Source organism: Phyllobacterium brassicacearum (genome assembly GCF_003010955.1).
Taxonomy (GTDB): domain Bacteria; phylum Pseudomonadota; class Alphaproteobacteria; order Rhizobiales; family Rhizobiaceae; genus Phyllobacterium; species Phyllobacterium brassicacearum.
The window spans coordinates 1-56,409 of the sequence record NZ_PGGO01000012.1; the positions used below are offsets into that span (position 1 = coordinate 1).

58 protein-coding genes and 2 pseudogenes are annotated in these 56,409 nt (G+C 57.2%); 24 read left to right on the top strand and 36 right to left on the bottom strand.

Annotated features, from left to right (window positions below):
* Nucleotides 1–187: pseudogene (locus tag CU102_RS16170) on the top strand (IS630 family transposase); the annotation flags it as partial.
* Nucleotides 188–781: 594 nt separating this feature from the next.
* On the opposite strand, the gene CU102_RS16175 reads toward CU102_RS16170, so the two are convergent.
* Nucleotides 782–1,708, bottom strand: a complete 927-nt coding sequence (locus CU102_RS16175) for a Gfo/Idh/MocA family protein (protein WP_106712282.1) — start codon at nt 1,706–1,708, stop codon at nt 782–784.
* 202 nt (nt 1,709–1,910) lie between these two features.
* Between CU102_RS16175 and CU102_RS16180 the strand changes: the two genes are divergently transcribed.
* Complete coding sequence (locus tag CU102_RS16180; RefSeq protein ID WP_106712283.1) at nt 1,911–2,684, top strand: bestrophin-like domain; 774 nt, start codon at nt 1,911–1,913, stop codon at nt 2,682–2,684.
* A 201-nt stretch (nt 2,685–2,885) separates the two neighbouring features.
* Nucleotides 2,886–3,143: a YjhX family toxin gene (locus CU102_RS16185; RefSeq protein WP_106712144.1), complete on the top strand. Its 258-nt coding sequence runs from the start codon at nt 2,886–2,888 to the stop codon at nt 3,141–3,143.
* A 45-nt stretch (nt 3,144–3,188) separates the two neighbouring features.
* On the opposite strand, the gene CU102_RS16190 is transcribed toward CU102_RS16185, so the two are convergent.
* From CU102_RS16190 to CU102_RS16225, 8 genes are all read right to left on the bottom strand, one after another.
* The gene (locus CU102_RS16190; RefSeq protein ID WP_106712145.1) at nt 3,189–4,433 is read right to left on the bottom strand and encodes a Y-family DNA polymerase; all 1,245 of its coding nucleotides are present in this window, start codon (nt 4,431–4,433) and stop codon (nt 3,189–3,191) included.
* 112 nt (nt 4,434–4,545) lie between these two features.
* Nucleotides 4,546–6,336, bottom strand: a complete 1,791-nt coding sequence (recJ, locus tag CU102_RS16195) for a single-stranded-DNA-specific exonuclease RecJ (protein ID WP_106712146.1) — start codon at nt 6,334–6,336, stop codon at nt 4,546–4,548.
* 75 nt (nt 6,337–6,411) lie between these two features.
* Nucleotides 6,412–6,987: a hypothetical protein gene (locus tag CU102_RS16200; protein WP_106712147.1), complete on the bottom strand. Its 576-nt coding sequence runs from the start codon at nt 6,985–6,987 to the stop codon at nt 6,412–6,414.
* A 185-nt stretch (nt 6,988–7,172) separates the two neighbouring features.
* Nucleotides 7,173–8,162, bottom strand: coding sequence for a class II fructose-bisphosphatase (glpX, locus tag CU102_RS16205; RefSeq protein WP_106712148.1), 990 nt, complete (start codon nt 8,160–8,162; stop codon nt 7,173–7,175).
* 177 nt (nt 8,163–8,339) lie between these two features.
* A complete protein-coding gene (locus CU102_RS16210; RefSeq protein WP_106712149.1) occupies nt 8,340–9,656 on the bottom strand; it encodes a homoserine dehydrogenase in 1,317 nt (438 codons plus the stop codon).
* A 72-nt stretch (nt 9,657–9,728) separates the two neighbouring features.
* Nucleotides 9,729–10,946 carry an LL-diaminopimelate aminotransferase gene (locus CU102_RS16215; RefSeq protein WP_106712150.1) on the bottom strand — a complete coding sequence of 406 codons (1,218 nt, stop codon included), beginning with the start codon at nt 10,944–10,946 and terminating at the stop codon, nt 9,729–9,731.
* A gap of 94 nt (nt 10,947–11,040) precedes the next feature.
* Complete coding sequence (gene yidD, locus CU102_RS16220; RefSeq protein WP_106712151.1) at nt 11,041–11,400, bottom strand: membrane protein insertion efficiency factor YidD; 360 nt, start codon at nt 11,398–11,400, stop codon at nt 11,041–11,043.
* An 8-nt stretch (nt 11,401–11,408) separates the two neighbouring features.
* Nucleotides 11,409–11,855 carry an iron-sulfur cluster assembly scaffold protein gene (locus CU102_RS16225; protein ID WP_106712152.1) on the bottom strand — a complete coding sequence of 149 codons (447 nt, stop codon included), beginning with the start codon at nt 11,853–11,855 and terminating at the stop codon, nt 11,409–11,411.
* A gap of 270 nt (nt 11,856–12,125) precedes the next feature.
* On the opposite strand from CU102_RS16225, the gene folE reads away from it, so the two are divergent.
* From folE to CU102_RS16240, 3 genes are all read left to right on the top strand, one after another.
* On the top strand, nt 12,126–12,752 hold the full coding sequence (folE, locus tag CU102_RS16230; protein WP_106712153.1) for a GTP cyclohydrolase I FolE: 627 nt from the start codon (nt 12,126–12,128) through the stop codon (nt 12,750–12,752).
* 18 nt (nt 12,753–12,770) lie between these two features.
* Nucleotides 12,771–13,193 carry a phosphoribosyl-AMP cyclohydrolase gene (gene hisI, locus CU102_RS16235; RefSeq protein ID WP_106712154.1) on the top strand — a complete coding sequence of 141 codons (423 nt, stop codon included), beginning with the start codon at nt 12,771–12,773 and terminating at the stop codon, nt 13,191–13,193.
* Between the two features lie 144 nt (nt 13,194–13,337).
* Entirely contained in the window at nt 13,338–14,312 is a 975-nt protein-coding gene (locus CU102_RS16240) for a patatin-like phospholipase family protein (protein ID WP_106712155.1), read from the top strand.
* Nucleotides 14,313–14,331: 19 nt separating this feature from the next.
* Here CU102_RS16240 and CU102_RS16245 read toward each other — a convergent pair whose 3' ends face one another.
* Together CU102_RS16245 and CU102_RS16250 are read right to left on the bottom strand one after the other, a co-directional pair.
* Nucleotides 14,332–14,763 (bottom strand): CBS domain-containing protein, encoded by a 432-nt coding sequence (locus CU102_RS16245; protein WP_106712284.1) that lies wholly within the window; start codon nt 14,761–14,763, stop codon nt 14,332–14,334.
* A 110-nt stretch (nt 14,764–14,873) separates the two neighbouring features.
* Entirely contained in the window at nt 14,874–15,608 is a 735-nt protein-coding gene (locus CU102_RS16250) for a rhomboid family intramembrane serine protease (protein ID WP_106712156.1), read from the bottom strand.
* Nucleotides 15,609–15,933: 325 nt separating this feature from the next.
* Here CU102_RS16250 and CU102_RS16255 point away from each other — a divergent pair, with 325 nt between their 5' ends.
* From CU102_RS16255 to pip, 3 genes are all read left to right on the top strand, one after another.
* On the top strand, nt 15,934–16,563 hold the full coding sequence (locus tag CU102_RS16255; RefSeq protein WP_166648470.1) for a PAS domain-containing protein: 630 nt from the start codon (nt 15,934–15,936) through the stop codon (nt 16,561–16,563).
* 105 nt (nt 16,564–16,668) lie between these two features.
* Nucleotides 16,669–17,277, top strand: coding sequence for a PilZ domain-containing protein (locus CU102_RS16260; protein ID WP_106712158.1), 609 nt, complete (start codon nt 16,669–16,671; stop codon nt 17,275–17,277).
* A 103-nt stretch (nt 17,278–17,380) separates the two neighbouring features.
* Complete coding sequence (pip, locus tag CU102_RS16265; protein ID WP_106712159.1) at nt 17,381–18,355, top strand: prolyl aminopeptidase; 975 nt, start codon at nt 17,381–17,383, stop codon at nt 18,353–18,355.
* Between the two features lie 10 nt (nt 18,356–18,365).
* Here pip and CU102_RS16270 read toward each other — a convergent pair whose 3' ends face one another.
* Both CU102_RS16270 and CU102_RS16275 read right to left on the bottom strand, forming a co-directional pair.
* A complete protein-coding gene (locus CU102_RS16270; RefSeq protein WP_106712160.1) occupies nt 18,366–18,908 on the bottom strand; it encodes a DUF922 domain-containing Zn-dependent protease in 543 nt (180 codons plus the stop codon).
* 151 nt (nt 18,909–19,059) lie between these two features.
* Nucleotides 19,060–19,575 (bottom strand): DUF992 domain-containing protein, encoded by a 516-nt coding sequence (locus CU102_RS16275; protein ID WP_106712285.1) that lies wholly within the window; start codon nt 19,573–19,575, stop codon nt 19,060–19,062.
* A 629-nt stretch (nt 19,576–20,204) separates the two neighbouring features.
* Here CU102_RS16275 and CU102_RS16280 point away from each other — a divergent pair.
* Nucleotides 20,205–20,813, top strand: a complete 609-nt coding sequence (locus CU102_RS16280) for a transglutaminase-like cysteine peptidase (RefSeq protein WP_106712161.1) — start codon at nt 20,205–20,207, stop codon at nt 20,811–20,813.
* Between the two features lie 59 nt (nt 20,814–20,872).
* Here CU102_RS16280 and CU102_RS16285 read toward each other — a convergent pair whose 3' ends face one another.
* Entirely contained in the window at nt 20,873–21,400 is a 528-nt protein-coding gene (locus tag CU102_RS16285; protein WP_106712162.1) for a gamma carbonic anhydrase family protein, read from the bottom strand.
* A 155-nt stretch (nt 21,401–21,555) separates the two neighbouring features.
* On the opposite strand from CU102_RS16285, the gene CU102_RS16290 reads away from it, so the two are divergent.
* Nucleotides 21,556–22,281: a hypothetical protein gene (locus CU102_RS16290; RefSeq protein WP_106712163.1), complete on the top strand. Its 726-nt coding sequence runs from the start codon at nt 21,556–21,558 to the stop codon at nt 22,279–22,281.
* A 28-nt stretch (nt 22,282–22,309) separates the two neighbouring features.
* On the opposite strand, the gene CU102_RS16295 is transcribed toward CU102_RS16290, so the two are convergent.
* The 5 genes from CU102_RS16295 to CU102_RS16315 all read right to left on the bottom strand — a co-directional run bounded on the left by CU102_RS16295 (nt 22,310) and on the right by CU102_RS16315 (nt 25,583).
* Complete coding sequence (locus CU102_RS16295) at nt 22,310–22,516, bottom strand: DUF3126 family protein (RefSeq protein WP_099999261.1); 207 nt, start codon at nt 22,514–22,516, stop codon at nt 22,310–22,312.
* 103 nt (nt 22,517–22,619) lie between these two features.
* Entirely contained in the window at nt 22,620–23,444 is an 825-nt protein-coding gene (cysE, locus tag CU102_RS16300; protein WP_106712164.1) for a serine O-acetyltransferase, read from the bottom strand.
* Between the two features lie 198 nt (nt 23,445–23,642).
* Nucleotides 23,643–24,413 (bottom strand): alpha/beta fold hydrolase, encoded by a 771-nt coding sequence (locus tag CU102_RS16305; protein ID WP_166648471.1) that lies wholly within the window; start codon nt 24,411–24,413, stop codon nt 23,643–23,645.
* A 92-nt stretch (nt 24,414–24,505) separates the two neighbouring features.
* Entirely contained in the window at nt 24,506–24,991 is a 486-nt protein-coding gene (locus CU102_RS16310; protein ID WP_106712165.1) for a DUF192 domain-containing protein, read from the bottom strand.
* A 10-nt stretch (nt 24,992–25,001) separates the two neighbouring features.
* Nucleotides 25,002–25,583, bottom strand: coding sequence for a cold-shock protein (locus CU102_RS16315; RefSeq protein ID WP_106712166.1), 582 nt, complete (start codon nt 25,581–25,583; stop codon nt 25,002–25,004).
* 269 nt (nt 25,584–25,852) lie between these two features.
* Here CU102_RS16315 and CU102_RS16320 point away from each other — a divergent pair, with 269 nt between their 5' ends.
* Entirely contained in the window at nt 25,853–26,293 is a 441-nt protein-coding gene (locus CU102_RS16320; protein WP_106712287.1) for a VOC family protein, read from the top strand.
* A gap of 3 nt (nt 26,294–26,296) precedes the next feature.
* Here the strand turns inward: CU102_RS16320 and CU102_RS16325 are convergent, their stop codons facing one another.
* Both CU102_RS16325 and CU102_RS16330 read right to left on the bottom strand, forming a co-directional pair.
* Nucleotides 26,297–27,352 (bottom strand): M48 family metallopeptidase, encoded by a 1,056-nt coding sequence (locus tag CU102_RS16325; RefSeq protein ID WP_106712167.1) that lies wholly within the window; start codon nt 27,350–27,352, stop codon nt 26,297–26,299.
* A pseudogene (locus tag CU102_RS16330) lies at nt 27,342–28,432 on the bottom strand (YjgN family protein). Before CU102_RS16330 ends, CU102_RS16325 begins: the two are co-directional and overlap by 11 nt.
* Nucleotides 28,433–28,600: 168 nt before the next feature.
* On the opposite strand from CU102_RS16330, the gene CU102_RS16335 reads away from it, so the two are divergent.
* On the top strand, nt 28,601–30,133 hold the full coding sequence (locus tag CU102_RS16335) for an acyl-CoA carboxylase subunit beta (RefSeq protein WP_106712168.1): 1,533 nt from the start codon (nt 28,601–28,603) through the stop codon (nt 30,131–30,133).
* Nucleotides 30,134–30,166: 33 nt separating this feature from the next.
* Here CU102_RS16335 and CU102_RS29440 read toward each other — a convergent pair whose 3' ends face one another.
* The 11 genes from CU102_RS29440 to CU102_RS16385 all read right to left on the bottom strand — a co-directional run bounded on the left by CU102_RS29440 (nt 30,167) and on the right by CU102_RS16385 (nt 38,841).
* Nucleotides 30,167–30,349: a hypothetical protein gene (locus CU102_RS29440; RefSeq protein ID WP_133624586.1), complete on the bottom strand. Its 183-nt coding sequence runs from the start codon at nt 30,347–30,349 to the stop codon at nt 30,167–30,169.
* 606 nt (nt 30,350–30,955) lie between these two features.
* Complete coding sequence (locus tag CU102_RS16340; RefSeq protein ID WP_106712169.1) at nt 30,956–31,135, bottom strand: hypothetical protein; 180 nt, start codon at nt 31,133–31,135, stop codon at nt 30,956–30,958.
* Between the two features lie 83 nt (nt 31,136–31,218).
* The gene (locus CU102_RS16345; RefSeq protein WP_106712170.1) at nt 31,219–31,584 is read right to left on the bottom strand and encodes a GFA family protein; all 366 of its coding nucleotides are present in this window, start codon (nt 31,582–31,584) and stop codon (nt 31,219–31,221) included.
* 77 nt (nt 31,585–31,661) lie between these two features.
* Nucleotides 31,662–32,840: a BaiN/RdsA family NAD(P)/FAD-dependent oxidoreductase gene (locus tag CU102_RS16350; protein ID WP_106712288.1), complete on the bottom strand. Its 1,179-nt coding sequence runs from the start codon at nt 32,838–32,840 to the stop codon at nt 31,662–31,664.
* Nucleotides 32,840–33,634, bottom strand: coding sequence for a YdcF family protein (locus tag CU102_RS16355; protein WP_106712171.1), 795 nt, complete (start codon nt 33,632–33,634; stop codon nt 32,840–32,842). Before CU102_RS16355 ends, CU102_RS16350 begins: the two co-directional genes overlap by 1 nt.
* Nucleotides 33,635–33,636: 2 nt before the next feature.
* Nucleotides 33,637–34,116, bottom strand: a complete 480-nt coding sequence (locus CU102_RS16360) for a GNAT family N-acetyltransferase (protein WP_106712172.1) — start codon at nt 34,114–34,116, stop codon at nt 33,637–33,639.
* Nucleotides 34,107–35,588, bottom strand: a complete 1,482-nt coding sequence (gene gatA, locus CU102_RS16365; protein ID WP_106712173.1) for an Asp-tRNA(Asn)/Glu-tRNA(Gln) amidotransferase subunit GatA — start codon at nt 35,586–35,588, stop codon at nt 34,107–34,109. Before gatA ends, CU102_RS16360 begins: the two co-directional genes overlap by 10 nt.
* A gap of 12 nt (nt 35,589–35,600) precedes the next feature.
* Nucleotides 35,601–36,083, bottom strand: coding sequence for a GNAT family N-acetyltransferase (locus tag CU102_RS16370; RefSeq protein ID WP_106712174.1), 483 nt, complete (start codon nt 36,081–36,083; stop codon nt 35,601–35,603).
* Between the two features lie 8 nt (nt 36,084–36,091).
* The gene (gene gatC, locus CU102_RS16375; protein WP_106712175.1) at nt 36,092–36,379 is read right to left on the bottom strand and encodes an Asp-tRNA(Asn)/Glu-tRNA(Gln) amidotransferase subunit GatC; all 288 of its coding nucleotides are present in this window, start codon (nt 36,377–36,379) and stop codon (nt 36,092–36,094) included.
* Nucleotides 36,380–36,468: 89 nt separating this feature from the next.
* Nucleotides 36,469–38,082 (bottom strand): hypothetical protein, encoded by a 1,614-nt coding sequence (locus tag CU102_RS16380; protein WP_133624588.1) that lies wholly within the window; start codon nt 38,080–38,082, stop codon nt 36,469–36,471.
* A 54-nt stretch (nt 38,083–38,136) separates the two neighbouring features.
* Nucleotides 38,137–38,841, bottom strand: coding sequence for a metal-dependent hydrolase (locus CU102_RS16385; RefSeq protein ID WP_106712177.1), 705 nt, complete (start codon nt 38,839–38,841; stop codon nt 38,137–38,139).
* Between the two features lie 118 nt (nt 38,842–38,959).
* On the opposite strand from CU102_RS16385, the gene ruvX reads away from it, so the two are divergent.
* Complete coding sequence (ruvX, locus tag CU102_RS16390; protein ID WP_106712178.1) at nt 38,960–39,460, top strand: Holliday junction resolvase RuvX; 501 nt, start codon at nt 38,960–38,962, stop codon at nt 39,458–39,460.
* Here ruvX and CU102_RS16395 read toward each other — a convergent pair.
* Together CU102_RS16395 and CU102_RS16400 are read right to left on the bottom strand one after the other, a co-directional pair.
* The gene (locus CU102_RS16395) at nt 39,424–39,747 is read right to left on the bottom strand and encodes a DUF6105 family protein (protein ID WP_106712179.1); all 324 of its coding nucleotides are present in this window, start codon (nt 39,745–39,747) and stop codon (nt 39,424–39,426) included. The genes ruvX and CU102_RS16395 overlap by 37 nt on opposite strands.
* Nucleotides 39,748–40,026: 279 nt before the next feature.
* Entirely contained in the window at nt 40,027–41,658 is a 1,632-nt protein-coding gene (locus CU102_RS16400) for an acyl-CoA dehydrogenase family protein (RefSeq protein ID WP_106712289.1), read from the bottom strand.
* A gap of 275 nt (nt 41,659–41,933) precedes the next feature.
* Here CU102_RS16400 and CU102_RS16405 point away from each other — a divergent pair, with 275 nt between their 5' ends.
* From CU102_RS16405 to rpmG, 10 genes are all read left to right on the top strand, one after another.
* Complete coding sequence (locus tag CU102_RS16405) at nt 41,934–42,908, top strand: aspartate carbamoyltransferase catalytic subunit (protein ID WP_106712180.1); 975 nt, start codon at nt 41,934–41,936, stop codon at nt 42,906–42,908.
* Complete coding sequence (locus CU102_RS16410) at nt 42,905–44,191, top strand: dihydroorotase (protein WP_106712181.1); 1,287 nt, start codon at nt 42,905–42,907, stop codon at nt 44,189–44,191. Before CU102_RS16405 ends, CU102_RS16410 begins: the two co-directional genes overlap by 4 nt.
* 20 nt (nt 44,192–44,211) lie before the next feature.
* Entirely contained in the window at nt 44,212–44,826 is a 615-nt protein-coding gene (gene plsY, locus CU102_RS16415) for a glycerol-3-phosphate 1-O-acyltransferase PlsY (RefSeq protein WP_106712182.1), read from the top strand.
* Complete coding sequence (gene dprA, locus CU102_RS16420) at nt 44,823–45,953, top strand: DNA-processing protein DprA (RefSeq protein WP_106712183.1); 1,131 nt, start codon at nt 44,823–44,825, stop codon at nt 45,951–45,953. Before plsY ends, dprA begins: the two co-directional genes overlap by 4 nt.
* Nucleotides 45,954–46,449: 496 nt before the next feature.
* Complete coding sequence (gene topA / locus CU102_RS16430; RefSeq protein ID WP_106712185.1) at nt 46,450–49,062, top strand: type I DNA topoisomerase; 2,613 nt, start codon at nt 46,450–46,452, stop codon at nt 49,060–49,062.
* Nucleotides 49,063–49,073: 11 nt separating this feature from the next.
* Nucleotides 49,074–51,398 carry a ribonuclease R gene (rnr, locus tag CU102_RS16435; RefSeq protein WP_166648472.1) on the top strand — a complete coding sequence of 775 codons (2,325 nt, stop codon included), beginning with the start codon at nt 49,074–49,076 and terminating at the stop codon, nt 51,396–51,398.
* Nucleotides 51,395–51,826, top strand: coding sequence for a DUF983 domain-containing protein (locus CU102_RS16440; protein WP_106712187.1), 432 nt, complete (start codon nt 51,395–51,397; stop codon nt 51,824–51,826). Before rnr ends, CU102_RS16440 begins: the two co-directional genes overlap by 4 nt.
* Before the next feature lie 4 nt (nt 51,827–51,830).
* Nucleotides 51,831–52,574 (top strand): NUDIX hydrolase, encoded by a 744-nt coding sequence (locus tag CU102_RS16445; protein WP_106712188.1) that lies wholly within the window; start codon nt 51,831–51,833, stop codon nt 52,572–52,574.
* A 3-nt stretch (nt 52,575–52,577) separates the two neighbouring features.
* Nucleotides 52,578–53,753: an MFS transporter gene (locus CU102_RS16450; RefSeq protein WP_425351562.1), complete on the top strand. Its 1,176-nt coding sequence runs from the start codon at nt 52,578–52,580 to the stop codon at nt 53,751–53,753.
* A gap of 522 nt (nt 53,754–54,275) precedes the next feature.
* Nucleotides 54,276–54,443, top strand: a complete 168-nt coding sequence (gene rpmG, locus CU102_RS16455) for a 50S ribosomal protein L33 (protein ID WP_008122896.1) — start codon at nt 54,276–54,278, stop codon at nt 54,441–54,443.
* 59 nt (nt 54,444–54,502) lie between these two features.
* Here rpmG and CU102_RS16460 read toward each other — a convergent pair whose 3' ends face one another.
* On the bottom strand, nt 54,503–55,882 hold the full coding sequence (locus CU102_RS16460) for a PleD family two-component system response regulator (RefSeq protein WP_106712189.1): 1,380 nt from the start codon (nt 55,880–55,882) through the stop codon (nt 54,503–54,505).
* Nucleotides 55,883–55,884: 2 nt separating this feature from the next.
* Entirely contained in the window at nt 55,885–56,256 is a 372-nt protein-coding gene (locus CU102_RS16465) for a response regulator (protein WP_008122893.1), read from the bottom strand.
* Nucleotides 56,257–56,409 lie beyond the last annotated feature (153 nt).

The window sequence follows — 56,409 nt, forward strand, 5'->3', positions numbered from 1 at the left end:
GAAATATTCCCCCGACCTCAATCCGATCGAACAGGTCTTTGCCAAGATCAAGCACTGGATGCGCCAGGCTCAAAAGCGAACCGTCGACGACACCTGGCGCCATCTCGGCTACCTCGCCAACACCATCGAACCAGACGAATGCGCCAACTACTTTACCAACGCAGGATACGCTTCGGTGAAAACATGAAACGCTCTAGAACTACAAAAAGCAGTAGCGTCCCCACGCCGAATGCGCCGATTTGTAGCATTGCGCACAACATTATATGCGTCAAACCGGCTTGCCTCAAATAAACTGTTGCAGACTCGGAACCCCACTCGATTCCGTGCAGTACTGACACAGGCGAGACCAATGCACTTTTGGTGAATACGCCGAATAGGATTGCTAATAGATAGAAAGCAACAGCGACTAATATCAACGGCGTCCAACTCAAGGAAATCTTATGAGAGTTTTGTGCATTATGAAAAATAATCTGCGAAAGCAACGCAAACACCCCTGCCGCCACTCGACAGCGTCGTAATTAACTGCTGATAGCCTTCGATATTGCTTATAAGATCAGAAGCAACGTTTTCCATGTCGATTCAGTATCATGATTTTACTTCATAAACATAGTAGTATTTCGAGCAACTCAAAATCATTATCAATCAAGCTGATGTTATCGGTTTGCATGTCCGGCATGTACCTCAGCCCGCATACTATAACGAACATGAGTACATCAGCTATGGGCGATTTATATAGGTGAACAGTTCGTCCCTCGATGGGCCAGTAACCCCCATCGCCCCATCAATCGAAAAAGGCTTCCACGACCTTGCGCTTGCCGAGCAGGAACGCATCGGCCACGTGGCGGAGCGGCGCTATATCGACATCCGACGTACCGGATTTTATGATTTCGGCAAATCGGCAATAAAGTGCCGGGTATTCCTGCTCCGGTTCGGAGAACACGAGTTCGCCATTGATCGACAGCTTCGCGCCACCTTCGGCGAGGACCATGGTACCAGCTTCGGTCTCGGCAACGATATCCCAGGTCTGCTTGCCGGTTTGCCGCCAGTCGAACACAGCGTGGATGGGCATGTTGGCGGCATCCTTGAAGTGCAGTTCGGCGGCAATGGGTGCGTCGCAATTCTCCGGGAATTCCAGCGTCGCCGCGGTGATGAAAGCGGACCTCGGCAATATGTGCGTGACGATCGACAGCGCGTTGATACCCGGATCAAAAACGCCAAGCCCGCCAGCCTGCCAGATCCAGGCCTGGTTCGGATGCCAGTGACGCACGTCTTCCTTCCAGATGACTTGCACGCTTTTGATTTGGGTGGACGCCAGAAATGCCTTGGCAGGCTCGACGGCTGGTGCATAGCGCGAATGCCAGCTTGCAAAGAGCGATACTCCTTTGGCTGCAGCCGTCGCTTGCAGATCAGCGACTTCTGAAAGCGTCGCTCCGGGGGGTTTCTCAAGAAAAACATGCTTGCCGGCCGAAAGCGCCGTGTGGGCGGCTTCGAAGCGATATTGTGGCGGCATGCAAAGAGAAACGGCATCGACCGACGGCACCGCATCAAGCATTTCTTCGATGGATTTGTAGGCCGGAACACCGTCGACCGTGCCGTGGCGGCTTGCGGTCGCGACAAGATTGAATTCCGCACTCTTGGCGATTGATGGCAGATGCTGGTCGCGAACGATCTTGCCGACGCCGACGATGCCGAGATTGATAGGGGGCATGTTATAGACTCGCTTTGGTGTTTCGGCGGAAAGCATGCCCTATCGCAGCCGACATTTGAAGGACACTCAGCTCCCCCAGTAGCGTTTTTCTCAAATACACGTACATTGCTCCGTGGGGAAACCACCGGTTGTATTCATGCTGCTGCCTTCGCGCCATTCGCCGCGCGCTGTCAGCCGAAGCGGCCGTTGGCGGGAGGCACGCATGGGGTTGGGGATTTTCATCGGGTCCATTTTCATCGGCGGGACCATCGCGCTGACGCTCGCCTGCTATTTCCTGATGCGGTGGATCAGTGGCAGCGAGCACGAGACGCACGAAAGAGACCTGGCGAGCTCGGTTGTCTTCCGTGTCTCCGCCCTGCATGGTCTGATCCTGGCGCTGGTTTTTGCCCAGGAGATGTTCAGCTATCAGCAGCTCAGGCTTCAGACCGCCACCGAGGCCAATGCCGTCGCCGATATCTATTTCGATGCCGGGCGCTATGGCGATGCCGAAAAGGTGCCGATTCAGAAGGAGCTTTCTGACTATATCCGCGTCGTCATCGACAAGGAGTGGCCGGGGCTCGGTGAGACCAACCGGCTGTCGCCGGAAGCCTGGGCGCAGTGGGATGAAGCCTATCGGGCGATCCTCGACCTTGTGCCCGCAAATCCGCGCCAGCAAAGCCTGCGCGGCCATATGCTCGACCGGATCTATCTCGTCTCGGAAAGCCGCACCAAACGCGAGAGCACCGTTGCCGATTCCCTCAGCGGGATATTCTGGTTCGCCGCCATTTCCGGGGTGATCTTCATCGCCCTCGCCTATTATTCCTATCCGCCCATGCGCCGCAACATCGTCTTGATCTCGCTGTTCGGCGCCTATACGGGCGTTATCCTCTTTCTCATCTTCGCCTTCTCCAACCCCTACACCCAGCCCGCGGAACTCAGTCCCGGTCCGTTCCTGCGGCTGCAGGAACAGATCGCCGCCCTGCCGCCGGCAAGCTGATCCACTTTGACATCGTTCATCCCCGCATTATATATCGGCCATCCACCATCCGATGGAGTTCTTATGTCTTCTCAGTCTGAGTCCCGCTAGGGCCCCAGCTTCCTTGCAAGTTGGGGCGTGAAAACAGGAGCCCCGCGCCGATCGCTCGGCTGCGGATGCGTTCTCATGGGCTTTTGGCCCGTTTTCCTCAGGACTACAGACATGGACATTTCGCGCGACGAACAGCGCATACTTCACCTGCTCGCCCAGGGCGGCAAAATCATAGCTGAAAAGGACGAGCGCAAGACCATTCGCGAGATCATCTGCCTTACCCGCGATGGCTCCCGCTACATGGCCTGCGATCTGCGGCTGTTTCGCAAGCTGAAGCAGAAGCGCGCCATCGCCTCCGCTGGCGGCGGACCTTACCGGGTCACCCGCCGCGGCCTCGAACTGGTGCGGGCGGAACCCGACAATCGATAGAGGACAGGCCGGCGGTGCCGATGAGGTGCCGCCGGCCTCCGCGATTCAAAAATCTTCCGGCTCGGGAATGCGCCCGAAGGCGATCTTCGAGCCGATATAATTGCCGGGGCCATTGACCGGACCGAGATTGAGCGCCTTCGATCCATGGCGAATGCGCACCTTGTCGAGCATGTCCGACACACGTTCCCACTGGCCACGCTGTTTCACATTCCCGCCGGTGTCGAAGAGATCGCGGCTTGCCTCCTCCTCGCCGGAAAGGTTATGCAGCACCACCGTGACATTGCTGATGTTACGCATCTCACCCGACTTGACCAGTTTCTCGTGCAAGCCGTTGAGACAATTCAGGAAAGTGTGGTCGTCGCGCGCCGGACGGAATTGTCCTTCCAGCGTCACGCGGCTGTCGCGCCTTACCCCGATCGTATAGCTCATCGCGCCGGCACGGAAATGCGAGCGGCGCAGGCGGCGGGCGGCGCTCAGGGTCAGGAGCCTTGCGCATTGCAACACCCGCTCCGGCGCGCGCCAGTCCGGCGGCAGGTTGCGGCCATGGCCGAACATACGCTTGACCGTCTCCGGCTTTTTCACCGCATAGCCATGAAGCGCCGAAACGAAGCGCTCGCCCTCGACGCTGTTCCAGATGGCGCGGGCATGTTTGGGCGCAAGCCCCCAAAGCCCGGCAATGTCCGTGACACCGGCCTCGCCGAGGCGCGCCGCCATGCCCTTGGATATACCGGGCAGGTCGCGCAATTCGAGGTCGAGCAGCCTCCCGGGCAGGTCGGCATGATCTAGCAGCACGAAACCGTCCGGCTTGTCCATTTCCGCCGCGATCTTGGCGAGAAGCTCGTTGACAGAAATGCCGATGGAACAGGTAAGCAGCGGCCCGATCTCATGGCGCAAGGCGCGCTTGATCCGCGCCACCAGCGCTTCTGCGTCGCGTGCTTCCGACGCCAGCAATGTGCAGGTCACCTCGTCGATGGAGCGAACGGCGGCGATCGGCACGCAGCGTTCGATCGTCTCGAGAATCCGGTTATGCAACTTTACGTATACGTCCGGTCGCGCCTCGACAAAGACGATATCCGGGCACTTTTCCTTCGCCTCACGCACCGACGTCGCGGTCTTGATGCCAAAGGGTTTCGCCTCGCGGCTTGCGGCGATGACGCTCGTATGTGGCGAGTCGAGCGGCACCACGGCAACGGGGCACCCCCGCAGCGCCGGATCAAGCTGCTGCTCGGCGCTGGCAAAGAAGCTGTCGAAATCCAGGTACAGCTTTTCAGGATGGGTAGGCTTACGCATGTTCAAGCTCTCAGATGCGAACAAAACTAGAACATATCTCGTGTAAAAATGGAACAGGAATCTGCAGGAACTGTAAGGAAGTTCTCAATTCCTGACCTGAGGTTTGGCGATCTCATACCGCTTTTGCGGCGTCAAGGATGCGGAATTGCGTTGTGGTCGACCCGTTCCAGTGGTTGAGCGCAAGGTTTCCCGCCACATGCAGAGACTGACCTAACTCCTTGAAAAGAAAGTCGCCGAGCGGGCTCCCTACAGCCCGGAAGGCGATGGCGTTGATGCGCTTGCCATCTGCGCCAGCCAGTGTCGCCTTGACATGGGCCGTGCCGACCATCCGGGCGTCGACCAGCCGGTGATGCGGCAGAACCAGTACCGGTTGCGGGTGTCCGGAACCGTAAGGACCGGCCTTCTCGAGCGTATCGTAGAGCGGCACAGTCGCACCAGCAGCGCTGAGAGCGCCATCGATGGCAAGGGACGCATTGCAGCGCAGCTCGCCGACCATTTCGCCAGCGTTCTCCTCAAAAAACGCCCGCAAAGCGCCGAGTTTGGCCCGCTCCACGGTAATCCCGGCCGCCATGGCATGACCGCCACCCTTGACCAGCAGGCCCTGTTCGACAGCGCTTCGCACCAGTTTTCCGAGGTCGAAACCATTGATCGAGCGGCCTGAACCGCTGCCGGTGCCATTGGCGTTGAAGGCGACGGCGAAAACCGGACGGCGCGTCCGCTCCTTCAGCCGCGCCGCGATCAGTCCGACGATGCCGGGATGCCAGTCGTCGCTGGCGGTGACCAGCACCGCAGGTCCGGTGCCGGCGGAAAGCTCGACCATTGCCTCGGCCTCCGCCTGTTCCAGCATGATGGTTTCCATCGCCTGGCGCTCCTGGTTGAGCCGGTCGAGCTCTTCGGCGATGCGCATGGCTTCGTTCGGGTCGTCGAGCGTCAGCAACCTGGCACCGAGGCCGGCATCGCCGATCCGCCCGCCCGCATTGATCCGCGGCCCGACAAGGTAGGCAAAATGAAAGGCGTTCAGCGGTTCACCAATGCGCGAAACACGCGCCAGTGCGGCCAGCCCGACGTTCTGCTGCGCGCGGGCCACCAGGATGCCCTTGACCACGAAAGCCCGGTTGAGCTCCTTCAACGGCACCACATCACACACGGTCGCCAGCGCCACCAGATCGAGCAGCGATAGAAGGTCCGGCGCAAGCACGCCGGTGGCGATATGCTGCTCGCGTATGGTGCGCAATGTCTGCACCAAGGTGAGAAACACCACCCCGGCCGCGCAGAGATGGCCCTGACCCGACAGATCATCCTCGCGGTTGGGATTGACCACCGCATGCGCCGCAGCCGGCAGCTCGCCGCCAACCTGGTGATGGTCGAGAACGACCACTTCGGCCCCGGCAGCCTTCGCCGCCTCGATGGCAGCCGCGCTGTTGGTGCCACAATCCACCGTGACGATGAGCGATGCATGCCCGGCAAGCTCCTGCATTGCTGCCGGATTGGGGCCGTAACCTTCAAAAATCCGGTCCGGGATGTAAATCCGGTTGGCGATGCCGTAATGGCTCAGGAACCGCGACAGGATCGCCGACGAACAGGCGCCATCAACGTCATAATCACCGAAAATCGCCACGCTCTCGTGCGTGGCAATGGCGCTGGCGATGCGCTCTGCCGCCCGGTTCATGTCGGTCAGTGATGCGGGATCAGGCATCAAACTCTTGATGGTAGGCTCCATGAAGGCCGCAGCCTCATCGAGGCCGACACCCCTGCCCGCAAGCACGCGCGTAACGAGGTCGGGAAAGCCGTGGTTCTGCGCCATGGCGAGCGCGATGTTTGCCTCGCGTTGTCCCAGCCGGTCGATCCATTTCAAACCGGTGGCCGATTGTTCAACGCCGAGGAAGAGCCGCTCAGATATCATCCAAGCGTTCAATCATCCGCGACGCCTGAATGCAATGCTCCTTAAGAGGTATCCAACGGCAATTGCCGTGGAGGGTCAATTTCCAGGCCCAGGCGGCAATGCCAGTTCGCTCACGGCCTGAGCCATGGACGAAGCGAAATCCGCGAGTTGCCGGTCAACAACCCCTTTTGAGCTCAGTCTGTAATTCATGACCGGCTGTATGAGCATGTAACGGCCAAGCACGCCGGTGGCGCAGACCAGAAAATCGTCCTTTTTCTGGGGATCGTCGGAACTGACACATGCCATCGCCCTGTTGCCATAGCTGACGTTGGTCCGCACCGCAATCTGATTGGGCTGGGTGCTGTGATACTGAAACGCCTGGTCGAGCAGGCTGCGCACCACGGGATCGTCCGGTCCGTCCCTTACCGGATACATGCCGGCGACATTGCTGGCCCTGACCCCAGTGATCGATACGATCGCGCGGGCATCGACACCCGCATATTCGGCCGTCGCGCTGAAATTTTGGGCGTCACTGGTGCGGTTTATAATAGTGAATGGTCCAGAGGTGTCGGGCAGCCCCACCAGAATGTCGCTGGAGCGGTAGCCCTGGATCAGATCGAGATCAGCTTCCTGCGCATGCAACGGAGTAATCGCGGCTGCAAGCAGGACCACTATACAACTGGCTATTCCGTACCGGATATCCATGGCTGTCCCATCGGAATGAATTCCTCTGAGATCAAAATAGCAAAAATCATTTGATCCCAATAGGGTACAGTCAAAAATGTCAGCGAATTGATTAAAATGGAGCCGCCGGCCCCTCTCGAGACCGGCGGCTGATATCGACGCGGCGGCTTTCCTTACTGAAACTTGGCCATGTCCTGGTGCTTGGCCTTGATTTCGCGCACCGTTTGCGAATGCGAGCGCATCACGACAGTGTGCGTCTGGATATAGTCGCGGGCAAATTTTACGCCGGATAGCATATTGCCATCGGTAACGCCCGTCGCGGCAAACAGCACATCGCCCTTGGCCATTTCTTCCATGGTATAGATCTTCTTCGGATCGCTGATGCCCATTTTGGCTGCGCGAGCGATCTTGTCGTCGCTGTTCAGCTGCAGACGGCCCTGCATCTGGCCGCCAATGCAGCGCAGCGCCGCGGCCGCCAGCACACCCTCCGGTGCACCGCCAATGCCGATATAGATGTCGATACCGGTTTCATCCGGATCCGTGGTGTGGATCACGCCGGCCACGTCGCCATCGCCGATCAGGCGTATGGCAGCGCCCGTTGCACGCACTTCTTCGATGAGACGGGCGTGGCGTGGACGATCCATGATGCAGGCGGTGATTTCATTGAGCGGCACGCCCTTGGCCTTGGCCACGGCTGTGATGTTCTCAATTGCCGGAGCATCCAGATTGATGATGCCTTTCGGGTAGCCCGGTCCGACGGCGATCTTTTCCATATAGACGTCAGGCGCATAGAGGAGATTGCCCTTTTCGGCGATCGCTATGACCGCCAGGGAGTTTGGCAGGTTCTTGGCGCAGATCGTCGTGCCTTCCAACGGGTCGAGGGCGATATCAACAGCCGGTCCGTTGCGTGTTCCGACCTCCTCGCCGATGTAGAGCATCGGTGCTTCGTCGCGCTCTCCTTCGCCAATCACGACAGTACCGGAGATGGGCAGGCGGTTAAGCTCCTGGCGCATGGCATCGACAGCGGCCTGATCGGCTGCCATCTCGTCACCGCGTCCGCGCAAGCGCGCTGCAGCAACAGCGGCGCGCTCCGTTACGCGCACGAGTTCAAGGGTCAAGATACGATCGAGGCCTGCTTCAGTCTGGTCGGAAGTTTTCGGCATAATGTTTCCTGCGTTAGTGTCGAGTTGCCGTATTTCGAATAAATACAGCGCTGCTTAGCATCGGTATGCAAACCTTTTGTCAAAGTCACAACCATGCGGCAAGAGCCGACGGGCAAGAAAAACCTCTCGTCGAAAAAGCTAATCGATTAAACGGGGTAGCGGGGTTTTTTGAACAGGTCACCCTGCCCGTTCGATGCGGATCATCTGCGGTTTGTCGGTTGCATGGCCATCCTTGACGATGCCCTCGAGCGCCTTCTTGACCGCCGCTTCGGTCGTCTCGTGCGTCACGAGAATGACCGTTTTCGTTGCTTCCGGCTGATTGTCGGCACTCTGGCGCTGGACGATCGATTCGAGCGAAATATCGTTATCGGCCATGCGCTTGGCGATGGCGGCGAACACGCCCGCACGGTCGTGCACAGTCAAGCGAATGAAATAACCGCCCTCGTGCGCGCGCATCCTCGCGCGTTTATAGGGCGCCAGCGCCTTCGCCGGTGTGCCGAAGACAGGCCCGTGCTGGAAGCCCGGACGGCTCTTCGCTATATCGGCAAGATCGCCAATGACAGCCGAAGCCGTTGCGGCGCCGCCCGCGCCGGGACCCGACAGGAGCAGTTCGCCGAGCAGATCGGTCTCGATTGCAACGGCGTTGGTCACGCCGTGCACCTGGGCAATGACGGATTCGACGGGCACCATCGTCGGGTGTACGCGCTGCTCAATGCCACTGTCGGTTTTCAGCGCGACACCCAAGAGCTTGATACGGTAACCGAGTTCGTCTGCTGCCCTGATATCGGCCAGCGAAATATTGCTGATGCCTTCGAGATAGATGTCATCGGCAGAAATCTGCGTGCCAAAGGCAAGGCTCGTCAGGATCGCGAGCTTGTGCGCGGTATCGTTACCCTCGATGTCGAAGGTCGGATCCGCTTCTGCGTAGCCGAGCCGCTGCGCATCAGCGAGGCAATCCTCAAAGGAAATGCCCTCGTCCCACATGCGCGTCAGGATGTAGTTGCACGTGCCGTTCATGATGCCGTAGACGCGCGAAACCGTGTTGCCGGTCAGCGACTCGCGCAATGCCTTGATGACAGGAATGCCGCCCGCAACCGCCGCCTCGAAGTTCAAAAGCACACCCTTGTCTTCCGCAATCTTGGCAAGCGAAACGCCGTGTTTTGCAAGGAGAGCCTTGTTGGCAGTAATCACGTGGCGCCCTGATCTCAATGCAGCCTCAACCGAAGCGCGTGCAGGGCCTTCGTCGCCGCCGATCAATTCAATAAAAACATCGATATTGTTGGATTTGGCCAAGGCAACGGGATCATCGAACCATGTGGCGGACGAGAAATCGACTCCGCGGTCACGCTTCTGATCGCGTGCCGATACCGCGGTCACGATGATTTCCTTGCCGCACTGGCGGGTGAGCATTTCGCCCTTGTCACGCAATATTTTCAGGACTGAGGCACCAACAGTGCCCAGTCCGGCGATTCCCACGCGCAGCGCTTCACTCATCGTTCAATTCCCTGAAATTTCGCTGAAGCGGCGCCGGACGGCGCCGCGGATTCCGGTACAACGTGCGTCGGATCAAAGGCGCGCGTTCAACGGAATGACGTTGTGCAGTTTTTCATCGGCGGTTGCAAGAAACCGCTTCAGGCTGCGAGCCGCCTGTCGAATACGGTGCTCGTTCTCCACCAGTGCGACGCGGATATAGTCATCGCCATGTTCGCCAAAACCGATGCCAGGCGCGACGGCAAGGTCGGCGTGCTCGATCAGCAGCTTGGAAAACTCCAGCGAGCCTAGGCTGCGGAACTTTTCCGGGATGGGCGCCCAGGCGAACATGGTTGCGGCCGGCGACGGGATTTCCCATCCGGCGCGCCCGAAGCTCTCCACCAGCACGTCGCGGCGATGCTTGTAGACATTGCGAACTTCAGCAATATCCGAGCCATCGCCATTCAGTGCGGCAGCTGCGGCAACCTGAATTGGGGTGAAAGCACCGTAGTCGAGGTAGGATTTGACCCGCGTCAGCGCCGAAATCAGCCGCTCATTGCCGACGGCAAAGCCCATGCGCCAGCCGGGCATGGAGAAAGTCTTCGACATTGAGGTGAATTCGACCGCGACATCGATCGCGCCTGGCACCTGCAGCACGGATGGCGGCGGCGCGCCGTCGAAATAAATCTCCGAATAGGCCAGATCCGACAGAATGATGATCTCATTCTTGCGTGCGAAAGCCACAACATCCTTGTAGAAATCCAGCGATGCCACATGGGCCGTTGGATTGGACGGGTAGTTGAGGATCAAGGCGAGCGGCTTGGGGATCGAATGGCGAATCCCGCGCTCCAGCGCGGGGATGAACTGGTCATCCGGCTTGGCCGGGATTGATCTGATGACGCCGCCGGACATGATGAAGCCGAAAGCGTGAATCGGATAGGTCGGATCGGGGCAAAGCACCACATCGCCGGGCGCCGTGATGGCTTGCGCCATGTTGGCAAAGCCTTCCTTCGAGCCGAGCGTCGCCACGACCTGCGTATCGGGATTGAGTTTGACGCCGAAACGGCGCTCGTAATAGGCCGCCTGCGCGCGCCGCAGACCCGGGATACCCTTGGACGAAGAATAGCGGTGCGTGCGCGGATCCTGGACGGCCTCGCAAAGCTTGTCGACAATACTTTGGGGTGTCGGCAGATCGGGATTACCCATGCCAAGGTCGATAATGTCCGCACCCGCCGCTCGCGCGCTCGCCTTGAGGCGATTCACCTGTTCGAAAACGTAAGGTGGGAGGCGGCGAACTTTATGAAATTCTTCCATAGGGTTGGGTCCGGTAAAAATGGGTTGAATCTGCGCGTGCGCTATACACCCAATCGACACGCCGGTCGAGCAGTCATTATGGATTGAACCGGGCTCAGGAGCGGTGAAGTCGCCAATAACGCCAAGGCAGATACCAAACCAAGCGACTGTCGAGCGTTGTGGGGACAGGGTCCAATCCCTGTGTTCCACCAGGACCGCAGCGCATGAAACGGAACAAGCCCATCCAGCCTCCCGTCCACAAGCCATAGCGGGCAATCGACTCGTAGGCATATTCCGAACATGTGGGCAGGTGGCGGCAAGAGTTGCCAATGAAACCGGACAATGTGAGCTGATAGAAGCGCACGAGGCCGGTTCCCAGCAGACGGCCCGGTGTCTTCGGCCAAGGTCCCCGCCAGTTGCGTGAATATCTACCGGGATTCGTCGGCTTATGCTCGTGCGCTTGCTGATCACACATAATCGATCTCAGGCCGCTGCTTCGGCAGTTTTCTTTTCAATCTGGTTCAGGCAATCGACGACCGCATCAAATGTCAGCATCGTGGAATTGTGGCGTGCCTTGTAGTCTCGCACGGGTTCAAGGAATTTGAGATCTTCGAAACGCCCTTCCGGCGGCGCTCCATTCTCCTTCAACATCTTGAACATGGCCTCACGGACGTCCCGCAACTCCTGAGCGGTGGCGCCAATGACATGACGGGCCATGATCGAGGACGACGCTTGCCCCAACGCACAGGCTTTGACGTCGTGGGCGAAATCGGAAACGACGCCGTCCTGCATCTTGAGATCAACAGTGACGGTCGAGCCGCAGAGTTTCGAATGGGCAGTCGCCGAGGCATCCGGATCCTGCAGACGGCCGAGCCGCTGGATATTTCCAGCAAATTCCAGAATACGCGCGTTGTAAACGTCGTTGATCATGATGGGTGCTTGTTCCTCGACACAGCGTTCACCGCAAACACATCATTGTGCGCCGCTTTGACCCCTATTAATCTCGAATTCCCTCTCTATATAGTATGACAGTGACCTAGCACAAAGTCGCATAGATTAAATTATGTGATGGGGTAATATGGTCAGGTATGGATCGAAGGTTCATACCCACATCAATACACCGTCCGTCCCTCAGGGAACGACTATCGTGTATTGCCGTTTAACTCGTCGCTCCTTTGAGGGCGACTACGGGAGATCGCGATGGATGCGGTAATCAAGAACTTGCAGTCTGCGGCTGTTAAGCAGGACAACAAACGGCGTCCGACACAGGCAGAAGCAGAAGCGGCCGTCCGCACGCTACTGCTATGGGCGGGTGACGATCCTGATCGTGAAGGACTACTGGACACGCCGGAACGCGTGGCGAAGGCCTATAGGGAGCTGTTCTCCGGATACTCGCAGGATCCGGCCGATGTGCTTGGCCGCACCTTCGAGGAAATCGCCGGGTATGAGGACATTGTCCTTATCCAGGACATTCCGTTTTTCTCGCATTGCGAGCATCACATGGTCCCAATCATCGGCAAGGCGCACGTCGCGTATCTGCCTGATGGCGAGAAGGTTGTCGGCCTGTCGAAAATCGCCCGCGTCGTCGACATTTATGCGCATCGTCTGCAGACGCAGGAGGCAATGACGGCACAGATCGCCAATGCCATCCAGGAGTCATTGCAGCCGCGTGGCGTCGCCGTCATGATTGAGGCCGAGCATATGTGCATGTCCATGCGCGGTATTCGCAAATCCGGTTCGATGACGACGACGACGACGTTCACCGGCACCTACAAGACCGATGTCAACGAACAGGTGCGTTTCATGACCCTTGTTCGAGGCCGGTAAGCGCTAGAACTGGCACAGATGACTTCCTTTCCCAACTCGCTCAGCGACAAGCACGAGAACGAAGAAGGCGCGGTGTTTGCACCGCGCTTTGACGCGTCGGGACTGGTGACGACGATTGTCACCGATGCGCAGGACGGTCACCTGCTCATGGTGGCACATATGAACGCCGAAGCGCTGCAACTGACGCTCCAAACCGGGATCGCGCATTACTGGTCGCGTTCGCGCAAGACGCTATGGAAAAAGGGCGCGACCTCCGGAAATCTGCAGACGGTCGTCGAAATGCGCACCGACTGCGATCAGGACGCGCTCTGGCTGAAAGTGACCGTGGCCGGCGACGGCCCGACCTGCCACACAGGGCGCAGATCCTGTTTTTACCGTCAGGTCGTTACAAACGATGGAACCTCTTCGCTCGTCATGACTTCGGAAACCAGCACCTCGTAAATCGCGTAATCGTCATTAGCGAACTCTTAATCCTATTTCCTTGGTTGGCTAAGCGGTCACAATTACGCAATATTCATCCTTGAACACTAATATCGCAATCCATGCAGGGGTTATTGAAACAGTACGACTTCAGGAGTGTGTGCCATGCTCGAATGGGCATCGCGCCGGTTGCGCGCGGCAGAACCGATCGGCATCAGTGATAATCCGGACGTGCCAGTAACGACGCCGGAAAAGCCTCGCGACAGCAAGACACCTATTGCCTTGGCGCTTGGCGGCGGTGCTGCACGTGGATGGGCACATATCGGGGTGTTGCGCGCGCTGGACGAAGCAGGCATCGAGATTTCCATGATCGCCGGTACTTCGATCGGTGCCCTCGTCGGCGGCTGCTATCTTGGCGGCAAGCTCGATCAACTCGAAGAATTCGCGCGCAGCCTGACCAAACGCGGCATCTTCAGCCTGCTCGACCTGAGATTGGGCGGCAATGGCCTGTTCGGCGGTATGAAGCTCGATCGCCGCCTGCGCGAACATCTGGAACAACTATCCATCGAACATCTGTCCAAGCGGTTCATCGCTGTCTGTACCGAAATCAATACCGGGCATGAGATCTGGCTGACGCGCGGCAGCCTGATCACCGCGATGCGGGCTTCCTATGCCCTGCCCGGAGTGTTCGAGCCCGTCGAATGCAATGGCCGGACGCTGGTAGATGGCGCTCTGGTGAATCCTGTCCCCGTCGCGGTTTGCCGGTCTTACGAACACCCTCTGGTAGTCGCTGTGAACCTTCATTATGACCAGTTCGGCCGCGCCGCTGTGGTCAAGCATGCGGCAGAACCTCCTCATCCACATGCAGGTGACGGCGACGCGTCAGGCTCTCGCTTCGGATCGTCCTACACCAAGCGCCTCGGCATTACGGGCGTCATGATGGAAGCCTTCAACATCATCCAGGACCGGATCTCGCGCGCGCGCATGGCGGGTGATCCGCCTGATATCATGCTGATGCCGAAAATCGGCCATGTCGGGCTTGCCGAGTTTCACCGCGCCGACGAAGCGATCAAACTCGGCTATGAAGAAACGATGGCGCGCCTCGGCGAACTGGAACGTATGCAGAAACTGGTGTTCTAGCCGCTCCTTGAGAATGGGTTCAGGCGGTTGCGATATAAGTGCGGATATCTTCTGACTCGCGTTCTACCTCTTCAATGCGAAGTTTGACGACATCGCCGATCGATACAATGCCGTGCAAATGTCCGTCTTTCTCGACAGGCAGATGGCGGAAACGGCCCATGGTCATTATCTCCATGACCTGGTTGACCGTATGCTTTTCGCTGCAGACCTTGACCTTCATGGTCATGGTTTCGGAGATTGGCTTCCACAACGCATCAGCGCCGTCCGACGCAAGCGCCCTGACAACATCCCGTTCAGACAATATGCCCTTGATGGCGTTGTTTTTATCACAGACAACAATTGCACCGATCTTGTGTTTGGCCAGCATTGTGACGGCATCGCCTAACGTCGTTTCCGGTGTGGTACTGAATACGTCGTAGCCTTTACGTTCCAGGATCAGTTTAACAGTCATGTACATCCTCCTTGCACACTGGCCTCCAGGTCTTCGGAAATCCCCCGGATTACATCAGATGACCTCATCCATCGTGCGCGTATGTTGCGTTTATTGCAACCGATTTGCAACTATACCAACAGATCAGCATCGATGCGATCATCATCACGCCGGTCGAACAGGGAAATACCAAAAAAGCCGACCAGAAATCCGCCAATATGGGCTTCCCAGGCGATGGTTGCCGAGTTGTCGACGCCGACTGACAGGAGGCCAGTCAGCATGTTGGTGACAAACCACACGCCGAGAAACACCAGTACTGTCCGCATCCGCAAAGCTACGCCAATTGGCAGGATGTCGCCGACAAACGCCGCGGAATTACGCAACGGCGACCGGCGGAAGCCAAAACGTGCGGCCGCGCCCATCATGCCGGATACGGCGCCGGACGCGCCCACCAAGGGCGCTGTACTGTCTGGATAGACCGCATAATGCGTCATCACTGCAGCGATTGATGTGACGATCCAGAACAGCGCCATGCGAAGCGGGCCAATGCGCGCGGCAAGCGGCGACCCGAACGCGGCAAGCCAGATCATGTTCAGCGCTATGTGCGCGATGCTGCCATGCATGAACGAATAGGTAACGGTGGTCAGCCATGCCGCCGGCGAATAGAACCCGCCATATTCGGAGAACCGGGCCGGAATGAAGGCAAAATTCCAGAGGAAAGCGCTGCTCTGGCCGTCATCCAGTATATAGGCTTCGAGAATGAAGACGATTCCGCATATAGCCATAATGGCCAGTATGACGCCCGGAATATTGAATACCGGCTCCCTGCCGGATGAGTGATTTCGGACATCCACTGATTTGTTCATACGCGCTTCACACTCTCCAACTTGCCGGTGTCGGCACGCTAGCCGGTTATCGCGCCGCAAGCAAAGCTTGAAAGAAGACCGTCGGGCAGAAAAATGGCCGCTCAGTGGTGCTGAACGGCCGTTAATTCAGGGATATTTTGGATATGCAAGTTGTTTCGAAGACGTTGTCTCATACTGATGTTCGCACCACAATCGAAACCAATCATTAACCTTAATCGAGTCCGGCGGTGGAGCTTGCCGCATGATCGGTAGCGTCTGTGTTTCGTGGATGCCAGAGTCGGAATCACCCGACTAGCGCGCTGGTCTCCGAAAGCAGATGAATCCCATGCGGCATGATGCAACAAGCGAACTCTTCGGCTACTGGAACAGGCTGCGCGGGACGCGTGCGGCGCCGGAACGCAAGGAAATCACTCCTGCCCCGATGCGTTCTTATCTCGCAGACACCTTTATCCTGCAGGCAAGCGGAACATCCGAGCCACGGTTTCGTCTGGCGGGGACCCGCATCTGCTCCATTTACGGACGGGAGTTGAAGGGTCTCTCCTTTGCGTCGCTTTGGCACACACGGGACAAGAACACGATCTCCCGGCTGGTCAAGAACAGCATGACCAGCAAGTCCGTCGTGCAGCTAAACTACGAAGGCAGGAGTGCCCGTGGCCGCAAGGTACTGTTAAAATTGCTTCTCTTGCCTCTCGCCAGTGAGGCGAACGAACAGCATTTGATGGGAATGATCACCGCAATTGGCCGGCCATTCTGGCTAGAATCGGATGCGATCGTGGAGAATCGCATTCAGTCTGTCTCGATCATCGACCCTCGGAATCAGGTAGTACCCGGCATCGATCCGATCCACGCTAGGATGGAGGCCGCCGCTTCCGTCCCATTGCCCTCCTCGCGGACTATTGTCAGCCGCAAGGTCGGGCATCTGCGCGTCTTCGACGGCGGAAAAATCACCGAATAGGTTAGCAATTCGTCAGCATCGAGCGGGCGTGTTACCTTGGCATTAAGACTTGTGACCTAGTCTGCGCATATCCGCCACTGTCGATTCAGCAATCTGGACAGCTTCATGCAACTATACCGTGACGATTCGAGCCCCAACCCTGCCGCCACGGGCAAATACTACAGCGTGAAAGTGCAGCTTTACGGCCGCTTCATGCTCGAAGACCGTACAGAACATGTCTGCCAGATCGAAGAAATGTCTCCCGGCGACGTTATTATCACCACGGACGTGTTAGCGAACAACGGTGAACGGGTGATTGCTTATATCGATCACATCGGCCGTGTCGAAGGCACCGTGGAGCGCATGGTTCGAGGCGGGTTTCTGCTGTCCCTGGTCGCCTCGGACCGGAAGAAGAACAAGATTGCCGCCCAACTGACATGGCTTGCCAACAAGCATGAGCTGGACATGCCGGAAGACCGGCGTCACCAGCGTATTGCGCCGCGCAATCCGATCACGACGCTCGCAATGGCCGACGGACGCCAGTACCCCTGCCGCATCATTGATCTGTCGATCTCGGGCGCGGCCATCGAAATCCGCATGCGCCCTGCCCTGAACAGCCAGGTTATTCTCGGCTCCATGCGCGGACGCGTCGTTCGCCATTTCGAGGAAGGCATTGCCATCGAATTTGCTATAGTCCAAAGCCGCGAGGCGATCGACATCGCGTTCGAACACTAATCCATTCTATTCAATATTGATAATAACGGCTTGAATGTCATGAGACATTCACAGAGATCGCCGATGAACGCCGGAGCATTGCCCAGCTTCACCAGGTCTTTAGATGCCGCAGCTTTATCCCCACATTGAACCATACGACAGCGGTATGCTCGACGTTGGCGACGGCAACAGCATCTATTGGGCCACATATGGCAATCCTGACGGCATGCCTGCTGTCATCCTCCACGGCGGTCCAGGCTCCGGCCACTCAACCAGATCGTTGCGATTTTTCAATCCGGCCACATACCGGATCAATGCCTTCGATCAGCGGGGGTGCGGTCAAAGCACGCCGCATGCGGGCGATCCGGCAACCGATCTCTCCGTTAACACGACCGCGCATCTGTTGGGTGACCTCGAATGTCTGCGCCAATATCTGGGTATCGATCGATGGCTGGTGTTTGGTATCTCATGGGGCTGCACCCTCGGCCTTGCCTATGCAATACAGAATCGGGACCGAACTGCTGGCGTGATCCTCGTTGGCGCCACAACAACGCGGCGTTCGGAAATAGATTGGCTTTACAGGGGGCTTGCTCCGCTTTTTCCTGAGCAATGGGCCCGTTTCCGGGGCGGTGCGCCTGAACGTGAGCGCGATGGCGACCTCGTAGCGGCCTATTATCGCCTGTTGCGAAATGCCGACCCGGACATTCGCGTGAAGGCCGCGCAAGACTGGCACGATTGGGAAGCAGCGTCGATTTCCATTGATCCCAAGCCATCGGCAAAATGGGCCGATCCGTCTTACCGTATGGCCCGGGCCCGCATCGTGACCCACTACTTTCACCACAACGCCTGGCTGGAAGACGGAATCCTTTTACGACAGGCCCACATCCTCAATGGAATTCCAGGTGCGATGATACAGGGACGGCTCGATCTTGAGGCACCGCTTGTCACAGCGTGGGAGCTTTCAAAGGTCTGGAACGATGGCGAGCTCATTATTGTGAACAATGCCGGCCATTCTCCTGAAGATAGCGGAATGAGCGAGGCGATTGTCGCTGCTACAGACCGCATGCATGACAGGGTTGGCGCGCGGTCACCAGCATAAGTCGGCTCTTCTAGGCACCATTTACCAATGTCAGGATCATCTGATGGATATTGCCGCCCTGGCTGAGTTCGGTCCGGTCGAAATCCCGGCTTCGCTGCCGCTGTGCCAATGAGAGCTCGGAAAGACGCTTTGTCATCTCGATCTTGATCTTCTGGCAGTTGGGGTCGTTTGGGACAGACAACCCCACGGTGGCGGCCTCGATCGCCTTCACCATATCCTTGATCATGTCGCCATGCACCACTTCGTGGCTGCGAACACCGGCGATGAACGTGTCCCAATTCTTTTGCGCCTCGGCGGGCAGCTGTTCGGTCGGCTTGGGCAGCGTATAGGTAATGATCAGCTTCGGCCGCGCCGAAACCAGGGTGCAGGCATCGCCCTGCTTTTCGTATTTCCGCGTCCACGTCAGCTTGAAATTTGTGTGCGCGATGGCGCGAACCATGCCGCCGACCTTGGGACCTTTGCCGCCGATCGACGCATAGAGTTCCGCACCGGATTTTCCGGTGATGGCGTAAGGCGCCACCTTCTCGACAGCTTGCCACTCTGCACGCGCCATTGCGGGTGACCATAGCAAGCACACCGCAAGCAACCCCAGTCGAACGCCTGTTTTCAAGCGAGTCCCCGTTACGTTGAATATATCATCTGCGAATTGCGGACCTTTCACTACTCCCTTCCGCCGTCGCGGAAGGGAATAACGATAATGGCTCTTAGTTCACCGAGGCAAGAGTCATGGACGTACCGGTAGCAGCTACATTGAGGCCAATCTGGCCGGTGACGCTGACTGGCTGGAGATGGACCGAGCCAGAAGTACCGCCAAACAACACGTTGGTGCCGATGCCGGCGCCGACGGTTGCCTCTGCAGTCGCGCCCTTATAGAGACCGCTCAGCGAGCCGTGCCGGTAACCGGCTGTCGGAGCAAAGACTGCCCAGATGACCCTGGTGCGTGTGGTGAAGCCAACGTCGACGCCCAGTTTCCTGATTGCCCCGCTATAACGATCCAAAGGTTCGCCACTGAGTGCAGAATAGAAACCGCAGTCGATTTCCTTGGCTGATCCGAGAACGTAGCCGATTCCGCCACCGACGAAGCAATCGAGGAAACCAATCTTCACGCCGCCGCGTAATCCCTGGTCCCGGTACACTGGGACATCGGCAGCATCAGCCGCCGCCGCACCGGCAAGAACCAGCGATGCTGCGCCAAGCGCTATCGCAAAAATCCTCTTCATCATTCTCTCCTTCTCAAACGGTGACCGGAACACCGGGACCGGTCGTCCCGCCAACAAACTCCGCATCAGATTACCACGCAGAGCAATTCCAATCGACGAAAGTGAAGCATCACCTGTCAAAGAAGCGTATGGGGATGCAGTACCAGATACCTCACAGTTCAATCCCCATTAGGACATTTTGACGGCGTCAGGGCTGACTGCTTTTGTCATTTTACAACGCTGGTTCGATCGCCACCCTAAGCATGCAATTATAGCGCTCAATGGCCCAATTTGCGCGCGCAGATCTCGCTCGCCTGCGATTTTTTTGATAGTTTTATCCATTCGCTTCACGTCTCGCATATTTTTTTGGCCAAAATGCCACGAAACTCTGGCGAGATAGCTGCAATCCTCGTTCCGGCATTAAGGCATCATAAATCAAATAATATCCCGAGCAACGAATGCTTAATGCTGTTTTTCTTCAACAACATCATTTATAACTGTATTTAAATAAAATATTAATAGTTATTAATACATAGTTATAGTCTAATTCGTTTATTTTTTGCTACTGATTTGATTCATATTTACTGATCGACATTTCCGCTCGATAAAACTCTCTCTGCCATTGTCGTCTCAACCGGGGAGACGACGGGATGATAAAAAAGACAATTCTGATTGGGGCAGCGCTTCTGCTCACATGTATGACCGCACTGGCAAACCCAAGCTTGTCGACCGCGGCAATCATGAAGACTGGCGCACGGACATCGCAGCCAATTGGACACTACGAATTTTGCCAGACCTACAAGAACGAGTGCAACATAAAGAACGATGCCAGGCCGACGCCTTTGACGTCAAAGATCTGGACGCTGCTGGTTCAGGTCAACGGCAGCGTCAACGCCAAGGTTCAGCCCGCCACCGATATGGATATCTGGGGTAAGGCGGAAGTCTGGTCGTATCCGACAACTGTCGGCGACTGCGAGGATTATGTGCTGTTGAAGCGGAAAATGCTGAACGAAAGTGGAATTCCGCTCGGCGACCTGTTGATCACTGTCGTCCGCCAGATGAATGGCGAAGGACACGCCGTCCTTACGGTTCGCACCGACCGCGGCGACTATGTGCTGGACAATCTGGAACCACGCATCAAGCCCTGGAATGAAACGAACTACGATTATCTCAAGCGCCAGGCGGCAAACAACACCGGCGCATGGGTATCGATTAACGACGACCGTCAGGTTCTGGTTGGCAGCATCGAAACGCAGTAGGCCACAATGCCCGCCAGAAACAAAGGCCAGCCCGGAAATGCGGCTGGCCTTTGCCAATTTCAGGCGATCTCCATGCCGCGCATGAACCGTTTGCCATTTTCGACATAATGCGCGGCAGACAATCTGAGCTGCTCAATCGCGGCTTCATCCAGCGTGCGCACCACTCTCGCGGGTGAACCCACGATCAAGGAATTATCCGGAAATTCCTTGCGCTCGGTGATAAGTGCTCCCGCCCCGACAAGCGAATTCTTGCCGATCCTCGCGCCGTTGAGAACAATAGCGCCAATACCGATCAGCGAATTCTCGCCGATGGTGCAGCCATGGAGCATGGCGCGGTGGCCGATGGTGCAACCCGCACCGATTGTGAGCGGGTAGCCCATGTCCGTGTGCATAACCGAGTGCTCCTGCACATTGGTGTTGCGGCCGATGTGGATCAGTTCGTTGTCACCGCGCAGGACCGACCCGAACCAGATACTGACATTCTCACCGAGATAGACCTTGCCGATCAAGGTGGCGTCCGGCGCTATCCAGTTCGACTTGGGGTGTTCAAATTGTGGTGCGTGTCCATCAAGTGTGAATATTGGCATTGCATCTCCCCGGATTCTGTATCCGCAACCTTAGCGAACTGCCGGATGGTTGGCGAGATTGGGCGACCCACGGATTCTTCACATTCGATTAACCATAAATCAGCACTCTTTCAGCTAGATTGACCGGATCAAGCACACAGCGCTTCGGAATATCCATGCAGACGTCGACACACAGGATAGAGCCAATTGTCGCCAGCGCGCTCCTGCAGCGCGTCTTCTATTGTGTGGCGACGCTTGCAGTTGTTTCACTGGCGATCGCAGTCGCGGGCCGATTCCTTGGCCATGGCATCTCGCTTGGCGGGCATACCGAGGATACGTCCATGCAAGAAATTGTCATCGGCAACAATGTGTTGGAGCTTCCAGCCAACATGATACGCTTTGGCAAACAACGGCGAAGCGGTGTGGCGGAACGCGTCGATGTTTATCTGCATTGGCCTGACATGCAAGGCTACAAGGCGGAATACATTCGGGATTTCAACGGTTCTGGACCTGAGAAACGTATGCTGTTTGCGACCTTCGAACCACGTGCCACAGCCAAGGACATGTCGGGCCGTTACGGACCGGTCTACAGCACGTTGACACTTGGGTCCGGCATTGGTGGACCTGCTGAGCTGACCATCCAGGCGCTTAGACCCGACAGCGGCTTCGTCAATGAAGAGGTTGTGGTTTCACCGGAACGTGCAGGCCATGCACTTTTCGTTGCGCGCTGCCTTGATGCGGAAACATCAAAGAGCAATCTCGCATCGTGCCAGAGGGACATTTTTGTCGGTGATGAAATTCAGCTGACCTATCGCTTTCCGCGGGAAATGCTGAAGGACTGGCGGCAGCTTGAGCAACAAATGCAAGCATTCGCCAAGGCCCACATCAAGGGCCAGGAGTGACGCCTCACAGCGTCACTCGGCGCGGCTATCAGAGATCCATCTCGAGGATGGCCATCGAGAAATTGTAGGAGAGCTCGCCCTCGTCCTCATCCTTGTAGATCAGACCAAGGAATTCGTCGCCAAGATAGAGTTCGGCCGAATCGTCCTTGCGAGGACGCGCTTTCACAGTGAGTTCCGTGTTTCTGAATGTGCGCTTGAAATAGCTGTCGAGTTTCTTCAGTTCTTCCGGTTTCACTTAAAGTCTCCTGTCGTATGATTTAGCAGGCTTTTGGCACGCGAAAGTCTGCCCTGTAAAGGGCAGACTGCAATTGTGCATCTGCGTGGAGACCTTCGAACGCCTACTCGAAATTGGTAACGAGCTGATCCATGGCGCGGGAGGGTTCGGCGCAGCCGGTCTCGCCGATGACGCGGGCGGGAACCCCGGCGACAGTGATGTTGTGCGGAACAGGCTTCAGCACAACCGACCCGGCAGCGACCTTCGAGCAATGACCGATCTCAATATTACCAAGAATCTTGGCGCCGGCGCCAATAAGGACACCATGGCGGATTTTCGGGTGGCGATCGCCGGATTCCTTGCCGGTACCGCCGAGCGTGACGCCCTGCAGGATCGAAACGTTGTCTTCGATGACGGCAGTCATGCCGACGACAATGCCCGTGGCATGGTCAAAGAACACACCCTGCCCCATTGGCACTTGCGGATGAATATCGGTCTGGAAGACCGAGGATGAGCGGCTTTGCAGGTAGAGCGCGAAGTCCTTGCGGCCCTCATTCCACAGCCAGTGGGCCAGGCGATGGGTCTGGATTGCCTGGAAACCCTTGAAATAGAGGATCGGCTCGATGAAGCGCGTGCAGGCCGGATCGCGATCGTAGACAGCCTGGATATCGACGCGCAAGATCTGCGACCACTCCGGATTGGCTTCAAGCATGGCCGTGAAGGTTTGCCGCAGCAATTCCGATTCCATGTCCGGGTGATCGAGGCGCTGGGAAATACGGTGGATGACAGCCTCTTCCAGCGATTGGTGGTTGAGGATCGTCGAATAGAGGAACGTCGCTAGCAGCGGCTCGTTGCGGATCGTTTCTTCTGCTTCGGAGCGGATGGCGTGCCAAATCGGATCCATGTGCTGGACCGATCCAGTTTTCTTAATCGGGCTGCTTGAGGGCATTTCCTAACTCCGCACATTTGGCCAATATTATTGCTCCAACGAGAAGCATACGGCAAAAATGTACCCTTGACACTTCAATTTCCAGACCCTGCGGGCGAGAAATTTTGAAGCAATGATTGATTTGTCTGAACGCCAATCGTTCACGCCGAACCGTGCGTGTAGCACTTTTGCGTAAGAACGGAAATCCCCGCTTTCGTCCTATAACGGATGCCGCTTGAGGAATTCCAGAACTGCCTGCTTGAACACCTTATCGCCGACGGCGAGCATATGATCGCGATTGGGGATGTCGATTGCCTTGCCACGCGGCATTAGTTCCGCCAGCCGGTGGGGACTTCCGCCAATGTCGTCTTTCGTGCCTACAGCGACGAGTGCCGGCTGCGTGATCCGCGCCATGTTCTCCGCGCTTATTTCTTCCTTGGACGTAATCACGCAGGCCGCCAGCGCAATCTTGTCGCTCTTGGTTTTGTCGGCAAACATGCGGAACATCTTGCCGCGTGGATGGCTGATGGACTCAGCATCATCGGCCAGGAGCGCTTCGGCGATCGGCGACCAGTCGCCAGCGCCTTCGACCATGCCGATACCCAGGCCTCCGAACACCAGGTCGTGCACGCGTTTCGGGTGCTGCAGCGCCAGGAATGCGCTGATGCGTGCTCCCATGGAATAGCCCATGACATGCGCCTGGGCGATGCCGAGATGGTCGAGCAGCGCGGCGGCATCGCCTGCCATCAAAGTGGGCGTGTATACCGACATATCGTGCGGCTTGTCCGACTGTCCGTGACCGCGATTGTCGATCGCAATGGTGCGGTAGCCTGCTGCTGTCAAGGTCGGGACCCACCCAGGCTGCACCCAATTGTAGAACGCCGACGAGGCAAAGCCGTGGATAAGTAGGAGGGGTTCGCCATCGCCCTCATCGAGATAAGCGATTTTCAGTCCGTCATTATCGAAGAATTGCATGTCCTGGCCCTGCATGAACAATTCCAGCAAAAGTGGGAACCGGTTTTGCGTCCGGAATTGCGTTAAGACAAAGAATTAGAGCGCTTTTCCGTGCAAACGGAAATGCTCTAGCGCCCGATACGTTCAATAGCGGGATGCCGCACCTTGTCACCGATTGTCAAGCCAAGGCGCTGCGCTGTGCCGGCCTTGACCTCGACAACAAAACGCGCCGGGTCACCGGACGAGATGGTATCGCGCGAAAACGGCACCGCATTCTCGCGGATGGCAGTGATGCGGCCATTATTGTCCAGGAACAACATATCGAGGGCGGAAGGCGTGTTTTCCATCCACATCGTCACAAGTCGTGTCCTGTCGAACACGAACAGCATCGCGCTGTTGTCCTTGAGATCTGTGCGGAACATCAGACCGCGCTCACGCTCCTCATCCGTATCGGCAACTTCGACACGAAACGGCACATCGCCCTTGGCTGTATTGATCGTCAAAGGCGCCGCGTCGATAGGCAGGTGCATCGGCGCCTGGTCGAGCGCAAGAACGGGAATAGCGGTAACGATCAGAAAGACAAGTCCGGCCAGAAATGATTTCAGACGGCCCATCAGTGGGTGTTCAGTGGGATGACGGCAGTTGCGTGCCGATATCGGGATGGATCTCCGAGGCCATCAGGCCTTTTTCGCCATGGCCAAAGCGGATCAGTACGACTTGCCCCGGGCGCAGCTCGGTCAGGCCGAAATGGCGGAGCGTTTCCATGTGGATGAAAATATCCTCGGTGCCCTCGCCGCGCGTGAGAAAGCCGAAGCCCTTGGTGCGGTTGAACCACTTCACCAGGACACGCTCGAGCCCGCTCGACGGGGTCACAGTGACGTGGGTTCGGACCGGCGGCATTTCCGTCGGATGGATCGCTGTCGAATTGTCCATCGACTTGACGTGGAAACATTGCATGCCACGTTCGCCCTGCTTGACCTCGCAGACGACACGGGCGCCTTCGAGCGCTGTTTGAAACCCGTCGCGCCGCAGACACGTCACATGGAGCAGGATGTCAGGAAGATCAGAATTGTCAGGCACGATGAAGCCGTATCCCTTGGCCACATCAAACCACTTTATCGCGCCGGAGACCTCAATGAGGTCCAAACCATCTCTCAGACTTTCGTCGTCGGGGGAATGCCGGGCTGATACTGGTCTGTCTGACATGAAGCTAGCCCCTCCTCTCCTGCAAGAAACACTGATTCTCTGGCTGAAGAATAACACCTGACCAAGGCCATAGAGCAAGTATCATCTGTTGGTTTTGTTGAAAACCACACGCAAAATTGGTGTTTATCCTCAACGCTTTTCGTCCGCGTACATCACAAGTTTGTGGAGCTAAGTATTAAGTGTTACGAAATGTCCGGCGGTCCGCAAGCCCCCCAAAGGAGGTAGTGGCCGCCCTTTCAGTCGCCATGAAAACAAATCAAGGGCAAAAGATGCGCTATCTTCACACAATGGTCCGTGTCCGTGACGTCAACGAGTCGCTGGATTTCTATTGCAACAAGTTCGGTCTGGAGGAAATCCGCCGTATGGAAAACGAGAAGGGCCGGTTCACGCTTATCTTCCTCGCGGCCCCGGAAGACAAGGGAAGATCGCTGGCAGAACGGGCCCCAGAGCTCGAATTGACCTATAATTGGGATCCGGAGGAATATGCCGGCGGGCGTAATTTCGGCCATCTCGCCTATGTTGTCGACAACATTTACGACACCTGCCAGAACCTCCAGGACAAGGGCGTTGTCATCAACCGGCCACCACGCGACGGCAACATGGCTTTCGTCCGTTCGCCCGACGGCATTTCGATCGAACTTCTGCAAAAGGGATCGCCGCTGCCGCCGCAGGAGCCCTGGCTCTCGATGCCGAACACCGGCACCTGGTAAAGGTCAATTTGCTGACCGTAATTCCTGCGCATACTCGTGCACCGCTTTGCGGCGCTCGGGTGTGCCAGGATGTGTTGCCAGTATATTTGTCCCGCTGTCGTCATGAAGTTTTGACTCCAATAAGATGAAGAACCGGCCTATGGCCTCGGGGTCGAAACCCGCCTCAGCCATCAGCCGCACACTATGCCGGTCCGCCTCTGCTTCTTGGGCGCGGGAGTAAGAGAGCGCCAACAATCCGCCGCCCTGCACCAGGATATCCTCCGTGCCGCTGCCAATGTCGCCCCCAATCAACATGATCAGGCCAGCCGCGCCCGCCGAGCGGTAAAGCTGCCGCAGGCTGTGCTCCAGCTCAACATGCCCAATCTCATGCGCCAGCACCCCGAGCAGCAACTCCGTATCGCCGTCGGCAAGTTTCACCAGCTCGTCCGTGATGATGACCGTACCATCCGGCAAAGCGAAGGCATTCGGCCCAATGATTCCGCCTTGCCGGAACTGGAGACCAAATTTACCTGAATCCAATCCAAACCGGGCTGTCAGCCGTACAAACCCTTGTCGCAGTTTGGATTGATCGTCAGCGGACAGAGCCGTCACATCGAACGCGGTAGCATCCAATGCCTGCAGCGTGCCCCTTGACATCATCTCCGGTACGACGGGCGGCGTTACGGCAACAGCCAGTTCGACAAGGGCTGGTAGTGCAAAGCGGTATATTCCGACGATGAAGATGAGGGCCAATACGGCAAAGATTACCAGACGCGGGTGAAATCGCTCGGCACGATGGACCCAGCCGGCGCGGTTGCCCGGTACTGCGGCTATTAACGCATCGATAGCATCATTGTTCGGCGTTTCGAATACACTCCCATTGGGGAGCGTCACCCTGCGCGGCACATTCCCGACCCGATCGGTCACAATTGCCTCGGCAAAGAATCCGGACGCCAGTACTGCGCCATCTTCCGCCAAGACAGATATGGATGTCCCACTAACTACGAGGGACGCCCTGCAGGAGCGATTTGATCGCTCCGGATACCAAATACCCTCGATGGCCTGTTGGTCAGAATCCAAGTGCTATCCCTTCGATGTCCATGAATTCAGCTCCCACCGCTGAGCCGGTATCCTTGATCGTCGACAGGATTTCCCCAATTTCACCATCAAAGCGCATCTCTGTGTGATCCGCCTGAAAGCGCGCGAGGCGTATGGTCGCCCACGGGCGCATGAGGCCGAGTGTTGCAATCGTTACGATCAGATTGGAAATGACAATCCAAGCGTAATCCACCCGCGGCATGTCTGACGAGGGTGGCGGTCGTCAAATGTCGTCGCACTCAATCCAATATTTCGAACGCCAGCCCCATAGATCAGGCCGACGGACGCGTAAACGAGAAACAAAACAAGGTAAACCCCAACCGTGACGATGGTCGCGATGGAAGTTACCATCTGGAGATGTTCTTCTGAACCGCTGGCAAATACGCCGAAGAACATAGCGATGACGGCCGCAAATATCCCGAGTATGAATGCCCCTCCAATTGCGAGAAACACGCACAGCCACCACACACGGAATATATCTGACAGGCTTGGATCGACACTGAATTTCCGCCCGCCGTAACTCAAATTACCCAGCGTGTACTGCAGCATCCAGCGGCTCGCGATCGGAGCACATATCCCGAGTGTGATAGCCGCAATGACAGGCCCAAGAAAAAATGCCTTTGCGGCACCCCAATAGCGACCGGCGAAATCGAACCGGACATTGCGATAACTTGTGACGCGTGCATTGAAACGTAGCCCACGCGCGATCAGCCACGGAATGCCAATGGCAAACACCACCGCAAGAACAAGACCAACCGCGGGTGCAAAACTCAAAAGCACATTGTAAAGAATCAAGAAGCCAATAACGATGATCTGACCAATAAGTATTTGAATTGGCCGCGCATGATAATCGAACCGTCCATCTGCCAACGCGGTATTGCCGTACAAATATCTATTGCGGCGGACTTTCGCCCAAGCGGAATAGATGCCAAAGGTGACAATCGTCAAAAGCACATTGACGATCCAGATGCCGAAATATTCTTTTGTTGTCCCCGAGAACACAAAACGATGCGCCCTGTAGCTACCCCTACGGCCAAAATAGTTCTGTTCTAGAATTCTCATGTTTCCCCCGAAACGATCTTATGCTCAAAGCCACGCAATTTGCTTAGCGTGAGTTGGTTTACACTTGCAATGCTGCTTCTTGATGAGTCGCATTTATGATGGTGCATAAAGCTGCTTCCAAGCGTTCTCCTCTCCTGTTATCAGAAATGACAAAGTGAGGAGGATGCCATGAAGGATGTGCTGATCGAGCTTGAGCGCCGCAGAACCATTGCCCGCGAAGGCGGCGGCAAGGTTCGGATCGAGGCTCAGCACAAGCGCGGCAAGCTTACGGCGCGCGAACGCATCGACATTTTTCTCGATGAGGGTTCATTCGAGGAATTCGACACCTTCGTCGAGCATCGCTCGACCGATTTCGGCATGGAAGAGACAAAATTTGCCGGCGACGGCGTCGTCACCGGCTGGGGGACGATCAATGGCCGGACGGTCTTCGTGTTCGCCAAGGATTTCACGGTTTTCGGCGGATCGCTCTCGGAAGCGCATGCCGAAAAGGTGCAGAAGATCCAGGATATGGCCCTGCGCAATCGCGCGCCCGTCGTCGGCCTATATGATGCCGGCGGCGCCCGCATTCAGGAAGGTGTTGCTGCACTCGGCGGTTATGCCGAAATTTTCCAGCGCAACGTCCTCGCCTCGGGAGTCATTCCGCAGATATCCGTCATCATGGGACCGTGCGCAGGCGGCGACGTCTATTCGCCGGCGATGACCGACTTCATCTTCATGGTGCGCGATACGTCCTACATGTTCGTGACCGGCCCGGATGTCGTGAAGACGGTGACCAATGAAACTGTGACGGCCGAACAGCTCGGTGGCGCTTCGGTACACACAACCAAGTCATCAATTGCCGATGGCGGCTACGACAATGACGTGGTGGCGCTTCTGCAGATGCGTCGCCTGATCGACTTCCTGCCCGCCTCCAACACCGCCGGTATTCCAGAGATCGAATGCTACCAGTCAACCGACGAACTCGACTATTCGCTCGACCGGCTGGTGCCTGACAATGCCAACAAGCCCTATGATATCAAGGAATTGATCCGCAAGACTGTCGATGAGGGCGACTTCTTCGAGATACAGGAGAGCTTTGCACGCAACATCGTCGTCGGATTTGGGCGCGTCGAGGGCCGGACGGTCGGCATTGTCGGCAATCAGCCGATGGTACTGGCAGGCGTTCTTGACAGTGACGCATCGCGCAAGGCAGCACGCTTTGTCCGCTTCTGCGATTGCTTCAACATTCCAATCGTTACCTTCGTCGATGTTCCTGGCTTTCTTCCCGGCACAGCGCAGGAATATGGCGGCCTGATCAAACACGGCGCCAAGCTGCTCTTCGCATATGCCGAAGCAACCGTGCCGAAGATCACCGTAATCACGCGCAAAGCCTATGGCGGCGCCTATGACGTGATGGCGTCGAAGCATTTGCGTGGGGATATCAACTATGCCTGGCCCTCGGCACAGATCGCAGTGATGGGTGCCAAGGGTGCCGTCGAAATCATCTATCGTAAGGACATTGGTGACGCCGATAAGATCGCCGAACACACCAAGCGATACGAAGACCGCTTCCTGTCGCCATTTGTGGCGGCAGAGCGCGGTTATGTCGACGAGGTCATCATGCCCCACTCGACCCGCAAGCGGATCTCAAGGGCATTGCGGATGCTGCGCAACAAGGACCTTGAGAATCCCTGGAAGAAACACGACAACATTCCGCTCTGATCGAGCATGTTTAACGAAAAGAGAGATTGGGGTTCAGCGACGGAAGCTGAAACCTCCGTTGGATTCCCGCAAAATCTGGGAAATTGTGCGACTGTCGCATGGCTCGCTCAGCTTGGCGGTTGCCTTGATGATCGCTGCCTTAGCCTTGGCCACTTGTGCCATTTTCAATACATTTGTTTCATTCACTGATGATGTATCTTTACTTATTGTTATCATTCTTTGATACCTCCACTCTAAAACCACTCTTCCAAAGAGTAATCCTCGACCCGCACACGTATATATTCAGTGTGCACTGCACACTTGTATGAAAACTAAACCGATTTAACAAATCACTATTTGTATCGAATTTTGATCCATATTTGAATGAAACCAATGAATTGCGAATAGATTCCTCACCTGTGAAGAAACGTGACGGTTATTTTGGATTGCTGCAGCGCAACGCAATAAACTTGCGTTATAATGGCCAAATATTTGCGAAAATTTCGTTGACGCACGACCAGGCCAAGCTGTGCTTTGGCCGAGCGGATAAATTAATGTTGCAACCGATGTGATCGATTGATGCCGTTACGACGGCGGCATGGTCAGAGCGACCTGCATATTTGCAAGTTGCCCGGCCGAAATTCCGTAAAATATGTAAGCGCCAATGAGTGTAAAAATCGCAATCGCGATGATAACAGTATCGTCTCTCATGTCACCAGGCCCGCTATTATCGATCTTGCCATTTTAGCAAACCGATGCGCGGTTGAATGCACACCATGGTGGGTTAACCTCTCTGGGCTAACCGCGGCAAGTTAACAACACCGCTTGCGGCGCAGGGAGCGTCTAACTAGCCGTGATGCCGACCTTCCTCTGGATCTCCTCGGTGGTTTCCTTGACGAAAAAGGTCAAACCAGGCGTAGCCGTTACGATGTGCGTGCCGGTTCCGTAGGGGTTAAAGGAGACGACATGCGTAAAGTTGAGTGTGAGATGATCACCGTTGACGTCAGTCAGCTTGATCCACATGGCCCTACTCCCTGTTTACCTAAAAACGTCGCGCGAGCTCAGGGAAGCAGGATTCTCTCAATCAGGCAATCGCTGAGGCGGCCCTACAAGAGATTCCTTCCATCTATGGTTTCTTCCGGCAGGGACGCAAAGTCGAATTCGTCGAAGAGACGCACATTGACGCTTACGCGTGGATTATCGAAATCCGGTTTGTAGTCAGTCCAGGTCGGAACCTCGGAAAAGGTGCCACAACCGCAGACATTGCAATGATGGTGCTTGTTCATGCCATTGCGGGAATAGACAGCGTCCGCTTGCGGTGTCACCGACAGCTTGACTTGGGCCGGCGTATAATAGGTACAGAGAGTTCCGCGCTTGGTGCAGAACGTGCATGTGCATACGGTTACGGTCGCAGGGGCTTCGCTCACTTCAAATTTGATTGCGCCACAATGGCAGCTCGCCAGAGTTGTCATGAAGTCCTCCCTATCCTTCCCTGACCGAATTCATACATGACACCTCCTGACAAAACCGGTCAGGAGCCTTCGGGAGTTCAAACGGCCTGTCCTGCGACCCAACCCGACGACCAGGCCCACTGGAAATTATAACCGCCGAGCCAACCGGTTACATCGACGACCTCACCAATGAAATAAAGTCCCTTTTCGGATTTGGTTTCCATGGTTTTCTGGTCGAGCACGTCCGTATCCACTCCGCCGAGAGTGACTTCGGCCGTCCGGTAGCCTTCGGACCCGGCCGGCTTCACCTGCCATTCATTGACGGCCTTTTCAACGGCCAGCAACTGCTTGTCCGAGAGGTCGGCCAGATGACCTTCGATCTTGCTGCTCTCGGCAATCAATTGTGCGAGCCGCTTCGGCAGTAACTCGCCCAGCGCTGTTTGCAGCGCCTGGCGTCCGTTGCGTGAACGGGCTGCCCGCAGGACATCGAAGGCCCTGGTGCCTGGCAGCATGGCGACGGAGATCGTGTCTCCCTCGCGCCAATAGGAGGATATCTGCAGGATCGACGGCCCGCTGAGACCGCGATGCGTGAACAACATGGCTTCCGCGAACCTTGTCTTGCCGTGGCTCACCACCGCATCGACCGAAATTCCGGATAGCGGCTTGAGCGGGGCAAGCGTATTGTCGTCGAAGGTCAGAGGAACCAGAGCTGGCCGCGTCTCCGTCAGTGCAAGCCCGAACTGCCGGGCAACATCATAGCCGAAGCCCGTCGCGCCCATCTTTGGGATGGATTTGCCGCCGCATGCAATAACCAGCGAAGCGCAACGCACGCGTTCGCCTGACAAATCGACGACATAGCCATCGCCCGACTTCTCGATGGTGTCTGCACTCGTGCGCAGCCGCAATTCGACCCCAGCCCGGTTCATTTCCGTGACAAGCAGGTCGATGATCTGCTTGGCCGATCCATCGCAGAACAACTGGCCGAGCGTCTTCTCATGCCACGCGATGCTGTAGCGATCGACAAGGCCAATAAAGTCGCGCTGGGTGTAGCGGCGCAGTGCCGAGATACAGAAGTGCGGATTCCTGCTGATATAGTTCTGCGGCGCCGCATTGAGGTTGGTGAAATTGCAGCGGCCGCCACCGGATATGCGGATCTTTTCGCCGGGTGCCGCAGCATGATCGACGATGATGACCGAGCGTCCGCGCTTGCCCGCCTCGATGGCGCACATCATGCCGGCCGCACCGGCGCCAATAATGAGAACGTCAACTTGCTGCATCATGGTGACGGCAACAGCTGGTCGGTGCGCCCGACCATCCAATAGGCAAGAAGACCAACCCATTCCCGCAGCGCTATCGACATGTTCTGCAGGGAATCCAGCGGATTGTCCCTTGATATTCCAATGGATTCCTTGCCCGATGTGCGGTAATCCGACGGCCACGGCACGACTTCGAAGCCTGCTTTGCGGAAGAGGCCGACCGAACGCGGCATGTGGAATGCCGACGTGATAAGGACCCACGTCTCGCCGGGCATGGCGTTCACCATGTCCTTGGTGAAGACGGCATTCTCGTAGGTATTGCGTGACTGGCTCTCGAGCGTCAGCCGCCCCGGCGCGACGCCAAGCGCAGTCAGCAGTCGCGGCGCCGTTACGCCATCGCCTTCTCCCTCAAGGATCATATTTCCGGTCCCGCCGGTCACCACTACCTTTGCCTCGGGATGGCGCGCGGCGAGAATTGCGGCTTCGACGAACCGGTCTCCGCCGGAATTGAGCTCATAGCCGCCACGCACGAGATTGACCCCGCCCTCAAAGCCTCCACCAAGTACCACGATCCCGTCGACTTTATCCGGTAATGAAACCGGGCGCTGGAATCGGTCCTCGAGCGGGTGGATCATCAGGGCGCCAAGCGATGTCCATGCGCCAAGCCCAAGCACGAGAAATGCGCAGGCCGACGTCAATATTGCCGTGCGCCGCCACCTCAAAAGCACCGCGACAACTGTCAGCGCCACCATCAGGATTGAGAAATTGAGCGGTTGTGCAAAGAACCAGAAGATTTTCGAAAGGTAGAAAAACATCGTCAGCCGAGCTCCGCCAGCATTTTGACCTTGTCGATCTCACGCTCAAGGCTGGTCGACCATTCCGGCCCCTGTTCGACGATCTCGAAGCCCTCGCGCTGATAGAGCCGGATGGCGCCGACGTTGCGGGCATGGGTGCTGATACGCGCCTTGGCATACCCCGCCTCCGCAATCGCGGATTTCATGGCACGCAGCAGCGACGAGCCGATCCCCTGCCCCTGCACTGCAGGTTCGACCCAAAGGTCCGAGATGTAGTCATTGTCTTCATCGCGCGCGCCCCAGCCGACGACGGTGCCATCAGCTTCAGCCACAAGCACATGGCTGAAGGAGGCTTCGGCAAAGTCCTGGAAGGCTTGTCCGACATGCGCGCGCATGCCAGGCAATTCCGGCTCGAATGAAAAAATGTTGGACGCCCAGGCGCGGGAGCCGACCGCAGCGATGGCTGCAATGTCGGCTTCGGTTGCGCGCCGGATTACCACCATTTCGGCGCGTTGAACTTGCCTGCGGCCTGCTCGATCACATGGGCCGTCTGGAACAGCGTCTCCTCATCGAACGGGCGTCCAATGAGCTGCAGGCCAAGCGGCAGACCCCTTGTATCAAGACCAGCCGGAACAGCTATTCCGGGCAAACCAGCCATGTTGACCGTCACGGTGAAGATGTCGTTGAGGTACATCTTCACCGGATCAGCCGACATATCCTGGTCGGCAATGCCGAATGCGGCCGATGGCGTCGCCGGCGTCAGGATCGCATCGACGCCCGCATGGAAGACATCTTCGAAATCCTTCTTGATCAGGGTGCGCACCTTCTGTGCCTGCAGGTAATAAGCGTCATAATAGCCGGCCGACAGCACATAGGTGCCAATCATGATGCGGCGCTTGACCTCATCACCAAAGCCGGTGGCGCGGGTCTTCTCGTACATGTCGACGATATCGCGGCCCGGAACACGCAAGCCATAACGAACGCCGTCATAGCGGGCAAGGTTTGACGAAGCCTCCGCCGGAGCAACGATGTAATAGGCCGGCAGCGCATATTTGGTATGCGGCAGCGAAATATCAACGATCGAAGCACCAGCATCCTTGAGCCAGGCAATACCCTGCTGCCACAGCTTCTCGATCTCTTCCGGCATGCCGTCGACACGATATTCCTTCGGAATGCCGATCTTCAGCCCTGCAAGCGGCTTGCCGATGGCAGCTTCATAATCTGGCACGGCGATATCGACCGATGTGGTGTCCTTTGCATCGACTGAGGCCATTGATTTCAAGAGAATCGCCGCATCGCGCACGTCGCGGGCGATCGGTCCGGCCTGATCCAGCGACGATGCAAAGGCAACGATGCCCCAGCGTGAGCAGCGGCCATAGGTCGGCTTGATGCCAACGGTGCCGGTAAATGCGGCCGGCTGGCGGATCGAACCACCCGTATCCGTTGCGGTGGCACCGGCGCAAAGCCGTGCGGCAACGGCAGTGGCAGAGCCGCCAGATGAGCCCCCGGGCACCAGATCGGTATTGGAACCCTTGGCGCGCCAGGGGTTCTTTACCGGACCGTAGTAGGAACTTTCGTTCGACGAGCCCATCGCAAACTCATCCATGTTGAGCTTGCCGAGCATGACGGCACCGTCGGCCCAGAGATTGGCAGTCACAGTCGATTCGTAGTGCGGCTTGAAGCCATCGAGGATATGCGAACATGCCTGTGTATGCACACCCTCGGTGCCGAACAGATCCTTGATGCCAAGCGGAATACCCTCGAGCGCCCCGGCATTGCCAGCGGCCAGACGCGCATCGGACGCTTTCGCCATGTCCAGCGCCTTTTCCGGTGTCGTCACGACATAGGCGTTGAGCGCTTCGTTTGCGTTCTCGATCGCCTGGATATAAGCGCCGGTCAATTCGGTGGCGGTGATTGCCTTCGCCTTCAACTGGTCGCGCGCCTCGGCAATGGTGAGAGCGGTCAGATCGGTCATGTTAGATCCTGTTTATTGGGCTGGCGCGAAGGCGAGCCACTTTTCGTAAAATGCACTGTGTTCGGAGTCGGGGTAGTCCAACACGACACCGCAACGGGTAAATCCGGAACGTTCGTAAAGGCGATAGGCGTCTGCGAAACCGGGTCCGGTGCCTGTTTCGAGAACGAGGCGCGTAACGCCCCTTTTGTTGGCAAGCGCAGTAATGGCATCGAGCAGCGCCGATCCGACACGCTGGCCACGCACGGTAGGCCGCGTGAACATGCGCTTGACCTCGCCTATGCCGCCGCCATGATCCTTCAGGGCTCCGCAACCGACGGCATGGCCGCTCTCGTCGCGTGCCACGAAAACCGTCGTGTCACTGTCTGCCATCTGTTCAACCGTCATCTTGAACTGAAACTCGATGGGCGAAAGCGGCAGAAGGTGCTCGTTGAGATCATCAACCAGCGCCCTGACGTCGTCCTGTAGCGGCGTTTCGATGGCGACCGAAATAGCCATGGCGGCCCTTACTCCACCACTTTCGGAACCACGAAGAAATTTTCCTCGTGGATGGGCGCATTGGCGACGATGTCCGCTGCCTTGTCGCCATCATTGACCTGGTCCTGACGCTTCTTCATGGCCATGGGCGTCACTGATGTCATTGGCTCCACGCCCTCTACGTTGACCTCGTTCAACTGTTCGACAAAGCCGAGGATGGCGTTCAACTGGCCAGTCATGCGGGTTGCGTCGTCCTCGCTCACGGCAATCCGGGCAAGATGTGCAACACGTTTGACGGTGGAAATATCGACTGACATAGGGGATCCTGGAAATTCAACGTTCTGATAATGCAGCTATAGTGTCCGTTGCGGGCGAGCGCAACGGACAAGAAGGCGCGAAATCGACCTTACTGGGCCGGTGGCGTGTCTGTCTGGTCGTCCTCTTGCGCATCGGGATTGATGACATTGTCATCCAGCGTCACACCGCCATCCAGCGTGTCGTCGCTGCCGGGCTCGACGACCGGATCCGGTCCCTTGACCGGATTGCCATTGATATTCACCGAGCCGTCGGCCTTTTGGTCGACGATCCATTGAATATGGCCGTTTGGCAATTGCGCGCCGAAATCCTTCGCGAGCTTGGCAAAGACGATATAGTCCTTGATCTCTGGCTGCTGTTCGGAAGCCTTTGTCAGGCGATCAAGGGCCGCGTCGAAGCCAGCCATCTCCCACGTCGTGCGGCTTTCTGGCTTCATCGCAACGAATGAGACCTCGCCCTCGACAGTGAGTTCGGTATCGGCGGTCCGGACAAGGCTCTTGTTAATGACGAGCTTTGGCGGATTGATCATGAATGCCGTGGCCGTGTTGGCCTCGAACTCGTCGGAGAACGGCTTCTCGCGATTCAGATCCATGTCCGCGATCGCGGCTTTGGCGATGGTATCGAGATCGAGGCCTTCGGTGCCAAATGCCAGTTCAACGTCCGTCGGCAGAAATTGCACGCTCCACTCCGGTATCGGCAGAGCCGGATATTTCAGGCCGTTGGTCCGCAAAGCGTACTGGTATTTGCCATCCTTGCTTATGCCGTCGAAGTTGAGCTCCTGGGAGATATTCTTCGCTGCAAATGCTCCGAGCGGTGTTTCAACGCCCAGATCAGCAAGGTGATAGGCGCCCGACAGCTTGTCCCAAAGTGGCAGAGCGGCGAGAAGCTTCGTTTTGAGTTCCGCCTGCTCCGTATCTTTCAGCTTCATTTCCTGCGAATGGGCGATGAAAAACGCCCAGAGGTCGAGCAATTCAAGGTTGCGAACGCCCTTACCTTCGGCGTTGACACCCAGTTCAGCACCACGGATGACAACTTTCAGGGCCTCTGCGGGAGCAGACGGTGGCGCCGCAGCACTGCCATCAGTAGAGGTGCCGTCCGCAGGTGGCGGAGTCTTGATGACCATCGTCTCCTGGAAATCGACGGCCGATTGAATGTTGCTGACATCGACACCGCCCGCGGCAGCGGCAGCCCCGACGAACTCGCCCTTTGCCGAATTCGCGCTGGCATCGACATCCTGCGTAGGACTGGTCGATTTCATCTTGAACGAACCGTAAGAAAACGAGCCCTTGGAGAAAGTGCCGATCTTGGGGTCGAAGATTCCGCTCACATTCGCGTTGTCGATGGACCACTGAACCGATTCGCGCCCCGTCGGCGTCGTCGTTTCGATTGATCCACCGGGCATCGCCGTCGAAGTGACGTTCCAGGAACCGTCAGCGAGCGGTTTCGTCAGCAGGCTGTATTCACCGAAATCACCCTTGAAAAAGTCCTGTTTCGGCAGGGATTCGAGCAGTTTTGCCGTGCTGAACGTAACACGGTAATTGTCCGCTTCCGGCACGACAGTCAGGATCTTCTTCTCGATCGCTGTCTTGCCAAAATATCTCGAAAGCGTTCTGGCAAGCTCATCCGCGCCTTTGGCGTCAATTGTTTGTGCGAAGACAGGCGTCGTCGCGGTCATCATGCAGGAAATCAAAAGCAGTCTGCGCACATCGCTCTCCAGTGGTATCATCTCTAGGTTCTTCGCTGCTTTAGCAAGCCTGCGTCAAACCGTAAAATGCTCATTTGTCGTGGCAACAATAACCTCGCTCTCGCCGCCCTCCATTCCAGCGACAAACTTGTCTGCCGTCTGGTCGATAATCGGGAACGAGGCGTAATGGCATGGAATGGCCTTAGCAAACTTGAAATAGCGGCGCGCTGCAAGCGCTGCGACCGCACCGCCCATGGTAAAGCGGTCGCCAATCGGAATGATGCCGATTTCCGGCTGGTGCAACTCGCTGACCAACGCCATGTCCGAGAAAATGTCCGTATCGCCCATATGATAGAGCGTCGGTTCGTCGTCAAAGTGCAGGACAACACCATTGGCGTTGCCGAGGGAATGGGAAACGCCGTCCTCGGTCATGAACGCGGATGAGTGTAGCGCGTTGACGTAAGTCACGGTAAAACCGTCATAGGAAACAGTCCCGCCGGTGTTCGTCGGATCGACACGCGCAACGCCGCGGTTATTAAGCCAGGTCACCAGGTCGGCATTGCCGGTCACCAGCGCGCCCGTGTCCTTGGAAATTTCAATCGTATCGCCGACATGGTCGCCGTGGCCGTGGGTCAGGATGATGTGATTGACATCCTTGGTCGCTTGCCTGAAGTCCACGCCCTTCGCGCCGGGATTTCCATTCAGGAACGGATCGATCAGGATCGTATTCTTTGCCGTTTCGATACGGAACGCCGAATGGCCGAGCCAGGTAATTTTCATGATCTTATCCCTTCATGTGCATGTGAATCCTCGCCACGGGGCTTCAATACCGCTATGTGACAGAAGTTGCAGATTAAAACGATCTATCGGTCAGCATTTCAAGTGTGGGAATATCAAATTGACGGTACTGACGATTGAGCAACTGGAAGATCATGTGGCTGACGGCAAGACTGTTGCCGGTCTCGACCTCGGCACAAAGACGATCGGCATTGCCATATCGGATCGCGGATTTTCTTTTGCCAACCCGCGCCCTGTCCTCCGACGCAGCAAATTTACCCACGACGCGCAGGACCTGTTGAAAGCATTGAGCGCGGACAATGTCGGCGCGATCGTGATTGGATTGCCGGTCAACATGGATGGAAGTGAGGGGCCACGCGTTCAGGCAACACGCGCATTTGTCCGCAACATGGAAAAGCTGACCGACCTGCCCTTCGTCTATTGGGACGAGCGCCTTTCGACCGTCGCTGCCGAACGCGCCCTGATCGGCATGGATGTGTCGCGGCAGAAGCGTGCCGACCGCATCGATTCAGCGGCCGCGGCCTTCATTTTGCAGGGTGCGTTGGATCGCCTGCAAAGCCTGCGTCAGGACACGGACACCGACGGCAGTTCCTTCCCGTAGGCAGCGCGAGCGGCACGCCATGCCTTCACCCAGGCTATGATTTGGCGGCGGCGGCGGAACGCGATGAGAGACAGGACCAGTCCGGTGTCGACGATACATGCTCGCGCAACCAGTGGTGGAATGCTCTCTGGTGCAATGCCTAGCACATTGCCGTAAATCCTGAAAACCAGGTCGTGCATGTCACGGCTGAAAAAATACATGCCCATGCTCAGGTCGTAGTAGGACAGAAAATACCATCCCCATAAGAAGCCCAGCGGTCCCGCCCAGAAAATCAGGAAGCTGCGCATTCAGTTTCTCCTCGTTGAGACGGGCATCATCATTTTTTCTTAACCCTGCGTTTTTGCAGTGCATTTTCGACTGGTAGTGATATCGTTTAAGAAGCGAACGGCAACGTAAACCGTTTGTTAAGGTTAATTTACGAAAATTTAATTCAAATTGAAGGTATTAGCGAGCCCCCTTTCGAGCCGGGGATGCAATTTTTTCGTGTGTCATCGGGATTTTTTGGCAAAACGGCGCAATACACGCGATGCGTGCACCGCGTGTCAGGTCACATGATTATGACCAGCTCAGTTCGCTGATGGATAAAGCGAGTTGACGATGCTCTTGGCATTGTGACGTGCATCGAGCATGCCGTAGGTGGTGCGCCACTGCCCGCCGAGTCGCGTTTCGATGAATGCGTCAGCGATATCTTCCGACTGGAGATGACGCAATTCGGCGCCAGCTGCCGCCAGGGCCAGCTGTTCCGTCAAAATGCGAGCCGCGCCCTCATCGTTTTCGGCAACGCGCATCGCGGCACGCAACACTTCGACAGTGCCCTGCCCGCCACGCCCGAGTTGGGCGCCGATCCAGTTCAGGACCTCGTCGAAGAGCTGCGGGCCGCGCTTGAGGACCCGCAACACATCAAGGGCCATGACATTGCCCGAGCCTTCCCAGATCGCGTTGACCGGCGCTTCACGATAGAAGCGGGCAAGATTGCCCTCCTCGATGTAGCCATTGCCGCCCAGACACTCCATCGTCTCATAAAGCATTGCCGGAGCAATCTTCGCGACCCAATATTTGACAACCGGCGTCATGACGCGGGCAAAGGCCGCTTCGCCGCGATCTTTCGCAGCATTGTCGAATGCCCGCGCCAGGCGGAGAGCAAGCGCCGTTGCGCCTGCAACATCCAGAGCCATGTCGGCGAGAACCCGCAGCATTAGCGGCTTGTCGATCAACGGGCTTTCGAAGACGATGCGATGACGCGCATGATGCACGGTCTCGGCAAGCCCCGCCCGCATCAATCCGGCCGATGCAACGGCACAGTCCAGCCGGGTCAACGTTACCATGTCGATGATCGTCTTGACGCCATCACCCGGATTGCCGACCATCTGGCCAAGCGCATTGTCGAACTCGACTTCCGACGACGCGTTGGAGCGGTTGCCGAGCTTGTCCTTGAGCCGCTGAAAACGGAAGCCATTCGAGGAGCCGTCGGGCAGGATCCGCGGGACCAGAAAGCACGACAGACCCTCGCGTGCCTGCGCCAGGACGAGAAATGCATCGGACATGGGCGCCGACATGAACCATTTATGGCCGGTGAGCCGGTAGAAGCCGCTTCCGGCCGGCTCAGCACGCGTTGTATTGGTGTGAACGTCGGTACCGCCCTGCTTTTCGGTCATTCCCATGCCGAGCGTAAGGCTGGCCTTCTTGGCAGGTGATTTGTTACTGGAGTCATATTTGCGCGGCAGGATCAGCGGCGACCATTCACGGTAGAGAGTGGGCGCGGCCATGAGCGCAGCCAGCGACGCGCTTGTCATGGTCAGCGGGCACAGATGACCGCATTCCAGCTGGGCGGTCAGATAGAAACGCGCCGCCCGCGCCTGATGACGCAGTCCCGCTTCCGGCGTCCCGTCTTCCCAGATTGACGAATGCAACCCCTGGGCCACCGAACGGCGCATCAGCGCATGATAGGCGGGATGATAGTCGATGACATCGATTCGGTGCCCCTGACGGTCGTGTGTCCGCAGCTTCGGCACTTCCGTATTGGCGAGGCGAGCCAGATCCTGCGCGTCGCCGGACAGGACGAAACGGCCGCCCTGTTCCAGTTCGGTGCGCGTGGCTTGCGGGAACCGCTTGGTGATCTGCATCAACAACGGATCGCCCAGATAGGCATTGAGGCCGATCATCGGTGGCGTCTGGTTGAGAACGTCATGGGTTTTCAAGAAACTGTCCTGATTCAAATTTCAATGTTCGCGCTTTATTGCAGGCCAAGCTCCGCCCGGCACCTTAATCACGCGTCGAACTCTTTTATGGGATGAAGATTCTGACAAGCGGTTAATGTGTGCAGTATATGGACACTCTCATACGATAGTCGATATTCATCATCGCAATCGTTTTGCACTTTCATTTTTTCGCATCATTATCTTGGGAAACTTGAACCGGTACTGGCTCCGCCGCTTGCGGGGCCGCCGCTTGGAGCTTATAGGGGGGACTTGATATGACAGAAACGCCCCCTCTCCTGTTTCCCCACCGCCACTTGCTTGGCATCAAGGGTCTTTCCCCGCAAGACATCGTCCAGCTGCTTGATCTTGCCGAGAGCGAGATCGCGGTTTCACGCCAGTCCGAGAAGAAAAAGGCGACCTTGCGCGGCCGCACCCAGATCAATCTTTTCTTCGAGGCGTCGACGCGCACGCAATCATCCTTCGAGCTTGCCGGCAAACGGCTCGGTGCCGATGTGATGAACATGTCCGTCGGCAATTCGTCGGTTAAAAAGGGCGAAACGCTGATCGACACGGCGATGACGCTCAATGCCATGCGCCCGGATATCCTGATCATCCGCCACTCATCGGCCGGCGCCGCGGCGCTTCTTGCGCAGAAGGTTGGCTGCTCGGTGGTCAATGCTGGCGATGGCGCGCATGAACATCCGACGCAGGCGCTGCTTGACGCTTTGACGATCCGCCGCGCCAAGGGCAAGGTCGAACGGCTGACCGTTGCGATCTGCGGTGATGTGCTGCACTCGCGCGTTGCGCGGTCGAACATCATCCTCCTCAATGCTCTCGGTGCACGCGTTCGTGTGGTCGCCCCCTCGACCCTCCTTCCCGCGGGCATTGCGCATATGGGCGCCGAAGTCTTCCACAACATGGAAGAAGGGCTGAAGGACGCTGACGTCGTCATGATGCTGCGCTTGCAGCGCGAGCGCATGGCAGGCTCCTTCGTTCCTTCGGTGCGCGAATATTTCCGCTATCACGGACTTGACCGGGAAAAGCTGAAATATGCCAAGCCCGATGCGCTGGTCATGCACCCCGGTCCGATGAACCGCGGCGTCGAAATCGCGTCGGATGTAGCCGATGGCTCGCAGAGCGTCATTCAGGAACAGGTCGAGATGGGCGTTGCCGTGCGCATGGCAGTGATGGAAGCGCTGCTCGACAGTCGCCGGAATTTGGGCCGCAATGCTGAAGGAGTGGCAGGATGAGCGCGACCGTTCTGCACAACGCCCGCATTGTCGATCCCTCACGCAATCTGGATGAGCTCGGTTCACTCATCATCAAGAACGACAAAATCGTTGCAAGCGGCGCCGACACCCGCAATCAGGGCGTGCCCGAGGGAGCGACCGTCATCGATTGCCAGGGCAAGGCAGTGCTCCCAGGCCTCGTTGATGCGCGCGTCTTCATTGGCGAACCCGGCGCCGAACATCGCGAAACCATCGCCTCAGCCAGCCATGCGGCAGCGGCCGGCGGCGTTACCTCGATGATCATGATGCCGGATACGGACCCGGTCATCGACAATGTGGCGCTCGTCGAGTTCGTGATGCGAACCGCCCGGGACACAGCTATCGTCAACGTCTATCCGGCAGCGGCTGTGACAAAGGGGCTGCACGGCGAGGAAATGACCGAGATCGGTCTGCTTCGCGAGGCTGGGGCCGTTGCGATCTCGGAAGGCCGTAATTCGATCGCCAATACGCAGCTCATGCGCCGCGTCCTCACCTATGCCCGCGACTTCGGCGTGGTTCTGGCGCACGAGGCGCGCGATCCTCATCTCGGCATCACCGGCGTTATGAATGAAGGCCTCTACGCGAGCTGGCTCGGGCTTTCCGGTACACCGCGCGAAGCCGAGGTCATTCCGCTGGAGCGCGATATGCGCCTCGCAGCCCTGACCCAGGGTGCCTACCACGCGGCGCAGATATCGACAGCCATGTCGGCCGAGGTGATTTCCCGCGCCAAGCAGAACGGGCTGAACGTCACATCCGCCGTATCGATCAACCATCTCTCGCTCAACGAGAATGACATCGGCGAATTCCGTACATTCTTCCGCCTTGAGCCGCCGCTGCGTCTGGAAGAAGATCGCCTCGCCATGGTGGAAGCACTTCGCGATGGCACGATCGATATCATTGTATCTGCTCACGACCCGCAGGATGTCGACACCAAACGCCTGCCCTTCGCCGACGCTGCCGCCGGCGCCATTGGCCTCGAAACGCTGCTTGGAGCAGCTCTCAGGCTCTATCACAATGGCGACGTGCCGCTGCTGCGTATCATCGAGGCGATGTCCAGTGCACCGGCTCGGATTTTCGGCCTTGATGCTGGTTCTCTCCGGCCAGGTTCGACGGCGGATGTGACCATAGTCGATCTTGACGAACCATGGGTAGTGAAGGAAGAAGACTTACGGTCGCGTTCCAAGAACAGCTGTTTTGAGGGCGCTCGTTTTCAAGGCCGCGTTGTTCAGACATTCGTCGCAGGAAAATCAGTATTCACCATCTGAAGTGATCAAGGGGATCGTGCATGTCGGAATTCTTCAACGGGCAAGCAGGATTTCCGCTTCTCCTGTTCGCACTAGTCTTCGGCTATTTGCTCGGTTCTATCCCCTTTGGCCTTATCCTGACGCGCATGGCCGGGCTCGGCGACGTGCGCAGCATCGGTTCGGGCAATATCGGCGCGACAAATGTCCTGCGGACCGGCAACAAGAAATTGGCGGCGGCGACGCTGCTGCTTGATATGCTCAAAGGCACGGCAGCGGTCCTGATCGCCGGTATCGCCGGTCCGGAAGCCGCAATCGCTGCTGGCTTGGGCGCCTTTCTCGGGCACATTTTTCCGGTGTGGCTCAATTTCAAAGGCGGAAAGGGTGTCGCCACCTATCTCGGCGTGCTGCTGGGACTTTTCTGGCAGGGCGCGCTGATCTTCGCTGCTGCCTGGCTGATCGTCGCATACGCGGCCCGCTATTCCTCGCTTGCAGCGCTTGTTGCCGCAGTCATTGTCCCGATCGCTCTCTATTTCATTGGGGTACATCAAATCGCAGCGCTGTTTCTGGTGCTGACGATCATCGTCTTCATCAAACACAGAGCGAACATCCAGCGTCTTGTTTCCGGAACGGAAGGCAAGATTGGATCCAAGGGGTGAACGAAGGGAAAGGCATACGCCTTTCTGACAGCCAGCGGCTGAGCTGGCTGAGATTGATCCGCAGCGAGAATGTCGGGCCACGAACGTTTCGCGATCTGATCGCCCATTGCGGCTCTGCTGCCGATGCATTGGAAATCCTGCCCGAGCTGGTACGGCGCGGCGGCGCCGGGCGTCCTATCCGCATTGCCAGCCTGGAGGAAGCCGAGCGCGAGATGCAAGCAGCTGCGCACATGGGGGCGGCCTTTGTCGGCATTGGCGAACCGGATTATCCCAGATATCTCAGACAGCGCGACAATCCCCCGCCCCTGGTGGCGGTCAAGGGGAACCCCCAAGTCTTCCGGCTTCCGCCCGTTGCTATCGTCGGTGCGCGCAACGCCTCACTGGTCGGCATCAAATTCGCCCGCACAATTGCAAGGCAACTGGGTGAAGCGGGATTTGCCATCATTTCCGGCCTCGCACGCGGGATCGATACGGCGGCCCATGAGGCAAGTCTTGATCATGGTACTGTTGCGGTCATGGCTGGCGGCCTTGACTTGCCCTACCCTCCAGAAAACCTTGATCTCTACAATGCGATAAGCGCGCGCTATGGCGCCGTCATCAGCGAAATGCCGTTCGGATGGGAGCCTCGCGCCAAAGATTTCCCGCGCCGCAACCGGATCATTGCTGCCCTCTCGCTTGGATTGGTTGTGGTGGAGGCGGCAGAACGTTCCGGCTCCCTGATCAGTGCGCGGCTCGCCGGTGAACTTGGCCGGCTCGTCTTTGCTGTACCGGGCTCGCCGCTGGATCCAAGAGCAAAGGGCACGAACGGATTATTGAAGAACGGAGCAATCGTGACCACATGTATGGACGACATCGTCACTGCTCTGGCACCGCATGTTGAGCGGCCAGCCATCGACGACGCAGCATTTCTGGCGCCGGAATTTGATTTTCCGGTGATGAATCCTCCGGATGAATCCGACCGGGACCGCTTCGTCAATTTGCTCGGTCCCGTTCCAGTTGAAATCGACGAACTGATCCGTGCCAGTGAACTGCATCCCTCAGTGGTAATGCTGATTCTGCTCGAACTTGATCTTGCCGGTCGCCTGCAGCGCCACTCAGGCGGATATGTTTCGCTGATTTACTCCTGAGCGGACACCAATGTCCTTGCGCAACTGATCGCTGCTTTCAATGTACGCAATCTCAATAAGATAGGCCAACATGTCCAACCGGTTTGATTTGGCCATCGCCCGTAATTGACCCAGCATTTGCTGAATAAATCTTGCGTTCTCAGTCCGATTGATTTGACTATCGCTCATAATCTCATCCTCAAAAATAAATTTTTATCGAAAATATGCGCTATACTTTAATACGGAATTGCTTAATTTATACCTACTTAACCTTCTGTTTTTTATACTCTAAATGCGTAAACGAGAAATGACTCGCCTTGAATCCACTATACCCTTGAACCCCGGAGAAAAATACCATTAATTGCATAAGTTCGTTGAGCAATCAGAGGTTGCAAATAACGATTTTTGACGTGCAGGCCTTGACGTTGTGTCGAAGCCTGTTCATTTCACAAGGCCAATTCCAAAGTGAAATTAGTGCTTTTGCAATCTGACAAGGGCAGGAAAGCTCAATTCTATAATGAACGTTGTCGTCGTTGAATCGCCTGCCAAGGCCAAAACAATCAATAAATATCTCGGTTCGGGTTACACGGTCCTGGCATCGTTTGGCCATGTGCGGGATTTGCCGGCCAAGGATGGCTCGGTTCGTCCCGACGATGACTTCTCGATGTCGTGGGAGGTTGATAGCGCCTCGTCCAAGCGCCTCGGCGATATTGTGAAGGCGCTGAAGGAGAGTGACGGCCTCATTCTTGCAACCGATCCGGATCGTGAGGGCGAGGCTATTTCGTGGCACGTGCTCGAAGTCCTCCAGCAGAAGAAGGCGATTGGCAAAAAGCCTGTAAAGCGGGTCGTGTTCAATGCGATCACCAAGGGCGCCGTACTCGATGCCATGGCGAATCCCCGTGACATCGATATGCCACTCGTTGATGCCTATCTGGCGCGACGGGCGCTGGACTATCTCTTCGGCTTTACGCTGTCGCCTGTTCTGTGGCGTAAACTGCCCGGCGCCCGCTCGGCGGGCCGTGTGCAATCAGTGGCGTTGCGCCTTGTTGCCGACCGCGAAGCGGAAATCGAACGCTTCATCCGCGAGGAATACTGGAATATCGCCGCGCTTCTGAAGACGCCGCGCAATGACGGTTTCGAAGCGCGACTGGTTGCCGTCGACGGCAAGAAACTCGGCAAGCTGGACATCAAGAACGGCGAACAGGCTGGCGAAATTCGCACCATGCTGGAAGGCGCGTCCTTCAAGGCGGCGTCTGTCGAGGCGAAGCCAATCAAACGCAGTCCCGGACCGCCCTTCACAACGTCGAGTTTACAACAGGCCGCATCGGGTCAGCTCGGCTTTTCTGCATCGCGAACCATGCAGATCGCACAAAAGCTCTATGAAGGCATGGATCTTGGTACAGAGACCGCGGGTCTGATCACCTACATGCGAACCGACGGCGTGCAGATGGCGCCAGAAGCCATTCAGGCCGCGCGCCAAACTATTGGAAAAGTATTCGGCGAAAAATACGTACCCGAGAAGCCGCGCTTTTACGCGACCAAGGCGAAGAATGCCCAGGAAGCGCACGAGGCGATCCGTCCGACGGATTTCAATCGGCATCCCAAGGACATGCGCCAGTTTCTTGATGCGGATCAGGCAAGACTTTACGAGTTGATTTGGAAGCGTGCCATCGCCAGCCAGATGCAGTCAGCCGACATCGAACGGACGACCGTTGAGATCGATGCGCAGAACGGTTCGCGCTTCGCACAGCTGCGTGCAACGGGTTCGGTCGTGCGATTTGACGGCTTCCTCGGCGCCTATACGGAGCACCGCGAGGAAGAGGAAGTCGATGAGGACAGCGCGCGTCTTCCGGAAATCCGCTCTGGCGAGGCACTCGCCCGCGAAAAGATCAACGCTACGCAGCATTCGACCGAGCCGCCGCCGCGCTATTCGGAAGCGACGCTGATCAAGAAGATGGAAGAGCTCGGGATCGGCCGTCCGTCCACCTATGCGGCGACGCTCGCCACCCTTCGTGACCGCGAATACATAACGATCGACAAGCGCAAGCTCATTCCGGAAGCCAAGGGCCGGCTCGTCATCGCGTTCCTCGAGAGCTTCTTCAAGCGCTATGTGGAATATGATTTCACCGCCGATCTTGAAGAAAAGCTCGACGAGATTTCCGACGGAAAGCTCAAGTGGAAGGATGTTCTACGTGATTTCTGGACCGATTTTTTCGGCTCCGTCGATGGTATCAAGGAATTGCGCGTTACTAATGTGCTTGATGCGCTGAATGATCAGCTCGGCCCGCTCGTCTTCCCGCCGCGGGAGGATGGCAGCGATCCGCGCATCTGCCAGGTGTGCGGCACCGGCAATCTCTCGCTCAAGCTCGGCAAATACGGTGCTTTCGTCGGCTGCTCGAACTATCCGGAATGCAAATTCACCCGCCAGCTCGGCGGAAGTGAAGCGGCGAACGAGAATGGCAATGGTGGTGACGAACCGAAGTTGCTCGGCAAAGACCCCTATACCGGTGAAGATATCACCGCACGCAATGGCCGCTTCGGACCCTATATCCAGCGCGGCGAAGGCAAGGAAGCCAAACGTGCCAGCCTGCCAAAAGGCTGGACGCTCGACACGATGGATCATGAGAAGGCGTTGGCCCTGTTATCCCTGCCCCGCGATGTCGGCCAGCACCCCGAGTCGACCAAGATGATCTCTGCCGGGATTGGACGCTATGGTCCCTACATCGCGCATGACGGTACTTATGCGAATCTCGAAAGTGCGGAAGATGTGTTTTCGATCGGCCTCAACCGGGCTGTCACCGTGCTTGCCGAGAAGCAGGCCAAGGGTCCGGGACGCGGACGCGGTACGCCTGCGGCGCTCAAGGAGCTCGGCGAACACCCGGATGGCGGTGTGATCACCGTTCGTGACGGCAAGTACGGCCCTTATGTTAACTGGGGCAAGGTGAATGCCACGCTACCGAAGGGTAAGGACCCGGCGGTCGTGACGGTCGAGGAAGCTCTTGCTATGATCGCCGAGAAGTCCGGTTCGAAGGGCACCAAGAAAGCCCCGGCCAAGCGTGCGGCAGCGGCCAAAAAGCCTGCTGCCAAGAAACCGGCCGCGAAAAAAGCTGCAACCAAAAAAGCAAGTTAAGGACAAATCGATTGGCACGCCGTATCTCTCCACCCAGCGGAAAACAACGGCTTGCCAATTCTGCGGCTCCGAAGCGTGAAGCGCATATGCCGGGGCGCGATGAGATTCTCCAATTCATCAAGGAGAACCCGAACCTTGCCGGCAAGCGCGATATCGCCAAAGCGTTCAATCTCAAGGGCGAAGCGCGCATTGCCCTGAAGGACATTCTGCGTGACCTCGCCGACGATGGCCTCGTTGAAAAACGTGCCAAGCGGCTGACCATGCCCGGTAGCCTGCCAAGTGTGGCAGTGCTGGATATCACCGGACGCGAAGGGGATGGCGGGCTGATTGCCAAACCAGCGGAGTGGGATGTCAACCACCAGGAACGCCCTCCTGTCGTTTTCATTCGTGCGTCGCGCAACCAGAAGGGGCCAACGCCCGGCGTCGGTGACCGTGTCCTGGCGCGCATTTTTGTCAGTGCCGATCCGTCGGGTCCCGCCTATACGGCGCGAGTCATCAAGCGGATCGAACATCGCAAGGACGCTGTGCTTGGCGTCCTACGCAAGCTCGACAATGGCGAGTGGCGTCTGGAACCCGTCGAACGGCGGCAGGTAGAGCTCTCGATCGATCCCGCTCAGCTCAACAATGCGAAGGTCAATGACCTCGTCGAGGTCGAGGTTTCGAAAGTCAGCCGCTACGGGCTTGCTCTTGGCCGGATCACCCAGGTTGTCGGCTCGGTGGCAAGTGAAAAAGCGCTGTCGATGATCGCGATCCACGAACATGAGATCCCGCACGTCTTTCCTGACAGTGTGATTGTGGAGGCGGAGAAGGCCAAGTCAGCCACCATGGCTCATCGCGAGGACTGGCGGCATGTCCCGCTCGTCACGATTGATCCGGCCGATGCCAAGGATCATGACGACGCTGTCTATGCCGAGCCCGATACGGATGAGAAGAACCCCGCCGGGTTCATCGCCACGGTCGCCATCGCCGATGTCGCAGCCTATGTGACGCCGGATTCGCAACTCGACCGCGAGGCATTGAAGCGCGGCAATTCGGTCTATTTCCCGGACCGGGTCGTGCCGATGCTTCCGGAGCGCATTTCCAACGACCTGTGCTCGCTGAAGGAGCTCGTGGATCGCCCTGCCCTTGCCGTGCAGATGATATTCAGTTCGGAGGGCCGCAAGGTTTCGCACAGTTTCCACCGCATCATGATGCGCTCCCATGCCCGCCTCTCCTATCCACAGGCACAGGCGGCGATCGACGGTGGGCCGGATGAGAAGACAGCGCCGATCCTCGATACGATTCTGAAGCCGCTGTGGGCCGCCTATGCGACGCTGAAGCGCGGGCGCGACGCACGGGAGCCGCTGGAGCTCGATCTGCCCGAAAAGAAGATCTTGCTGACGCCGGAAGGCAAGGTCGACAAGGTCGTCATCCCGCCGCGGCTCGATGCGCACAAGCTCATCGAAGAATTCATGATCCAGGCGAACGTCGCCGCGGCCGAGACACTGGAACGCAAGAAGCAGCCGCTGATCTTCCGCATCCACGACGCGCCGTCATTGGCCAAGCAGGAAACGCTCCGGGAATTCCTGCGCACGCTCGACATTTCCCTTGCCCGCGGCGCGGAGCTTCGGCCCAACCAGTTCAACAATATCCTGAAGCGCGTCGAAGGCAGCGAACAGCAGGATCTGGTCAACCAGGTCGTGCTGAGATCGCAGTCTCAGGCCGAATACAACCCGGAGAATATTGGGCATTTCGGCCTCAACCTCCATCGCTACGCGCATTTCACCTCGCCGATCCGCCGCTATGCCGACCTCATTGTCCATCGTGCATTGATTTCCGCACTCGGCCTCGGTCCTGATGGCATTACAGCGAAGGAAGAAGCCGCCCTTCCCGAAATCGCCGCGCTCATCTCCACGTCCGAACGCCGCGCGATGGCTGCCGAACGTGACACCGTCGATCGCCTGATCGCACACTACCTTGCGGACAAGGTGGGCAGCAGTTTCGAGGGACGCGTCCAGGGCGTTACCAAGTCCGGCCTGTTTGTTTCGCTTGCGACATATGGTGCCGACGGGTTTATTCCCATTTCAACTTTGGGTGATGATTACTATCTTTACGACGAAACCAACCACGCCCTCTCCGGTGAACGGAGCGGAAAAGGCTTCCGGCTTGGCGATATCGTCGAGGTTCGTCTGGTAGAGGCCTTGCCGGTAGCGGGCGCATTGCGGTTTGAAATGCTCTCCGAGCCCCACCCGGTTCCCAGCGGTGTGCGCTCACACCACAAGGCAAAGCGCTTCGTGCGCGGCAACCAGAAGCGCCCAACCAGCGTATCGCGCGGCGGGCGAAGAGGCCGAGGATGACAGTACAGATTTTTGGCGCGGACACCGCCCCGGCAAGACCCGCCCGCCCGCTCGGGCGGGCCATGTGGCGCGGTTTTCGCTGCCGCTGCCCGCATTGCGGTGAAGGCAAACTGTTTCGCGCCTTCGTCAAACCGGTCGATAACTGCGCTGTCTGCGGCGAAGACTACACACCACAGCGGGCCGATGATTTCCCCGCCTACATAACCATCACAATTGTCGGTCATATTGTACTTGGAGGATTTCTGGCAGTTGAGACACTGTTTCTGCTGGCCAATTGGGTACATCTGGCAATTTGGGTTCCGTTGACGATCCTCATGTCGATAGCGCTGCTGCAGCCGGTCAAGGGTGCGATCATTGGATTGCAATGGGCAAACTATATGCATGGTTTCGGTGGCGAGACCGACGATCTGGAGCCATCGGACCAGTGATCTTATGGCTTTAAACCAACCGGACAAATCTGCATCAGAACAGGCAAGCAAACGGTTGGCCAGCATCAGGCCCCGCGACGCGGCATCGCTGTTGCTGGTCGATCGCTCTGGTGGGGCCTTGCGCATTCTCATGGGCAGGCGGCACATGCGCCATGTGTTCATGCCCGGGAAGTTCGTTTTTCCCGGTGGACGCACCGAAACTGCGGATGGGCGTATCGCCGCTATTGCTGAGCTTTCTGCCGCCGACCAAACGAAACTTCTGAATGGCATGGGCAGCCGTTCAAGCATTCAGCGCTGCCGTGCTCTTGCGCTCTCGGCAATCCGCGAGACCTACGAAGAAGCCGGGCTTTTTCTCGGACGCCGGAATCTCGATCGCCCCTCGATAACCCACCCGGATTGGAGCGCATTTGTCGAGCGCAACATTCATCCGGATCTGTCCGTGTTGCGCTATTTTGCCAGAGCGACAACGCCTCCCGGTGGTTCCCGCCGTTTTGACACACGGTTTTTTCTCGCCTATCGCGATGCCGTAGCAGATGCCCTGCCAGAGGCCACGGGACCATCGCAAGAACTCGAAGAATTGTGCTGGCTCCCATTCTCGGAAGCGACGCAACTCGACATTCCGGAGATTACCCGGATGATCATTAGGGAAGCCGAAGCGGTTCTGGCCAGCAATCCTTTGCTTGAGCCCGGCAATCCCGTCATTCAATACCGCATGAAATATGGACGATTCGTCCGAGAGGTTTTTTGATTCATGGATGCAATGCCAACGTCTGAACGGATCGCAATCCGATCTCAATGGCGCGCGCTTGTCGCAGCCATCGCAACGATCAGCGCTGTTGGTGTTGCCATCGGCCTTGGTATTCCACTTCTGAGTGTCATTCTGGAGAGCCGTGGTCATTCGGCCACCATGATTGGTCTCAACGCCGCTGTCGCGGGGATCGCGTCGATTGTCGCTGCGCCGTTCGCTGCGCCCATTGCGGCTCGCTTCGGTGTTGTACCGACTTTGCTTGCAATGCTCGTGATTGGCGCGTTCTCGTTTGTCGGGTTCCATTTCTTCACCGACTTCTGGATGTGGGTCGTGCTGCGCGTGTTTCTGCATTTTGCGCTCACAATGCTCTTCATTCTGTCAGAGTATTGGATCAACGCTGCCGCCCCGCCCGAAAGACGCGGGCTGGTACTCGGCATTTACGCGACGGTATTGTCGATGGGATTCGCGCTCGGTCCATGGCTGTTTTCGCGCATCGGCAGTGTTGGCATCATGCCCTTTGCCGTTGGTTTCGGCATCATCATCTTCGCCATGCTTCCAGTGCTCATGGCGTGGAGAGAGAGCCCGGATTTCCATGAGGAGGAGCATGTACCGTTTGCGCCCTTCATCTGGGCCGTACCCACCGCGACTGCAGCCGTGTTCGTCTTCGGAGCTGTCGAAACTGGCGGCTTTGCGCTGTTTCCGGTCTTTGGCGCGCGTATCGGCTACAGTGAGGCCAACGCGGCACTTCTCCTCACGACAATTGGACTTGGCAATGTGCTGTTGCAGATTCCCATCGGGCTGCTTAGCGACCACGTCAACGACCGGCGCAAGATCCTGCTCGCCTGCGCCTTGATTGGCCTTGCCGGCATGTGTGTGCTGCCGTTCATTTCCACCAATTGGTACCTCGTGGCGGCGCTGCTTTTCATCTGGGGCGGCGTTGTGGCCGGCCTCTATACGGTTGGCCTGGCACATCTCGGCTCACAGCTGACCGGCCGCGAACTTGCCTCAGCGAACGCCGCCTTTGTTTTCTGCTATGCCATCGGCATGCTGGTCGGCCCCCAGGCAATTGGCATCGGCATGGATCTCATGGGGCCGCAGGGGTTCTCTGTTGCGCTTGCAATATTCTTCGCAGCCTATGCGATTCTCGTGGGGTCACGTCTGATCAGCCGCAGGGGCTAGTATTACAACCAGAGTGCGATTGGAATCGGTTCCGACAGTTCTATATTGTTCTTGGAGTGAGAGACGAGCTTTCGCCTGCCTCCCTTTCCTTTTAGGTTGAATTGAACCCGGAACACAACTTGCCAGCCGGTCCGGGTTCTTTTCACCATAAGGGTGATGTTAAGTGGACGTCGCCACATGAATCACCTCCAAGTTGAGGGCAAGGCTCTTGCCGCAGTCGGAGGAGCCTATCTCCTCCGATGCACCGGCTGGCCCGGTGTTGCTGCTTCTGCCTTCGATGCTTGATCAAGCGGGTCCTTGATTCATCGCGTGAATTTCAGCCATCAGCAACGAACTGGCAGTTGAGAGAAAATTCGAGCAGGCTGTGCGCGGTTGTCCTGCGAGATGAATAAATCGATGAGATCACTGTCCTAGGCTTGACTTTTCGCCCTGTTCGGTTAAGTGTCCGGCCGAATTTCCGCTTATAGCCACGCTGCTGGACTTGAATAGCGGTCCTCAATAATCAGAACAGGTAAACTGAAAATGGCTAAGGCTGCGAATATCAAGATCAAGCTTCTGTCGACCGCTGACACCGGTTTCTTCTACGTTACGAGCAAGAACAGCCGTACCAAGACGGAGAAGATGTCCTTCCGCAAGTACGACCCGGTCGCACGCAAGCACGTCGAATTCAAGGAAACCAAGATCAAGTAATCTTGGTGCCTGGAAACAAAAATGCCGCCCTCGGGGCGGCATTTTTGTTTGTGCGTTTGTCAGGCCGCTGCTGAGACCACTTTGTTGCGGCCCGACGCCTTGGCGCCATAGAGGGCCTCGTCAGCGCGCTTGAGCAGGTTCTGCACGCTGTCGTCCTTGGACATTACGCTGGCAATACCGATGCTAATGGTCACTGGAACGCTGGCGCCCGCTTGATTGACAACAAACGGTGTCGAAGCGACTTCGCGTCTGATGCGTTCTGCGACCATGGCTGCCAGCGCCGCGTCGGTGTCTGGCATGACGATGAAGAACTCCTCACCCCCATAGCGACTGGCGAGATCACTACCGCGCACATTTCGCCGGAGGCGCCGGGCAAATTCGCGCAACACCTCGTCTCCGCCGTCGTGACCATGGGTATCATTGATGAGTTTGAATCGGTCGATATCCGTCATCAAAATCGACAACGGGCGCCGGCGATCCACGGCGCGCTTGAACAACGTTGCGATGTGCGTCTCGAGATAAAGCCGGTTGTGCAGTCCGGTCAGGCTGTCGGTCACTGCCATTTCGTAGGTCTTCACGACGCTGGCGCGAAGGCCGTCATGATAAGCCTTGCGGCGCAATTGCGTACGCAACCTCGCCAATAATTCATTCGGGTTGAGCGGTCGTATCAGATAGTCGTTTACGCCGAGTTCCAGGGCACGTCTGATCAGTGTTTCTTCACCCTGATCCGCCACGAGGATGATCGGCAACGAGCGTGTATTGTCGAGCGATCGCAACTGCGCACAGATGCGCAGCGGATCGAAGGCGGCAAAGCTCGAAGCAATGAACAGGCAATCGTGATTGCCCTGAATGGCGTCAAAGAAACCGGTCTGAGGATCGGTCTGGACATCAACGACACCTTCGTCGCCCAAGATCCGCCGTATGCGATCCACGCTTTCCGGCCGCTCATCGATCAACAATATACGGGCGTTCTTGGCAAGGCCGTCGCCGCCGGCGGGAAATCGCAGGATGGATTCGACCCCGACATCACGGGTGGTGGCGACGCGCAGCCGCAGCTCGTCGGTGAGGTTTTTCAACCGGACCAAGCTCTTCACGCGTGCAAGAAGTTGCAAATCGTTGACGGGTTTCGTCAGAAAATCATCTGCCCCGAAGTTCAGTCCGGTGATCCGGTCTGAATCCTGATCGAGCGCCGTGACGAGGATAACGGGAATGTGGGCGGTAGACGCATTCGATTTCAAGCGGCGGCAGACTTCAAAGCCGTCCATTCCCGGCATCATCACATCGAGCAGAATCACATCGACATTGCTGGTTTCACAAATCTCAAGTGCCTCGTAACCATCGGAGGCGGTGACAACTTCATAATATTCAGCGCTTAGCCGCGCCTCCAGAAGCTTCACATTAGCGGGAACATCATCAACAACAAGGATTCGAGCCGTCATGGTCAAGCATCGCCAAGGTAAGATTTGATCGTTTCGATGAATTTCGGCACCGAGATCGGCTTCGAGATATAGGCCTCGCAACCACCTTGCCTGATACGTTCCTCATCACCCTTCATGGCGAAAGCCGTAACGGCAATGATAGGAATCACATGGAGATCATCATCGGCTTTCAGCCACTTGGTGACTTCCAGACCGGAAACTTCCGGCAACTGGATATCCATGAGAATCAGGTCCGGCCGATGTTCCCTTGCAAGATCAAGCGCTTCCAGCCCGTTGCGGGTGCGGATGGTTTCGTAGCCGCTGGCTTCGATAAGATCGCGGAAGAGCTTCATGTTGAGCTCATTGTCCTCGACGATCATCACTTTCTTTACCATTGGCAATTTCCTGTTGATCATGCTTGAAAGACGCATGCCGTCCGCCAAGATCTATGGGACAAAGGTTAGGTCGCAGCCCCAACTGCATAGATGCATTTGATAGCCTGTGATGATTGATGAAAAGGAAACTCTTCAGCCCAATCCCGAAATGCT

Excerpts from the sequence above, each read along its gene's own strand:
- CU102_RS16175 (WP_106712282.1), bottom strand. The coding sequence starts at position 1,708 with ATGCCCCCTATCAATCTCGGCATCGTCGGCGTCGGCAAGATCGTTCGC.
- CU102_RS16180 (WP_106712283.1), top strand. The coding sequence starts at position 1,911 with ATGGGGTTGGGGATTTTCATCGGGTCCATTTTCATCGGCGGGACCATC.
- CU102_RS16185 (WP_106712144.1), top strand. The coding sequence starts at position 2,886 with ATGGACATTTCGCGCGACGAACAGCGCATACTTCACCTGCTCGCCCAG.
- CU102_RS16190 (WP_106712145.1), bottom strand. The coding sequence starts at position 4,433 with ATGCGTAAGCCTACCCATCCTGAAAAGCTGTACCTGGATTTCGACAGC.
- recJ (WP_106712146.1), bottom strand. The coding sequence starts at position 6,336 with ATGATATCTGAGCGGCTCTTCCTCGGCGTTGAACAATCGGCCACCGGT.
- glpX (WP_106712148.1), bottom strand. The coding sequence starts at position 8,162 with ATGCCGAAAACTTCCGACCAGACTGAAGCAGGCCTCGATCGTATCTTG.
- CU102_RS16210 (WP_106712149.1), bottom strand. The coding sequence starts at position 9,656 with ATGAGTGAAGCGCTGCGCGTGGGAATCGCCGGACTGGGCACTGTTGGT.
- CU102_RS16215 (WP_106712150.1), bottom strand. The coding sequence starts at position 10,946 with ATGGAAGAATTTCATAAAGTTCGCCGCCTCCCACCTTACGTTTTCGAA.
- yidD (WP_106712151.1), bottom strand. The coding sequence starts at position 11,400 with ATGTGTGATCAGCAAGCGCACGAGCATAAGCCGACGAATCCCGGTAGA.
- CU102_RS16225 (WP_106712152.1), bottom strand. The coding sequence starts at position 11,855 with ATGATCAACGACGTTTACAACGCGCGTATTCTGGAATTTGCTGGAAAT.
- folE (WP_106712153.1), top strand. The coding sequence starts at position 12,126 with ATGGATGCGGTAATCAAGAACTTGCAGTCTGCGGCTGTTAAGCAGGAC.
- hisI (WP_106712154.1), top strand. The coding sequence starts at position 12,771 with ATGACTTCCTTTCCCAACTCGCTCAGCGACAAGCACGAGAACGAAGAA.
- CU102_RS16240 (WP_106712155.1), top strand. The coding sequence starts at position 13,338 with ATGCTCGAATGGGCATCGCGCCGGTTGCGCGCGGCAGAACCGATCGGC.
- CU102_RS16245 (WP_106712284.1), bottom strand. The coding sequence starts at position 14,763 with ATGACTGTTAAACTGATCCTGGAACGTAAAGGCTACGACGTATTCAGT.
- CU102_RS16250 (WP_106712156.1), bottom strand. The coding sequence starts at position 15,608 with ATGAACAAATCAGTGGATGTCCGAAATCACTCATCCGGCAGGGAGCCG.
- CU102_RS16255 (WP_166648470.1), top strand. The coding sequence starts at position 15,934 with ATGCGGCATGATGCAACAAGCGAACTCTTCGGCTACTGGAACAGGCTG.
- CU102_RS16260 (WP_106712158.1), top strand. The coding sequence starts at position 16,669 with ATGCAACTATACCGTGACGATTCGAGCCCCAACCCTGCCGCCACGGGC.
- pip (WP_106712159.1), top strand. The coding sequence starts at position 17,381 with ATGCCGCAGCTTTATCCCCACATTGAACCATACGACAGCGGTATGCTC.
- CU102_RS16270 (WP_106712160.1), bottom strand. The coding sequence starts at position 18,908 with ATGGCGCGTGCAGAGTGGCAAGCTGTCGAGAAGGTGGCGCCTTACGCC.
- CU102_RS16275 (WP_106712285.1), bottom strand. The coding sequence starts at position 19,575 with ATGAAGAGGATTTTTGCGATAGCGCTTGGCGCAGCATCGCTGGTTCTT.
- CU102_RS16280 (WP_106712161.1), top strand. The coding sequence starts at position 20,205 with ATGATAAAAAAGACAATTCTGATTGGGGCAGCGCTTCTGCTCACATGT.
- CU102_RS16285 (WP_106712162.1), bottom strand. The coding sequence starts at position 21,400 with ATGCCAATATTCACACTTGATGGACACGCACCACAATTTGAACACCCC.
- CU102_RS16290 (WP_106712163.1), top strand. The coding sequence starts at position 21,556 with ATGCAGACGTCGACACACAGGATAGAGCCAATTGTCGCCAGCGCGCTC.
- cysE (WP_106712164.1), bottom strand. The coding sequence starts at position 23,444 with ATGCCCTCAAGCAGCCCGATTAAGAAAACTGGATCGGTCCAGCACATG.
- CU102_RS16305 (WP_166648471.1), bottom strand. The coding sequence starts at position 24,413 with ATGCAGGGCCAGGACATGCAATTCTTCGATAATGACGGACTGAAAATC.
- CU102_RS16310 (WP_106712165.1), bottom strand. The coding sequence starts at position 24,991 with ATGGGCCGTCTGAAATCATTTCTGGCCGGACTTGTCTTTCTGATCGTT.
- CU102_RS16315 (WP_106712166.1), bottom strand. The coding sequence starts at position 25,583 with ATGTCAGACAGACCAGTATCAGCCCGGCATTCCCCCGACGACGAAAGT.
- CU102_RS16320 (WP_106712287.1), top strand. The coding sequence starts at position 25,853 with ATGCGCTATCTTCACACAATGGTCCGTGTCCGTGACGTCAACGAGTCG.
- CU102_RS16335 (WP_106712168.1), top strand. The coding sequence starts at position 28,601 with ATGAAGGATGTGCTGATCGAGCTTGAGCGCCGCAGAACCATTGCCCGC.
- CU102_RS29440 (WP_133624586.1), bottom strand. The coding sequence starts at position 30,349 with ATGATAACAATAAGTAAAGATACATCATCAGTGAATGAAACAAATGTA.
- CU102_RS16340 (WP_106712169.1), bottom strand. The coding sequence starts at position 31,135 with ATGTGGATCAAGCTGACTGACGTCAACGGTGATCATCTCACACTCAAC.
- CU102_RS16345 (WP_106712170.1), bottom strand. The coding sequence starts at position 31,584 with ATGACAACTCTGGCGAGCTGCCATTGTGGCGCAATCAAATTTGAAGTG.
- CU102_RS16350 (WP_106712288.1), bottom strand. The coding sequence starts at position 32,840 with ATGCAGCAAGTTGACGTTCTCATTATTGGCGCCGGTGCGGCCGGCATG.
- CU102_RS16355 (WP_106712171.1), bottom strand. The coding sequence starts at position 33,634 with ATGTTTTTCTACCTTTCGAAAATCTTCTGGTTCTTTGCACAACCGCTC.
- CU102_RS16360 (WP_106712172.1), bottom strand. The coding sequence starts at position 34,116 with ATGGTGGTAATCCGGCGCGCAACCGAAGCCGACATTGCAGCCATCGCT.
- gatA (WP_106712173.1), bottom strand. The coding sequence starts at position 35,588 with ATGACCGATCTGACCGCTCTCACCATTGCCGAGGCGCGCGACCAGTTG.
- CU102_RS16370 (WP_106712174.1), bottom strand. The coding sequence starts at position 36,083 with ATGGCTATTTCGGTCGCCATCGAAACGCCGCTACAGGACGACGTCAGG.
- gatC (WP_106712175.1), bottom strand. The coding sequence starts at position 36,379 with ATGTCAGTCGATATTTCCACCGTCAAACGTGTTGCACATCTTGCCCGG.
- CU102_RS16385 (WP_106712177.1), bottom strand. The coding sequence starts at position 38,841 with ATGAAAATTACCTGGCTCGGCCATTCGGCGTTCCGTATCGAAACGGCA.
- CU102_RS16395 (WP_106712179.1), bottom strand. The coding sequence starts at position 39,747 with ATGCGCAGCTTCCTGATTTTCTGGGCGGGACCGCTGGGCTTCTTATGG.
- CU102_RS16405 (WP_106712180.1), top strand. The coding sequence starts at position 41,934 with ATGACAGAAACGCCCCCTCTCCTGTTTCCCCACCGCCACTTGCTTGGC.
- CU102_RS16410 (WP_106712181.1), top strand. The coding sequence starts at position 42,905 with ATGAGCGCGACCGTTCTGCACAACGCCCGCATTGTCGATCCCTCACGC.
- plsY (WP_106712182.1), top strand. The coding sequence starts at position 44,212 with ATGTCGGAATTCTTCAACGGGCAAGCAGGATTTCCGCTTCTCCTGTTC.
- topA (WP_106712185.1), top strand. The coding sequence starts at position 46,450 with ATGAACGTTGTCGTCGTTGAATCGCCTGCCAAGGCCAAAACAATCAAT.
- CU102_RS16440 (WP_106712187.1), top strand. The coding sequence starts at position 51,395 with ATGACAGTACAGATTTTTGGCGCGGACACCGCCCCGGCAAGACCCGCC.
- CU102_RS16445 (WP_106712188.1), top strand. The coding sequence starts at position 51,831 with ATGGCTTTAAACCAACCGGACAAATCTGCATCAGAACAGGCAAGCAAA.
- CU102_RS16450 (WP_425351562.1), top strand. The coding sequence starts at position 52,578 with ATGGATGCAATGCCAACGTCTGAACGGATCGCAATCCGATCTCAATGG.
- rpmG (WP_008122896.1), top strand. The coding sequence starts at position 54,276 with ATGGCTAAGGCTGCGAATATCAAGATCAAGCTTCTGTCGACCGCTGAC.
- CU102_RS16460 (WP_106712189.1), bottom strand. The coding sequence starts at position 55,882 with ATGACGGCTCGAATCCTTGTTGTTGATGATGTTCCCGCTAATGTGAAG.
- CU102_RS16465 (WP_008122893.1), bottom strand. The coding sequence starts at position 56,256 with ATGGTAAAGAAAGTGATGATCGTCGAGGACAATGAGCTCAACATGAAG.